This window comes from Pseudomonas sp. P20 (assembly GCF_016463925.1).
GTDB lineage: Bacteria > Pseudomonadota > Gammaproteobacteria > Pseudomonadales > Pseudomonadaceae > Pseudomonas > Pseudomonas aeruginosa.
Window position 1 is genome coordinate 167,079 of the sequence record NZ_JAEMVM010000007.1, and the last position, 50,534, is coordinate 217,612.

The 50,534-nt window shown below is 67.2% G+C and carries 41 protein-coding genes and 2 pseudogenes (1 of these 43 only partly in view); 34 read left to right on the top strand and 9 right to left on the bottom strand.

What is annotated here, in order from left to right; genetic code table 11:
* The 3 genes in view from JHD77_RS08260 to secB are tightly spaced (at most 36 nt apart) and all read left to right on the top strand, a layout consistent with a single transcriptional unit that may run on beyond the window.
* Positions 1-233, top strand: the 3' portion of a protein-coding gene (locus JHD77_RS08260) for a rhodanese-like domain-containing protein (protein WP_003096058.1). 187 nt of this gene lie to the left of the window's left edge; the window shows 233 of its 420 coding nt (coding positions 188-420); its start codon lies off the left edge, out of view; the stop codon is at positions 231-233.
* A gap of 1 nt (position 234) precedes the next feature.
* Entirely contained in the window at positions 235-489 is a 255-nt protein-coding gene (gene grxC / locus JHD77_RS08265; RefSeq protein ID WP_003096057.1) for a glutaredoxin 3, read from the top strand.
* A 36-nt stretch (positions 490-525) separates the two neighbouring features.
* Positions 526-1,017 carry a protein-export chaperone SecB gene (secB, locus tag JHD77_RS08270; protein ID WP_003096050.1) on the top strand — a complete coding sequence of 164 codons (492 nt, stop codon included), beginning with the start codon at positions 526-528 and terminating at the stop codon, positions 1,015-1,017.
* A 58-nt stretch (positions 1,018-1,075) separates the two neighbouring features.
* On the opposite strand, the gene trmL is transcribed toward secB, so the two are convergent.
* Positions 1,076-1,537 carry a tRNA (uridine(34)/cytosine(34)/5-carboxymethylaminomethyluridine(34)-2'-O)-methyltransferase TrmL gene (gene trmL / locus JHD77_RS08275; RefSeq protein ID WP_003104666.1) on the bottom strand — a complete coding sequence of 154 codons (462 nt, stop codon included), beginning with the start codon at positions 1,535-1,537 and terminating at the stop codon, positions 1,076-1,078.
* Here trmL and JHD77_RS08280 point away from each other — a divergent pair.
* Complete coding sequence (locus tag JHD77_RS08280; RefSeq protein ID WP_003096038.1) at positions 1,536-2,003, top strand: hypothetical protein; 468 nt, start codon at positions 1,536-1,538, stop codon at positions 2,001-2,003. The two genes, trmL and JHD77_RS08280, sit on opposite strands and share 2 nt — an antisense overlap.
* Before the next feature lie 811 nt (positions 2,004-2,814).
* On the opposite strand, the gene ntrC is transcribed toward JHD77_RS08280, so the two are convergent.
* The 4 genes from ntrC to JHD77_RS08300 form a co-directional block, all read right to left on the bottom strand.
* Positions 2,815-4,245: a two-component system response regulator NtrC gene (gene ntrC / locus JHD77_RS08285; RefSeq protein WP_003104661.1), complete on the bottom strand. Its 1,431-nt coding sequence runs from the start codon at positions 4,243-4,245 to the stop codon at positions 2,815-2,817.
* A gap of 2 nt (positions 4,246-4,247) precedes the next feature.
* Positions 4,248-5,324 (bottom strand): two-component system sensor histidine kinase NtrB, encoded by a 1,077-nt coding sequence (ntrB, locus tag JHD77_RS08290; RefSeq protein WP_003096033.1) that lies wholly within the window; start codon positions 5,322-5,324, stop codon positions 4,248-4,250.
* A gap of 270 nt (positions 5,325-5,594) precedes the next feature.
* A complete protein-coding gene (locus JHD77_RS08295; RefSeq protein WP_003114474.1) occupies positions 5,595-6,167 on the bottom strand; it encodes a DUF4124 domain-containing protein in 573 nt (190 codons plus the stop codon).
* Positions 6,164-6,685, bottom strand: a complete 522-nt coding sequence (locus JHD77_RS08300) for a DUF4124 domain-containing protein (protein ID WP_003111155.1) — start codon at positions 6,683-6,685, stop codon at positions 6,164-6,166. Before JHD77_RS08300 ends, JHD77_RS08295 begins: the two co-directional genes overlap by 4 nt.
* A gap of 287 nt (positions 6,686-6,972) precedes the next feature.
* Here JHD77_RS08300 and JHD77_RS08305 point away from each other — a divergent pair, with 287 nt between their 5' ends.
* On the top strand, positions 6,973-9,180 hold the full coding sequence (locus JHD77_RS08305) for a mechanosensitive ion channel family protein (RefSeq protein WP_003111156.1): 2,208 nt from the start codon (positions 6,973-6,975) through the stop codon (positions 9,178-9,180).
* Here the strand turns inward: JHD77_RS08305 and JHD77_RS08310 are convergent.
* Together JHD77_RS08310 and glnA are read right to left on the bottom strand one after the other, a co-directional pair.
* Positions 9,177-9,581 carry a hypothetical protein gene (locus JHD77_RS08310; RefSeq protein WP_003114473.1) on the bottom strand — a complete coding sequence of 135 codons (405 nt, stop codon included), beginning with the start codon at positions 9,579-9,581 and terminating at the stop codon, positions 9,177-9,179. The two genes, JHD77_RS08305 and JHD77_RS08310, sit on opposite strands and share 4 nt — an antisense overlap.
* Before the next feature lie 147 nt (positions 9,582-9,728).
* A complete protein-coding gene (gene glnA, locus JHD77_RS08315) occupies positions 9,729-11,138 on the bottom strand; it encodes a glutamate--ammonia ligase (protein WP_003096016.1) in 1,410 nt (469 codons plus the stop codon).
* Between the two features lie 336 nt (positions 11,139-11,474).
* On the opposite strand from glnA, the gene thiI reads away from it, so the two are divergent.
* Complete coding sequence (gene thiI, locus JHD77_RS08320) at positions 11,475-12,929, top strand: tRNA uracil 4-sulfurtransferase ThiI (protein WP_003096011.1); 1,455 nt, start codon at positions 11,475-11,477, stop codon at positions 12,927-12,929.
* A gap of 216 nt (positions 12,930-13,145) precedes the next feature.
* Complete coding sequence (gene typA / locus JHD77_RS08325) at positions 13,146-14,963, top strand: translational GTPase TypA (protein WP_003096009.1); 1,818 nt, start codon at positions 13,146-13,148, stop codon at positions 14,961-14,963.
* Positions 14,964-15,046: 83 nt separating this feature from the next.
* Here typA and JHD77_RS08330 read toward each other — a convergent pair.
* Positions 15,047-15,471, bottom strand: a pseudogene (locus JHD77_RS08330) (helix-turn-helix domain-containing protein).
* Positions 15,472-15,554: 83 nt separating this feature from the next.
* Here JHD77_RS08330 and JHD77_RS08335 point away from each other — a divergent pair.
* The 9 genes from JHD77_RS08335 to JHD77_RS08375 all read left to right on the top strand — a co-directional run bounded on the left by JHD77_RS08335 (position 15,555) and on the right by JHD77_RS08375 (position 26,663).
* Positions 15,555-16,139, top strand: coding sequence for an SAM-dependent methyltransferase (locus JHD77_RS08335; protein WP_003110179.1), 585 nt, complete (start codon positions 15,555-15,557; stop codon positions 16,137-16,139).
* A 138-nt stretch (positions 16,140-16,277) separates the two neighbouring features.
* Entirely contained in the window at positions 16,278-19,883 is a 3,606-nt protein-coding gene (locus JHD77_RS08340; RefSeq protein ID WP_003114470.1) for a DUF2339 domain-containing protein, read from the top strand.
* The gene (locus tag JHD77_RS08345) at positions 19,880-21,274 is read left to right on the top strand and encodes a DUF3999 domain-containing protein (protein ID WP_023092714.1); all 1,395 of its coding nucleotides are present in this window, start codon (positions 19,880-19,882) and stop codon (positions 21,272-21,274) included. Before JHD77_RS08340 ends, JHD77_RS08345 begins: the two co-directional genes overlap by 4 nt.
* Before the next feature lie 108 nt (positions 21,275-21,382).
* A complete protein-coding gene (estA, locus tag JHD77_RS08350; RefSeq protein ID WP_031755403.1) occupies positions 21,383-23,323 on the top strand; it encodes an esterase EstA in 1,941 nt (646 codons plus the stop codon).
* A gap of 156 nt (positions 23,324-23,479) precedes the next feature.
* Positions 23,480-24,010, top strand: a complete 531-nt coding sequence (gene gloA / locus JHD77_RS08355; protein WP_003101793.1) for a lactoylglutathione lyase — start codon at positions 23,480-23,482, stop codon at positions 24,008-24,010.
* Positions 24,011-24,149: 139 nt separating this feature from the next.
* Entirely contained in the window at positions 24,150-25,160 is a 1,011-nt protein-coding gene (locus JHD77_RS08360; RefSeq protein WP_003095990.1) for a class 1 fructose-bisphosphatase, read from the top strand.
* A 4-nt stretch (positions 25,161-25,164) separates the two neighbouring features.
* On the top strand, positions 25,165-25,767 hold the full coding sequence (locus tag JHD77_RS08365) for a DUF924 family protein (RefSeq protein ID WP_003101790.1): 603 nt from the start codon (positions 25,165-25,167) through the stop codon (positions 25,765-25,767).
* A 72-nt stretch (positions 25,768-25,839) separates the two neighbouring features.
* Positions 25,840-26,097 (top strand): outer membrane protein assembly factor BamE domain-containing protein, encoded by a 258-nt coding sequence (bamE, locus tag JHD77_RS08370; RefSeq protein WP_003095983.1) that lies wholly within the window; start codon positions 25,840-25,842, stop codon positions 26,095-26,097.
* Positions 26,094-26,663, top strand: coding sequence for a lipocalin family protein (locus JHD77_RS08375; RefSeq protein WP_003095980.1), 570 nt, complete (start codon positions 26,094-26,096; stop codon positions 26,661-26,663). Before bamE ends, JHD77_RS08375 begins: the two co-directional genes overlap by 4 nt.
* 142 nt (positions 26,664-26,805) lie before the next feature.
* Here JHD77_RS08375 and JHD77_RS08380 read toward each other — a convergent pair whose 3' ends face one another.
* The gene (locus JHD77_RS08380) at positions 26,806-28,167 is read right to left on the bottom strand and encodes a formimidoylglutamate deiminase (protein ID WP_014603386.1); all 1,362 of its coding nucleotides are present in this window, start codon (positions 28,165-28,167) and stop codon (positions 26,806-26,808) included.
* Positions 28,168-28,267: 100 nt separating this feature from the next.
* Between JHD77_RS08380 and hutC the strand changes: the two genes are divergently transcribed.
* From hutC to JHD77_RS32320, 18 genes and pseudogenes are all read left to right on the top strand, one after another.
* Positions 28,268-29,020, top strand: a complete 753-nt coding sequence (gene hutC, locus JHD77_RS08385; RefSeq protein ID WP_003095970.1) for a histidine utilization repressor — start codon at positions 28,268-28,270, stop codon at positions 29,018-29,020.
* Entirely contained in the window at positions 29,017-29,607 is a 591-nt protein-coding gene (locus tag JHD77_RS08390; RefSeq protein ID WP_003118004.1) for a HutD/Ves family protein, read from the top strand. The genes hutC and JHD77_RS08390 overlap by 4 nt, the downstream gene beginning before the upstream one ends.
* Positions 29,608-29,748: 141 nt before the next feature.
* Positions 29,749-30,771 (top strand): ABC transporter substrate-binding protein, encoded by a 1,023-nt coding sequence (locus tag JHD77_RS08395; protein WP_074231395.1) that lies wholly within the window; start codon positions 29,749-29,751, stop codon positions 30,769-30,771.
* A gap of 15 nt (positions 30,772-30,786) precedes the next feature.
* Positions 30,787-31,725, top strand: coding sequence for a fatty acid desaturase (locus JHD77_RS08400; RefSeq protein WP_023103579.1), 939 nt, complete (start codon positions 30,787-30,789; stop codon positions 31,723-31,725).
* An 18-nt stretch (positions 31,726-31,743) separates the two neighbouring features.
* A complete protein-coding gene (locus JHD77_RS08405) occupies positions 31,744-32,541 on the top strand; it encodes a phosphate/phosphite/phosphonate ABC transporter substrate-binding protein (protein WP_003114463.1) in 798 nt (265 codons plus the stop codon).
* Positions 32,542-32,866: 325 nt separating this feature from the next.
* The gene (hutU, locus tag JHD77_RS08410) at positions 32,867-34,546 is read left to right on the top strand and encodes a urocanate hydratase (RefSeq protein WP_031755399.1); all 1,680 of its coding nucleotides are present in this window, start codon (positions 32,867-32,869) and stop codon (positions 34,544-34,546) included.
* 107 nt (positions 34,547-34,653) lie between these two features.
* Complete coding sequence (locus JHD77_RS08415; RefSeq protein ID WP_003101761.1) at positions 34,654-36,096, top strand: purine-cytosine permease family protein; 1,443 nt, start codon at positions 34,654-34,656, stop codon at positions 36,094-36,096.
* A 96-nt stretch (positions 36,097-36,192) separates the two neighbouring features.
* Positions 36,193-37,722: a histidine ammonia-lyase gene (gene hutH, locus JHD77_RS08420; RefSeq protein ID WP_003114461.1), complete on the top strand. Its 1,530-nt coding sequence runs from the start codon at positions 36,193-36,195 to the stop codon at positions 37,720-37,722.
* 62 nt (positions 37,723-37,784) lie between these two features.
* A complete protein-coding gene (locus JHD77_RS08425; RefSeq protein WP_015503788.1) occupies positions 37,785-39,188 on the top strand; it encodes an amino acid permease in 1,404 nt (467 codons plus the stop codon).
* A gap of 117 nt (positions 39,189-39,305) precedes the next feature.
* Positions 39,306-40,274: an ABC transporter substrate-binding protein gene (locus tag JHD77_RS08430; RefSeq protein WP_003095948.1), complete on the top strand. Its 969-nt coding sequence runs from the start codon at positions 39,306-39,308 to the stop codon at positions 40,272-40,274.
* 24 nt (positions 40,275-40,298) lie between these two features.
* The gene (locus tag JHD77_RS08435; protein WP_003095946.1) at positions 40,299-41,150 is read left to right on the top strand and encodes an ABC transporter permease; all 852 of its coding nucleotides are present in this window, start codon (positions 40,299-40,301) and stop codon (positions 41,148-41,150) included.
* Positions 41,147-41,977, top strand: coding sequence for a quaternary amine ABC transporter ATP-binding protein (locus JHD77_RS08440; protein ID WP_003101756.1), 831 nt, complete (start codon positions 41,147-41,149; stop codon positions 41,975-41,977). The genes JHD77_RS08435 and JHD77_RS08440 overlap by 4 nt, the downstream gene beginning before the upstream one ends.
* Entirely contained in the window at positions 41,974-43,506 is a 1,533-nt protein-coding gene (locus JHD77_RS08445; protein WP_031755397.1) for an HAL/PAL/TAL family ammonia-lyase, read from the top strand. The genes JHD77_RS08440 and JHD77_RS08445 overlap by 4 nt, the downstream gene beginning before the upstream one ends.
* A complete protein-coding gene (hutI, locus tag JHD77_RS08450) occupies positions 43,503-44,711 on the top strand; it encodes an imidazolonepropionase (protein WP_023876096.1) in 1,209 nt (402 codons plus the stop codon). Before JHD77_RS08445 ends, hutI begins: the two co-directional genes overlap by 4 nt.
* Entirely contained in the window at positions 44,704-45,504 is an 801-nt protein-coding gene (hutG, locus tag JHD77_RS08455; protein WP_003117997.1) for an N-formylglutamate deformylase, read from the top strand. Before hutI ends, hutG begins: the two co-directional genes overlap by 8 nt.
* Before the next feature lie 269 nt (positions 45,505-45,773).
* Positions 45,774-48,146, top strand: a complete 2,373-nt coding sequence (locus tag JHD77_RS08460) for a type VI secretion system Vgr family protein (protein WP_031755395.1) — start codon at positions 45,774-45,776, stop codon at positions 48,144-48,146.
* Complete coding sequence (gene pldB, locus JHD77_RS08465) at positions 48,143-50,380, top strand: type VI secrection system-dependent phospholipase D effector PldB (protein WP_031755393.1); 2,238 nt, start codon at positions 48,143-48,145, stop codon at positions 50,378-50,380. Before JHD77_RS08460 ends, pldB begins: the two co-directional genes overlap by 4 nt.
* A 3-nt stretch (positions 50,381-50,383) precedes the next feature.
* Positions 50,384-50,534 (top strand): annotated as a pseudogene (locus tag JHD77_RS32320) (tetratricopeptide repeat protein); the annotation flags it as partial.

The following is a 50,534-nucleotide window of genomic DNA, read 5'->3' on the forward strand; positions in this document are numbered from 1 at the left end:
AGGAGTTCGCCAGCGGGCACATCGTCGACGCGCTGAACATCCCGGCCGACAAGCTGAACAGCCGCATGACCGAACTGGAAAAGTACAAGGGCAAGACCATCATCCTGGTCGACGCCATGGGCCAGCACTCCGGTACCTGGGGCGGCGTCCTGAAGAAGGCCGGCTTCAACGCCGCCAAGCTGTCCGGCGGGATCGGCAGCTGGCGCGGCGACAACCTGCCGCTGGTGAAGTGACATGCCGCCCGTCGTGATCTACACCACCGCCTGGTGTCCGTACTGCATCCGCGCCAAGCAGTTGCTGCAACGCAAGGGCGTGGACTTCCAGGAGATCGCCTGCGACGGCAAGCCCGAACTGCGCGCCGAGCTGGCACGCAAGGCGGGATCGACCACCGTGCCGCAGATCTGGATCGGCGAGACCCATGTCGGCGGCTGCGACGACCTTCATGCACTGGAGCGCGCCGGCAAGCTGGACGCGCTGCTGTCTGCCTGAAACCATTCATGAATTGACCCAAGGGAAGGCCCGAAAATGACCGAGCAAGCTACCAACGGCGCTGCCGACGAGCAGCAACCCCAGTTCTCCCTGCAGCGCATCTACCTGCGCGACCTGTCGTTCGAGTCGCCGAAGTCCCCGGAAATCTTCCGCCAGGAATGGAACCCGTCCATCAGCCTGGACCTGAACACTCGCCAGAAGCAGCTGGACGGCGACTTCTACGAAGTGGTCCTGACCGTATCGGTGACCGTGAAGAACGGCGAGGACACCACTGCCTTCATCGCCGAAGTGCAGCAGGCCGGCATCTTCCTGATCAAGAACCTCGATCCGTCGAGCATGAGCCATACCCTCGGCGCGTTCTGCCCGAACATCCTCTTCCCGTACGCTCGCGAAGCCCTGGACAACCTGGTGGTACGCGGTTCGTTCCCGGCGCTGATGCTGTCGCCGGTGAACTTCGACGCCCTCTACGCCCAGGAAATCGCCCGCATGCAGGCCTCCGGCGAGATCCCGACGCCGTCGGTCCAGTAAGCCCAGCGCTTGCGAAGAAGCCCGCCTTGCGCGGGCTTTTTCATGCCTGTCGGCCGGCTCAGTCCATGGCGAAGCCGAGCTGGCGCCAGGCTTCGTAGACGGTCACCGCCACCGTGTTGGACAGGTTCAGGCTACGGCAGCCTTCGCGCATCGGCAGGCGCAGGCGCCGATCGGTTGGCAGGGCGTTGCGCACATCCTCCGGCAGTCCGCGGCTTTCCGGGCCGAAGAGGAAGGCATCGTCGCGCTGGTAGGCCACTTCGTGGAAGGCCCGCGACCCCTTGGTGGTGAAGGCGAACAGGCGTGGCTGGCCGAGGGCCTCGAGGCAGCTCTGCAGATCCGGGTAGCGGCGTACGCTGGCGTATTCGTGGTAGTCGAGGCCGGCACGGCGCAAGCGCTTGTCGTCCAGTTCGAAACCGAGCGGCTCGATCAGGTGCAGACTGCATCCGGCGTTGGCGCAGAGCCTGATAATGTTGCCGGTATTCGGAGGTATCTCCGGTTGAAACAGGATGACGTGGAACATGCAGGGCTCCGGAGCAGATAACGGGCGGCATTCTACCTCCGCCATCGACGATCTGCGGCGCCAGCGCTGGAAAGTCTGGGGTGCGCTGGTGCTTGCCGGGTTGTTGTTCGGGCTGATGCTCGGCAGGTTGTTCGGTCCCGCTTCGCTGCCGACGTCTGCGCCGCAACTGCTGGCGGTCGGGGAGAGCGAGCAGGGCCTGGTCCTGCGCTTCGATCGCCAGGCTGCGGTTACGGCGGCACGGGTGGAGGGTGCCCTGACGTTGCGCATCGTCGCCCGGGGCGCGGCGCAGCAGGGAGATGGACGATGGCTGGGCCAACCGTTGCGCTGGCGCGTCCGCGAGGAGGGAAAGGCGCTGCTGTTGAGCCTGGTCTCGACCCGCCCCTTGCAGGGGCGCTGGCAGTGGTCGGAGGACGGCGAGGGCTGGCGCCTGGTCGTCGAACTGCAGGAGCGCGACGGCCGGGAATAAAAGGGGGAATTCTCAGCCTGCCTGTACCGAGGTCCCCAAACGGGAGGGCGGAGGCGCGGATCACTGCGCTACCGCCGGGCATAAAAGAGGGGAGTTCTCAGCCTGCCTGTACCGAGGTCCCCGAAACGGGTGTGGCGGTTGCGCGCGGATGCTGCGTCTGCCGCCGGGTGTAAAAGAGGGGATTCCCCAGCCTGCCTGTACCGAGGCCCCCGAAATCTTCGTTATCTGCTCCAATGCAGGGGCTGTGCCAATTCTCATGAGCGCGCTGGCGGCGCGCTCGCTTTCCTGAAGGATTGTGGATAAGTCTGTGGGCGAGCTGGTGATGAATGCCTCTGGAAGCCCGTGGATCAAGGGCTTGGCGGCATCCCAGGGGTTTGTGGGAAGTCGATTGCGGAAAAATGACGGAGCGGGCTTTTCCGCCAGCGATTGATGCCGATTTGTCGCCTGCTGGTGCACGCTGCCCAAAATCCGGGCAAGGGCCGCTGCCCTGCACAACCGGCGGATAACCGCGATGCGGTTATTCGCCCTACGCCCCGGTTTGATCGACGGTGCCGGGCGGGCGCTCGCCGAGGTTGGGGCTGTGCTGCGGACGGTAGGGCGAATAACGCCATAGGCGTTATCCGCCGCGGCCCTGCACAATCGGCGGATAACCGCGATGCGGTTATTCGCCCTACGCTACGATTTGACCGGTGGTTCCGGGCGGGCGCCCTGCCGAGGCTGGGGCGGCGTCTCGCTTGGCACGGGCGCGCGACGGACCATGAAAAACGGGGCCCGAAGGCCCCGTTGGGTCGCTCATGGGAGCAGTGGCGCTTCAGTCGTCGCCTTCGTCGTCGGCTCCATCGACGTTCATCCCCAGCTCCTTGATCTTGCGGGTCAGGGTATTGCGGCCCCAGCCGAGCAGCACGGCGGCATCGCGGCGGCGGCCGGCGGTGTGCTTGAGGGCGGTTTCTATCATGATCCGTTCGAAGGCCGGCACGGCGCTGTCCAGCAGGTTCGACTGGCCGCGGCCCAGCGCCTGGTCGGCCCACTGGCGCAGGGCCTGTTCCCAGTTCGCCGCCGGCGCGCTGTCCTGCGGCTGGGTCAGCAGCTCCGGCGGCAGGTCGTCGATGTGCACCTCGCGGCCGGAGGCCATCACGGTGATCCAGCGGCAGGTGTTCTCCAGTTGTCGGACGTTGCCCGGCCAGCCGAGGTTCTTCAGGTACTCCTCGGTTTCCGCCTTCAGCAGCTTGGGTTCCACCGCCAGCTCCTGGGCGGCGCGGCTGAGGAAGTGCCGGGCCAGCGCCGGGATGTCCTCGCGGCGGTCGGCCAGCCGCGGGATGTGGATGCGGATCACGTTCAGGCGATGGAACAGGTCCTCGCGGAACTTGCCGTCGCGCACCAGGCTTTCCAGGTTCTGGTGGGTGGCGGCGATGATCCTCACGTCGACCTTCACCGGCGTGTGCCCGCCGACCCGGTAGAACTCGCCGTCGGCCAGGACGCGCAGCAGGCGGGTCTGGGTGTCGGCCGGCATGTCGCCGATCTCGTCGAGGAACAGGGTGCCGCCATCGGCTTGCTCGAAGCGTCCGCGGCGCTGGGCGGCGGCCCCGGTGAAGGCGCCCTTCTCATGGCCGAACAGCTCGGATTCCATCAGGTCCTTGGGGATCGCCGCCATGTTCAGCGCGATGAATGGCGAGGCTGCGCGCGGGCTGTGGCGATGCAGGGCATGGGCGACCAGCTCCTTGCCGGTACCCGATTCGCCGTTGATCAGCACGGTGATGTTGGAATGGCTGAGGCGGCCGATGGCGCGGAATACCTCCTGCATCGCCGGCGCCTCGCCGATGATCTCCGGCGTGCGCGCCTGGTTCGCCGGCAGCTCCAGGCCCTGCTGCTCCTGGGCGTGCTGGTTGGCGCGCTTGACCAGGGAGACCGCCTCGTCGACGTCGAACGGCTTGGGCAGGTATTCGAAGGCGCCGCCCTGGTAGGAGGCCACCGCGCTGTCGAGGTCGGAATGCGCGGTCATGATGATCACCGGCAGGCGCGGATGCAGTTCGCGGATCTGCGCCAGCAGGTCGAGGCCGCTGGCGCCGGGCATGCGGATATCGGAGATGATCACGTCCGGCTGCTGCCGGCCGAGGCGGCCGATCACGCTGTCGGCGCTGTCGAAGCTCACCGTGGTCATGCCTTCCTGTTGCAGGGCCTTTTCCAGTACCCAGCGGATGGAGCGGTCGTCGTCGACGATCCAGACGGTCTCTGATCGGCTCATGGTCAATGCACTCCTTGTTCCAGGGGCAGGAACAGACTGAACACGGTATGGCCGGGGTGGCTCTCGCATTCAATCAGCCCCTGGTGCTGGCTGATGATGTTCTGGGCGATGGCCAGCCCGAGTCCGGTACCGTCCGGACGGCCGCTGACCATGGGGTAGAAGATGGTTTCCTGGAGCTCGGCCGGAATGCCCGGGCCGTTGTCGATGATCTCCACCTTGCACACCAGGCGGTGACGCGTGTGGCCGATGGTGAACTGGCGCAGGGTACGGCTGCGCAGGGTGATGCGACCGAGGCGCAGGTCGTTCTGCCCGGCGATCGCCTGCATGGCGTTGCGTACCATGTTGAGCACGGCCTGGATCATTTGCTCGCGGTCGAGCAGCAGGTCGGGGATGCTCGGGTCGTAGTCGCGGACCAGGGTGATGCTGCCCTGGCTCTCCGCTTCCACCAGGCTGCTGACCCGCTCCAGCACTTCATGGATGTTGGTCGGCGCCAGGTTCGGCAGTTTGTTCGAGCCGAGCATGCGGTCCACCAGGTTCCGCAACCGGTCGGCTTCTTCGATGATGACGTTGGTGTAGTCCTTCAGCGACTCTTCCGGCAACTCGCGAGACAGCAGTTGCGCTGCGCCGCGGATGCCGCCGAGCGGGTTCTTGATCTCGTGGGCGAGCCCGCGCACCAGCAGCTTGGTGGTCTCCTGCTTGGACAACTGCGCTTCTTCGCGGGTGATCCGCATCAGCCGGTCGCGCGGATGGACCTCGAGCAGCAGCAGCGTCTCGTTGCGGTTGAGGATGGGCGTCACCGCATAGTCGACCGTGATGCTGACGCCGGTGATCGAGGTCAGGGTCGCTTCGCGCTTGGTGAACGGATGTGCCTGTTCCACCGCCTGGCGCAGCGAGTTCAAGGCTTCCGGCGATTCGGTGAACAGCTCGCTGATGAATTGCCCGTGGCTGCGCTGGCCGCTCACGGCCAGGAGCATCTCCGCCGCCGGGTTCATGTACTCCAGGCGCAGTTCGCCGTTGAGCAGGATCACCGCGGTGGTCAGGTTGTCGAGCAACAGTCGGTGCAGGGTATCGGTCGGCATGGCGGGCAGCTGTTCCAAGGTTGGGCAGGAAAATGCAAAAAGCAAACCAGGCGCCGAAAAGGCGCGTTTTTTCTGCCGAGGCGCTGGCTAGAGGTGCGCCGGGAAGGTTTTCGGCGACGAGCGGTGACCCGAAATGGGGACAGTATAGAAAGTGGTGCGGGTAATCGCACCAATCTGGTGCGTTGGCGTGGCCGGCGGCGTTTTCGCCAGGAGAGTCGGGAAAAAAACCGGAAAATCCCGCCCACCGTGGAGTGGGCAGGGGAAGTTCGGCTAGCGCTCGCTTGGCTCTATCGCGCTGACCAGCGGCGTATCGACCTCCGGCAGGGGTTGCCCGGCGATGCTCACTCGATGCAGGTGGAAGGGCTGGCTCGGGGTGCTTTCGACGGTCATGCCGTCGCCATCGATGATTTCCACTGCGACCTGGTGGGTGCCGCGATCGAGGTTCTTCAACGGGAACACCGGGCTGCGTCCCGGCACTCCGGCAGGCTTGCCGTCGAGCAGCAGGCGATAGCGATGGCCGGGCAGCAGTGCCGGCTCGCTGGTGACGGTGACGATGACGTCGCCGCTGTTGGCGCGCAGGGTTGCGTCCGGTTCGGGGAAGAGGATGCGCAGTAGCTGGTAGGCCGGCGGCTTCACCTCCAGCGGCGCGGCGGGCGGACGATAGCGTATGCCCGGTGGTGCCACGCTGTTGCCCGGCGCCAGTTCGACGCGTTGGGCCTTGCGCCCGCTGGGCGGCTGGTCGGTGTAGACGCGGTTGCCCTCGGCGTCGATGTAGGTGTAGACCCCCGCTTGCGCGGCGCAGGCCAGGCACAGCAGGAGGGCGCCGAGAATGCGCGGGATCATCGTTTCTTCCCGAGGTGCACGCGCTGCACGGTGAAGGTCACCGGCGGGCTGGATTGCAGCACCCGTTCGCCGTTGAGTACCTGTACCGCGAGGCTGTGGTCGCCGCGGTCGATCTCGTGCAGGGTGAAGCGGGTGCCGCCGCTGGGCGTGCCGTAGGGTTTGCCGTCCAGCACCAGTTGCAACTGGTGGCCGCTGTGCAGGGCCGGGCGGATGCTGACGCTGACGTTGAAGGTGCCGTTGTTGGCGCGCAGCGCCTCTTCCGTGGGGAGGTCGCTGAGGGCAAGGATCTCGTAGGCGGCGGCCTCGCTATCGGCGGTCGGGGAATTGCCCGCGGAGGACTTTTCCGGCGTGTCGATTCCTACGGTATTGGTCGGCTGCAGTTCGACGGTCTGCGCCTGCACCCCGTCTGGCGGCTGGTTGGTGAATACCTTGTTGCCGTTGGCGTCGGTGTATTGGTAGATCTGCGCCATGGCCGGCAGGGCGGCGGCCAGGAGCAGGCAGCTGGTGATCAGGCGCATGGACGGTCTCCGGGTGAACCTGCCAAGCGTTGCACCGCATCGGCGCGCTGGCAAGCCGTGCATTGTGCGGCATGCGGGTATTCGAAGGTGTGCGCTGGGGCACGTTGGCGGTCGCTGTGCCCCGCCGCGCGGCTGCGTTCGTCTCAGCCGGCACTGGCGGGGCGAACCCTCGTTGCGCCAGAGTGTCTGTGCTTGCGCCGCCGGCCGGCGGCCCCGTTCGAAACGGCGGGTGTCCGGCTTGTATGATGCGGCTGTTTCGGTTTCTCACCTTGGGGACTGCCTTTCTCGTGCCGATCATCGCCCGCTTCACCCTTCGCTCCCGCGTCCTGGCGGCCCTGCTGCTGTGCCTCTGCGCCGCCCTGTTCTACTCGCCGCCGGGCGCCGCGGCGCTGCCGAACCCGTTGGCGGGGAGTTCCTCCGGTGGCGAGAAGGTCAGCGATGCGCAGTTGGAACAATCGCTGAACCAGGTCATCCAGACCCTGGAGAACGACAGGCAGCGCGCCGACCTGCTGAAAAAGCTGAAACAGCTGCGCGACGTGACCAAGAAAGGCAAGGAAAGCGAGGGTGGGGTGCTGGGGCTGATCGGCGATACCCTGACCAGCCTGGAAAAGCAGTTCCAGGGCGCGAACAGCCCGGTCGCGTTATGGGGCAACCAGTTCCAGCTGGCGCGTGCCGAACTCGAGGAGCGCTTTCCCAGCTGGCGCGACCTGCCGGCGATGGTCTTCGATTTTTCGGTGGTGATCCTCCTCTGGGCCTGCCTGGCCAGCGCGCTGCTCTGGCTCAGCCGGCGCATGCGCGAGCGCTTCGGCCTGTCGGCGGAGTTGCCGCAGCATCCGAAGACCCGCGACCTGCTGCTGTTTTCCCTGCGCAAGCTGGGCCCCTGGCTGGTGGCCTTCCTCATCACCCTGTACCTGTCGGTGGTGCTGCCGGACTCCCTGAGCAAGACCCTGGCGATGGTCATGGCCTATGTGCTGGTCTGCGGCACGCTGTTCTCCGCGCTGTGCGTGATTTCCCTCTCGCTGCTCAGCGGCCCGCACCGCCAGCGCGCCCTGGATATCCTGCGGCGCCAGGCGTTCCGCCCGTTGTGGCTGATCGGCAGCCTCGCCGCGCTGGGCGAGGTCGCCCACGATCCGCGGCTGATCGCCGGCCTCGGCGAGCACACCTCGATCTGCCTGAGTACCCTGGCCAACGCTAGCGCCGCGCTGTTCACCGCGCTGTTCGTGATGCGTTTCCGCCGGCCGATCGCCCACCTGATCCGCAACCAGCCGCTGGAGCGCCGCCTCAAGCGCCGTAGCCTGCACGACCTGGTGCAACTGGTCGGCTCGCTGTGGTTCGTACCGGTGCTGGTGTTGGTGGGGATTTCCCTGTTCGCCACCTTCGTTTCCGCCGGCGACAGCAGTTCGGCGTTGCGCCGGGCGTTGGTCTGCGCGGTGCTGGCGGTGGTGGCGATGACCGTGATCGGGCTGATCCGCCGCCGTTCCAGTCGGGTCGGCGCCGGCCCGCGCCGCAGCGCGCCGTACATCGAGCAGTTGCAGAGCTTCGGCTACACCCTGCTGCACATCTTCGTGGTGCTGTTCTTCATCGAGGTCGCCTTGCGCGTCTGGGGCATGTCGCTGATTCGCTATGCGGAAGGCGAGGGCGAGCAGATCAGCATGAAGGTAGTCAGCTTCGGCACCACCCTGCTGGTCGCCTGGCTGATCTGGATCCTCACCGATACCGCGATCCAGCACAGCCTCGGCCTGGGCGGCAAGAGCCGGCCGAACACCCGCGCGCTGACCATGCTGCCGCTGATCCGCAACGTGCTGTTCGCCACCATCGCGGTGATCGCCCTGATCGTCGCCCTGGCCAACATGGGCATGAACGTCACCCCGCTGCTGGCCGGTGCCGGCGTGATCGGCCTGGCCATCGGCTTCGGTGCGCAGTCGCTGGTGGCGGACCTGATCACCGGCCTGTTCATCATCATCGAGGACTCGCTGTCGATCGACGACTACGTCGACGTCGGCGGCCACCTTGGCACGGTCGAGGGCCTGACTATCCGTACCGTGCGCCTGCGCGACCTGGACGGCGTGGTGCATACCATCCCGTTCAGCGAGATCAAGAGCATCAAGAACTACTCGCGCCAGTTCGGCTACGCGATGTTCCGCTGGCCGGTGCCGGCGAGCATGCCGATCGACGACGCGGTGGCGCTGGTGCGCGAGGTCGCGATGGAGCTGCGCAGCGACCCGGCGGTCTACCGCAACCTGTGGTCGCCGATGGAATTGCAGGGCGTGGAGAGTTTCGACAACGGCCAGGCGATCCTGCGCTTCCGCTTCAAGACCGCGCCGATCAAGCAGTGGGAGGTCCAGCGGGCGTTCAACCTGCGCCTGCGTCGGCGCCTCGACCAGGCCGGCCTCGAACTGTCCATGCCGCGTCTCAACGTACAGTTGAGCCGGGCGCCCAAGGCGAAATCCGCGGAACCGGACGAGCAGGGCACGCCGGCGGACGGCGGCATCTAGCGCGACAGGATGACCCGGCAGATGCGGCGCATGTCGCGGTCGTCGATGCCGTCGCACTGCCACGGCGCACGCGATACCACGGCCCGGCACTGGCGGCGCATGTCGCGGCTGTCGATGTCGTCGCAGCGCTTGCGGTCGCCGCGGACGATGGCGCGGCACTGGCGGCGCGTGTCGCCGTCGCGGATGTCGTCGCAGTCGTAGCGCTGTCCCGGCGCCAGCAGCGCGCCGCAGTAACGCCGCATGTCGCGGCTGTCGATGTCGCCGCAATCCCCGCTGTCGCCGCGTTCCAGTGCGTTGCACATGCGCCGCAGGTCGCGGTCGTGGATATCGCGGCATTCGGTGCCGGCCTGGGCGGGCAGGCTGAGGATGGCGGCAAGCAGGAGCCAGAGAGAGTGACGCATGGACGGTCCTTATCCTTGGGGCGGGGAGCGCGGCAAGTCTAACCGAACGGCGCGGCGAACTTTGCGTTTCTCCATGGGCCGGCCCATAAAAAAGGCCTCCCGAAGGAGGCCTCAAGAGGGTGACTCGTTGTTATAGGAAAGGGTGGATCAGACGCTGTAGTACAGGTCGTATTCCAGCGGGTGCACGAAGGTGCGCACCTTGATCTCTTCTTCGCTCTTCAGCTCGATGTAGGCATCGATGAACTCGTCGGTGAACACGCCGCCCTTGGTCAGGAACGCGCGGCCCTTGTCGAGTTCTTCCAGCGCCTCTTTCAGGCTGCCGCAAACCTGCGGGATTTCCTTCGCCTCTTCCGGCGGCAGGTCGTACAGGTTCTTGTCGGCGGCATCGCCGGGGTGGATCTTGTTCTGGATGCCGTCCAGGCCGGCCATCAGCAGCGCGGCGAAGGCCAGGTAGGGGTTGGCTGCCGGGTCCGGGAAGCGCGCTTCGATACGGCGGGCCTTCGGGCTGGATACGTAGGGGATACGGATCGAGGCGGAACGGTTGCGCGCCGAGTAGGCCAGCATCACCGGAGCTTCGAAGCCCGGGACCAGGCGCTTGTAGGAGTTGGTCGAGGGGTTGGTGAAGCCGTTCAGGGCCTTGCCGTGCTTGATGATGCCGCCGATGAAGTACAGGGCGGTCTCGGACAGGCCGGCATAGCCTTCGCCGGCGAAGGTGTTCTTGCCGTCCTTGGAGATCGACATGTGCACGTGCATGCCCGAACCGTTGTCGCCGTACAGCGGCTTCGGCATGAAGGTCACGGTCTTGCCGTAGGCGTCGGCGACGTTGTGCACGCAGTACTTCAGGGTCTGCACTTCGTCGGCCTTGGCGACCAGGGTGTTGAACTTCACGCCGATCTCGTTCTGGCCGGCGGTTGCCACTTCGTGGTGGTGGACTTCGACCACCAGGCCCATTTCTTCCAGGGCGTTGCACATGGCGGTGCGGATTTCATGGTCGTGGTCGACCGGCGGTACCGGGAAGTAGCCGCCCTTCACGCCCGGGCGATGGCCCTTGTTGCCGGACTCGATGTCGGCGTCGGTGTTCCAGGAAGCCTGCTCGGAGAAGATCTTGAACATCGAGCCGGAGATGTCGGACTTGAACTTCACTTCGTCGAAGATGAAGAACTCCGGCTCCGGGCCGACGAACACGGTGTCGCCGATGCCGGTGGACTTCAGGTACTCCTCGGCGCGCTTGGCGATGTTGCGCGGGTCGCGCTCGTAGCCTTGCATGGTGCTCGGCTCGATGATGTCGCAGACCAGGATCAGGGTCGGCTCTTCGGTGAACGGATCGAGGACGGCGGTGCTGTCGTCCGGCATCAGGATCATGTCGGAGGCTTCGATGCCTTTCCAGCCGGCGATGGAGGAGCCGTCGAACATCTTGCCGGCTTCGAAGAACTCATCGTCCAGCGCGTCGCGAGCCGGCATGGTGACGTGTTGCTGCTTGCCCTTGGTATCGGTGAAGCGCAGGTCTACCCACTTCACGTCATGGTCTTTGATCAGTTGGTGCGACTTGTACGACATGCTGTCCTCCAGGAGGGATTAGAGCTGGGAGCTTTTTCTGTGCCCCAGTATCGGGTGATGCCGGCCGGAATACTCCGCCAGGGCAACCTGCCTCACAAGTGAGCAAGTTGCGTGCCAGTGCCCGGAATCGGGCAGGGCCCCATGTTTGGCGGGGCCAGGTCTTCTTCAGGGTAGCTGGGCGGCCTTCGGGTGCACCGTTATGGTGCTCCATGTTGGTGCATCATTCCATTTTGGTGCAGCAAAAATAACTGTGCATATTTCTGCTCAATACGTGAGCAATTTCAGATATAATTCCGCCCCTTTTTTTCCGTCGCCCCGCGCGTTCGCGTCCCTCGCATGAAACTCATCGTCAAGACCTTCCAGGAAATCACCATCAAGAGCCGGCCGGTGCGCAAGCGCTTCATCCGGCAGTTGGCGAAGAACATCCGCGCGGTGCTGCGCGACCTGGACCCGGAGCTGAAGGTCGAGGGCGAGTGGGACAACCTGGAGGTAGAGACCGCCGTGGTCGACGCCAAGGCCAGGCGCGAGATGATCGAGCGCCTGACCTGCACCCCGGGCATCGGTCATTTCCTCGAGGTCCACGAGTATCCGCTGGGCGATTTCGACGACATCCTCGCCAAGTGCAAGGCGCATTTCGGCGACCAGTTGGCCGGCAAGACCTTCGCCGTGCGCTGCAAGCGCGCCGGCAAGCACGCGTTCACCTCGATGGAGGTGGAACGTTACGTCGGCAGCGGCCTGCGCCGCGAATGCGGGGCTGCCGGGATCGACCTGAAGCAGCCGGAAGTCGAGGTGCGGATGGAAATCCGCCTCGACCGCCTGTTCGTCATCCATCGCCAGCATCCGGGCCTGGGCGGCTATCCGCTGGGCGCGCTGGAACAGGTGCTGGTGCTGATGTCCGGCGGCTTCGACTCGACCGTGGCGGCCTACCAGATGATGCGCCGCGGGATGATCAGCCACTTCGTGTTCTTCAACCTCGGCGGGCGCGCCCACGAACTGGGGGTGATGGAAGTCGCCCACTACCTGTGGGAGAAGTACGGCCGCTCGCAGCGCGTGCTGTTCGTCAGCGTGCCGTTCGAGGAAGTGGTCGGCGAGATCCTCACCAAGGTCGACGACAGCTATATGGGCGTGACCCTCAAGCGCATGATGCTGCGCGCCGCCAGCCGCGTGGCCGAGCGCCTGGAGCTGGACGCGCTGGTGACCGGCGAGGCGATCTCCCAGGTGTCCAGCCAGACCCTGCCGAACCTCTCGGTGATCGACCGGGTTACCGACACCCTGGTGCTGCGCCCGCTGATCGTCAGCCACAAGCAGGACATCATCGACACCGCCCGGCAGATCGGCACCGCCGAGTTCGCCCGGCACATGCCGGAATACTGCGGGGTGATCTCGGTGAACCCGACCACCCAGGCCAAGCCCTACCGCGTCGAGCACGAAGAGTCGAAATTCGACATGGCGGTGCTCGAGCGCGCCCTGGAGCGAGCCACCCAGCGCACCGTCGACCGGGTGATCGACGAACTCGGCCAGGACCTGCAGGTGGAAGAGGTCGGCGAGGTGCTGCCCGGTCAGATTGTCATCGATATCCGCCATCCTGATGCCCAGGAAGACGAACCCCTGGCCCTGGAAGGCGTCGAAGTCCAGGCGCTGCCGTTCTACGCGATCAACAGCCGCTTCAAGGAACTGGACGCCAACCGCCAGTACCTCCTGTATTGCGACAAAGGGGTGATGAGCCGCCTGCATGCCCATCACCTGCTCAACGAGGGGCACACCAATGTGCGTGTTTATCGTCCGGCTTAAGCAGCCGGGCTTGTTCGGCGGCAGCATCCGCCACCGTCCTCCCGACACGTCCGCCGCCTAGGCCGATGCCCGCCCTTCGGCGTGCCGGCCGGACCGGGGCAGCGTCCTCCTGCTGCCCGCCCCTTAATTGAAGAAGCCTGTCGTGTCGGGCGCCGCCCTGTCCGACCCCACCACCGCCGCGAAGCCGCGCTTCGGGCGTTAAACGAGACAAGACTTGTGATCGAAAATCTGCGCAACATCGCCATCATCGCCCACGTCGACCATGGCAAGACCACCCTGGTGGACAAGCTGCTGAAGCTGTCCGGCACCCTCGACCGCAAAGAAGCGGAAAGCGAGCGGGTGATGGACTCCAACGACCAGGAAAAAGAGCGTGGCATCACCATCCTGGCGAAGAACACCGCGATCAAGTGGAACGGCTACAACATCAACATCGTCGACACCCCCGGTCACGCCGACTTCGGCGGCGAGGTGGAGCGCGTGATGTCGATGGTCGACTCCGTGCTGCTGGTGGTCGACGCCCAGGACGGCCCCATGCCGCAGACCCGCTTCGTGACCCAGAAGGCCTTCAAGGCCGGCCTGCGTCCGATCGTGGTGGTGAACAAGATCGACCGCCCGGGCGCGCGTCCGGACTGGGTCATCGACCAGATCTTCGACCTGTTCGACAACCTCGGCGCCACCGACGAGCAACTCGACTTCCCGATCGTCTACGCCAGCGCCCTGAACGGCATCGCCGGTCTCGACCACGAGAAGATGGACGACAACATGGACGCGCTGTTCCAGGCGATCATCGACCACGTCCCGGCTCCGGTGGTGGACACCGAGGGTCCGTTCCAGATGCAGATCTCGCAGCTGGACTACAACAGCTTCCTCGGCGTGATCGGTATCGGCCGCATCACCCGCGGCAAGGTCAAGTCCAACACCCCGGTGGTGGCCATCAGCGACGACGGCAGCAAGCGCAACGGCCGCATCCTGAAGATCATGGGCCACCACGGCCTACAGCGCGTCGAGGTGGCCGAGGCGGAAGCCGGCGACATCGTCTGCGTCAGCGGCATGGAGGAGCTGTTCATCTCCGATACCCTGTGCGACCCGCAGAACGTCGAGGCGCTGCCGCCGCTGACCGTCGACCAGCCGACCGTGAGCATGACCTTCCAGGTCAACGATTCGCCGTTCGCCGGCCGCGAAGGCAAGTTCGTCACCAGCCGCAACATCAAGGAGCGCCTGGAGAAGGAACTGCTGCATAACGTGGCGCTGCGCGTCGAGCCGGGCGACAGCCCGGAGAAGTTCAAGGTTTCCGGCCGTGGCGAACTGCACCTGTCGGTACTGATCGAGACCATGCGCCGCGAAGGCTTCGAGCTGGCCGTGGGCCGCCCGGAAGTGGTGATCATCGAGAAGGACGGCGAGAAGCAGGAGCCCTACGAGAACGTCACCATCGACATCGAGGAGCAGCACCAGGGCTCGGTGATGGAGCAGATGGGCCTGCGCAAGGGCGACCTGAGCAACATGATTCCCGACGGCAAGGGCCGCGTGCGCCTGGAGTACACCATTCCGGCGCGCGGCCTGATCGGCTTCCGCAACAACTTCCTGACCCTGACCTCGGGCACCGGCATCCTGACCTCGACCTTCAGCCACTACGGTCCGATCAAGGCCGGCGAAGTCAGCAACCGCCAGAACGGCGTACTGGTCTCCATGGCCACCGGCACCGCCCTGACCTACTCGCTGGAGACCCTGCAGAGCCGCGGCAAGCTGTTCCTCGGCCCGGGCGACGAAATCTACGAAGGCCAGTTGGCCGGCATCAACAGCCGTGACAACGACCTGGTGATCAACCCGACCAAGGGCAAGAAGCTCGACAACATGCGCGCTTCCGGCAAGGACGAAGTCATCGCCCTGGTTCCGCCGATCCGCTTCACCCTCGAGCAGGCGCTGGAGTTCATCGCCGACGACGAGCTGGTGGAAGTGACGCCGAAGTCGATCCGCCTGCGCAAGAAGATGCTCAACGAGAACGACCGCAAGCGCTACGAGCGCAGCAAGGTCTAAACCGTTGCCGTACCGGCGCGCCGCAACGGCGTGCCTCGCGGCCGGCAGGCAGGGCAGGGGTGCCCGGCCTGCCGGCCGTTTTGCTATGCGCCGGGCGCTTTCCGGCGTGGCTTGATGGCCCCCGCGGCAGCGGCCCGCAGCAAGCGGCGGAACGTCGGGCAGTCCATGTGCTCGCGCGCCGGACAGGCCGCGGCATGCCGCAGGCCGTCGCGCATGGCGGCGAGGCGGCGGATCGTCCGGTCCAGTTCGTCGGCCTTGGCCGCCAGCGCCGCGCGGTCGATCCGCAGCGCGCCGTCGGCTGCGCCCATGCCGGCAATCTCGTCCAGCGACAACCCGGCGGCGCGGCCCAGCCCGATCAGCGCCAGCCGCTCCAGCACGCCTGCATCGAACAGCCGGCGCAGGCCGTGCCGGCCGCTGGAGGCGATCAGTCCCTTTTCCTCGTAGTAGCGCAGGGTCGAGGCCGGTACCCGGATCGTCGCGCGACCTCGCCTATGTCCAGTTGCCGCATGCCCTTGACCTCAAGTCGACTTGAAGTGGAAGACTAGCGTTTCGGCACCTGGGCCGTGACGAAATACAGACGAGGTGAACCTCATGTGGGACGAACGCTATGCCGCCGAAGAGTATGTCTACGGAACCGAACCCAACGCTTTCCTGAAGGAGCATGCGCAGCGGCTGGCCGGGCCGGTGCTGAGCGTCGCCGAGGGCGAGGGGCGCAACGCGGTGTTCCTCGCTTCGCTGGGGCTGGAGGTGCTTGGCGTGGACGGCTCCGCCGTCGGCCTGGCCAAGGCGCGCCGGCTGGCCGAGGCGAAAGGCGTGTCGATCGACACCCTGGTGGTCGACCTGGCGGACTACGAACCGCCGGCAGCGGCGTTCGGCGCGGTGGTGTCGATCTTCGCGCACCTGCCCAGTCGCGTGCGCGGCAGACTCAACCGCCTGCTGGAGCGTTCGCTGCGACCGGGCGGTCTCTTCCTGCTGGAGGCCTATCGGCCGGAACAACTCGGCCGCGGCACCGGCGGCCCGGCGGACGTCGACATGCTGGTGAGCCGTGCGGCGCTGGAGGCTGAGCTGCCGGAGTGCGAAGTGCTGCTGGCGCGGGAAATCGAGCGCGAGGTGGTCGAGGGCCGTTTCCACACCGGCGCGGCCTGCGTGGTCCAGTTCATCGCCAGGAAGAGGTAGCTCGCCACGGGGCGGGCGTCGGAATGCGTCGAATCTCTGGAATGCGGGCTGTATACTCCCGGCGCGGGTTCCGCTCTGGCAGGATGGCCAGGGCAGGTATCAGTGGATCGTGGTACCTCTTGATCAAGGATTCGACGCATGCAATGGATTTTCATGCTGGTGGGCCTGATCCTCGGCGGCTTCGCCGGGGAATCGCTGGTCGGCGCCCTCCTCGGCGGCCTTTCCGGCCTGGCCCTGGGACAGGCCGTCTCGCTGCAGAACCTGGCGCAACAGAACGAGCGCCTGCGCAAGCAGATGAGCGAATTCGCCGAACGCTTCGAGCGCGGCACCGAGGTCATCCACCAGCGCTTGCTGCGCGTGGAGCGCCAGGCGCAGGACCTTCCCGAAAGCGTTCCCGAGCCGGCCGCCGGCATCGACCAGCCGCTCGCAGACACGCCTCCCGCTCCTCCCGCCGAGGTTGCCCCGCCGCTGGACTGGGACATCGAGCTACCGGCCGTCGAGGCTGCGCCGCCTCCGCCTCGTCCCCCCGAACCCGTCCAGCCCATCGAGCGTCAGCCGGCGTTCCAGCCTGACGCCCAGCCAGCGCCGCGCCGTGCCGCCCCTCCAGCGCCTCCACGCGAACCCTCGCTGGTCGAGCGTGGCTTCGCCGCGGCCAAGGGCTGGCTGTTCGGCGGCAACACGGTATTGCGCATCGGCGTGGTGCTGCTGTTCATCGGCCTGGCCTTCCTCCTGCGCTATGCCTCGGAACGGGTGGCGGTGCCGGTGGAGTACCGCTACGCCGGGGTGGCGCTGGCAGCGATGGCGCTGCTCGGCGTCGGCTGGTGGTTGCGCGAGCGGCGCGCCGCCTATGGCCTGATCCTGCAAGGCACCGGTATCGCGGTGCTGTACCTGACCATCTTCGCCGCCATGCGCCTGCATCCGCTGATCTCTCCCGGCGCGGCGCTGGCCCTGCTGGTGGTGGTGACGATCTGCTCGGCGATCCTCGCCGTGCTGCAGAACGCCATGGGCCTGGCGGTGGTGGCGGCGCTCGGCGGCTTCGCCGCGCCGATCCTGACCTCCACCGGCAGCGGCAACCATGTAGCGCTGTTCAGCTACTTCGCCCTGCTCAACGCCGGCATCTTCGCCATCGCCTGGTTCCGCGCCTGGCGGCCGCTCAACCTGGTCGGCTTCGTCGGCACCTTCGGCATCGGCTTCGCCTGGGGACTGCGCTCCTATACACCGGAGCTGTTCGCCAGCACCGAGCCGTTCCTGGCCCTGTTCTTCCTGATGTACGTCGGGATCGGCCTGCTCTTCGCCCGCCGCAAGCTGCTGGAGGCCGCGCAGGCGCCTGCCGAGCGCGGCGAACTGCTGCGCTGGTCGGCGCGACAGGCCGACTACATCGACGCCACCGTGCTGTTCGGCCCGCCACTGGTGGGGTTCGGCCTGCAATGCGCGGTGATCGGCCACATCGACTTCGGCATGGCCTTCAGCGCCCTGGCCCTGGGCCTCTTCTACATGGTCCTGGCGCGGGTGCTGCGCGGCCATGCTTCGGCCGGACGCACCAGCCTGCTGGTGGAAATCTGCCTGGCGCTGGGGGTGGTCTTCGGCACCCTGGCCATTCCGCTCGGCCTGGACGCGCGCTGGACCTCGGCCGCCTGGGCCGTCGAGGGCGCCGGCATCTACTGGCTCGGCCTGCACCAGCAACGCCGCCTGGCGCGGCTCTTCGCCCTGCTGTTGCAGGGCGGTGCGGCGTTGGCCTACCTGAATGGCGTGCGCCCGGGTGAGACGACGTTGCTGGAGGGTTCGCCACTGGGCGCGCTGATGCTCGGTGCAGCGGCGCTGTTCAGCTTCTGGCAGCTGCGTCGCGCGCCGGCGAAAGCGCTGGCCGACTGGGAGCCCGCCTGCCGGCCGTTGCTGGCGGCCGCCGGCCTGGCCTTCCTCTACCTGGTCGCACCGCTCTGCCTGGCCGTCGACGGCACCGCCATCGCCTGGGCCGTGGCCGGCCTGGCGAGCTTGTTCGCCGGCTTGCGCCTGGGCTCGCGTACCTTCCTGTTCTGCGCCTTCGCCGTGCAACTGCTGGGCGGTGCGCTGTTCCTCCTGCATTTGCAGGGCGGCGATGGCCAGGGTGGGGTATTCGACTCGGGCTGGCGTGGCTTGATGACCGCCTCGCTGATTGGCCTGGCGCTGATCGGCGGCATGCTGCTGGCGGCGCGCGACCCGCTGGTGAAGGACGACAGTCGGCTGCTCATGGGCTTGAGCCTGGTGCTGCTGGCCGGTCTGGCGTTCGTCAACCTGGCAGTGCTGTTCGTCCTGCCTTGGCGCAGCGCCAGCGCGGTATGGGCCGGTAGCGGGCTGCTGATCATCTGGCTGAGCCTGGTGCTGCGCCAGCGCCTGAGCTTCTACTTCGGCCTCGCCTTGCAGGTAGTGGGCGGCCTGGCGTTCCTCCTCGCCGGGCCGTCGCTGTTCGGCTCGCTGAGCGGCGAAGGCCTGCGGCCCCTGGCCCATTCCGGGTTCTGGACGCCGGCAGTGCTGGCCCTGGCGGCGCTGGTCGGCGCCTGGCGGCTGCGCCGCGCCGGCGAGCGCGAGCGGGCGCTGGGTATCGGTACCCTCGGCCTGGCCGAGCTGTCGCACTTGCTGCTGCTCTGGGGAGCCGGCTGGTGGGCGCTGACCGCGCTGTGCGAAACCGTCCGCTTCGTGCCTTATGGCCTGCGCGAGCATGCGTTGCTGCTGGTGGCCGCGGCGACAGTGGCGTCGTGGATGCTGCTGGCGCTGCGCGAGCGCTGGCGCGAACTGGCCCTGCTGTGCCTGGCGCTGGTCCCGGTGGCGCTGTTGGCCCTGGCCAGTGCCTGGCGTTTCGATTACCAGCCGTTCGGCGAATTCGGCTGGCTGGCCTGGCCGCTGCTGTTCGCCACGCACCTGCTGTCGCTGCGACGCCTTGCCCCGTTGCTGCCGGCGAAGGCCCTGAGCGTTGCCCATGTGCTCGGTTGCTGGCTGTTGCTAGGGGTGCTGGCGCTGGAGCTGCGCTACCTGTTCGCCCTGCTCGCCGAACAGTACAACGCCTGGCGTTGGCTGGGCTGGGCGTTGGTCCCGAGCGCCTACCTGCTGCTGGTGGCTGGCGGGCGGAGCCTGCCCTGGCCGCTGCGCGACTTCCCGCGGGAGTATCGGCTGCTCGCCGCTGCGCCGGTGGCGCTGTTGCTGCTCGGCTGGTTCTGGAGCGCCAACCTGCTCAGCGACGGCGCTGCCGAGCCGCTGCCTTACCTGCCGCTGGCCAACCCGCTGGAACTGGGGCTGCTGATCGTGCTGTTCGCCCTCTACCGCTGGAGCGACGCCAGCCTGGCCTCGCTCGTCGATGGCAATGCCAGCGCGCGCCTGGGGCGCCAGGCGTTGGCCGGCGCCTCGCTGTTCGCCCTGCTGACCCTGGCGGTGTGCCGCGCCGCGCACCACCTGGCCGGCGTACCGTTCCAGGCCGAGGCGCTGACCGCGTCGATGCTGGTGCAGGCGGGGCTGTCGCTGGTCTGGACGCTCTGTGCGCTGGGCCTGACCATCGCCGGTACCCGTCTCGGCCGGCGCGACCTGTGGATGGTCGGCGCGGCGCTGGTCGGCGTCGTGGTGGTCAAGCTGTTCTTCGTCGAGCTGGGCAACAGTGGCAGCCTGGAGCGAATCATCTCCTTCATCGGGGTCGGCGTCCTGTTGCTGGTCGTCGGCTACTTCTCACCCTTGCCTCCGCGTCGCGCCGAGGTCGCATCGGAGGCCGAGCAGCCATGACGCGCTCCTTTTCGTTCAGAACCGCCGGCCTGCTCCTGCTGGGCGCCTGCCTGTCCCTGCCGCTGTCGGCGAAGGAGTCTGCCGAAGGTTTCAGCCGCCAGGTGGCGCTGTCGCTGCAGGGCGAAGGTCCCTGGTATCGCCTGAGCATCCCGATGAGCGTGCAGTTGTCGGCTGCCCATGCCGACCTGCGCGACCTGCGGGTCTTCGATGCCGAAGGCGAGGCCTTGCCCTACGCCCTGGTGGCCGGCAGCGAGCGCCAGGCCAGCACGCCGCATGAGGCCGAGGTGCGGCTGTTCCCGTTGCGAGGCACGTCCGCCGCCGACGCGACGCAACCGAACCTGCGGGTGCAGCGCAACACCAGCGGCACCATAGTCGAGGTGCTGACGGAAAACGCCGGGCCGGCTGCCGAGACTTTGCGCGGCTGGCTGATCGACGCGAGCGCGGTGACGTTTCCCCTGGAGCGCCTGCGGCTGGACTGGAGCAGCCCGGAGGAGGGCTTCCAGCGCTTCTCCGTGGAAGCCAGCGACGACCTCGAGCATTGGCAGGCCTGGGGTGACGGACAGATCGCCCGCTTGACCTTCAACGGCGAACGCATCGACGTCAGCGAGGTCAAGCTTCCCGGCCGCCAGGCCCGCTACCTGCGTCTGGCCTGGCCGGCCGGGGCAACCGCGGCAGACCTCCATGGCGCCCGCCTGCAAGGCAGCACGCGGAGCACCGAGCCGGCGCCGATGATCTGGTCCGAGCCGCTGGCCGGGCGCCAGGCGGGGGACGGCGAGTACCGCTGGCAGTTGCCGCTGGCGTTGCCGTTGCAGCGGGTGCGGGTGTCCCTGGAGCAGGCGCTGACCCACACCATCGTCCCGGTGGAACTGTCCGGCCGTGATCGTACGGAGAACGCTTCGCCGCGCCGGGAGGCCGCCTGGAGCAGCCTGGCACGCGGGGTCCTCTACCGGCTGCCGATCGACGGCCGCAACGTACAGCAGAACGAGCTGGAACTGCCGGGCTGGGCGGTGCGCGAGCTGCGTCTGCAGGTGGACCAACGAGGTACCGGCCTGGGCCCGGAGGTCCCGTCCCTGAGTGTCGGCCTGCCGGCCAGCGAACTGGTGTTCCTGGTGCGCGGCAGCCCGCCGTACCGGCTGGCGTTCGGCAAGCCCGGCGCGCAGTCGGCGGCGCTGCCGCTCGGCGTACTGATTCCCGGCTATACCGAGAGCAAGCGCGCCACCCTGGGTAGCGCCAGCCTGGGCGAACCGCTGGAGGTGGCCATGGCGGCCGCGGCGCCGGCACCGGGTAGCGACTGGAAGAAGATCGGCCTGTGGGCGGTACTTCTGCTGGGGGTCGCTCTGCTGGTAATAATGGCAATGAGCCTGCTGCGTTCCTCGCCGAACAAGCCATGAGCCGGTTCCGCGCTATGCTGTTCGGCTGAGGAGGCTTTACGACGGGCCCCGGGGCGCATGCCGACGACGCGGCGGCCCGACAATAAAAACAAATCACGGAGTAAGAGAATGATCAGAATGGCGCTCAAGCCACTGGTAGCGGCCTGCCTGCTGGCTTCGCTGTCCACCGCCCCGCAGGCTGCTCCTTCGCCCTATTCGACGCTGGTGGTGTTCGGCGACAGCCTCAGCGATGCCGGGCAGTTCCCCGATCCTGCCGGCCCCGCCGGAAGCACCTCGCGTTTCACCAACCGGGTCGGCCCGACCTACCAGAACGGCAGCGGCGAGATCTTCGGACCGACCGCGCCCATGCTGCTCGGCAATCAGCTCGGCATCGCCCCGGGCGACCTGGCTGCCTCGACCTCGCCGGTCAACGCCCAGCAGGGCATCGCCGACGGCAACAACTGGGCGGTGGGCGGCTACCGGACCGACCAGATCTACGACTCGATCACCGCGGCCAACGGCTCGCTGATCGAGCGCGACAATACCCTCCTGCGCAGCCGCGATGGCTACCTGGTGGACCGTGCCCGCCAGGGCCTGGGTGCCGATCCGAACGCGTTGTACTACATCACCGGCGGCGGCAACGACTTCCTCCAGGGGCGCATCCTCAACGACGTCCAGGCACAACAGGCCGCCGGTCGCCTGGTGGATAGCGTGCAGGCCCTGCAGCAGGCCGGCGCGCGCTACATCGTGGTCTGGCTGTTGCCCGACCTGGGCCTGACCCCGGCTACCTTCGGTGGTCCCTTGCAGCCTTTCGCCAGCCAACTCAGCGGCACGTTCAACGCCGAGCTGACCGCCCAGTTGAGCCAGGCCGGCGCCAACGTCATTCCGTTGAACATCCCGCTGCTGCTCAAGGAAGGCATGGCCAACCCGGCTTCCTTCGGCCTGGCCGCCGACCAGAACCTGATCGGCACCTGTTTCAGCGGCAACGGCTGTACCATGAACCCGACCTACGGGATCAACGGCAGCACGCCCGACCCGAGCAAACTGCTGTTCAACGACAGCGTGCACCCGACCATCACCGGCCAGCGCCTGATCGCCGACTACACCTATTCGCTGCTGTCGGCGCCCTGGGAGTTGACCCTGCTGCCGGAAATGGCCCACGGCACCCTGCGTGCCTACCAGGACGAACTGCGCAGCCAGTGGCAGGCGGACTGGGAGAACTGGCAGAACGTCGGCCAGTGGCGCGGCTTCGTCGGCGGCGGCGGCCAGCGCCTGGACTTCGACTCCCAGGACAGCGCCGCCAGCGGCGACGGCAATGGCTACAACCTGACCCTTGGCGGCAGCTACCGCATCGACGAGGCCTGGCGCGCCGGGGTCGCCGCCGGTTTCTACCGGCAGAAGCTGGAAGCCGGCGCCAAGGATTCCGACTACCGAATGAACAGCTACATGGCCAGCGCCTTCGTGCAGTACCAGGAAACCCGCTGGTGGGCCGACGCGGCGTTGACCGGCGGCTACCTCGACTACGACGACCTGAAGCGCAAGTTCGCCCTGGGCGGCGGCGAGCGCAGCGAGAAAGGCGACACCAACGGCCACCTGTGGGCGTTCAGCGCGCGCCTGGGCTACGACATCGCCCAGCAGGCCGACAGTCCCTGGCACCTGTCGCCGTTCGTCAGCGCCGACTATGCACGGGTCGAGGTCGACGGCTATTCCGAGAAGGGCGCCAGCGCCACCGCGCTCGACTACGACGACCAGAAGCGCAGCTCGAAGCGCCTGGGCGCCGGCCTGCAAGGCAAGTACGCGTTCGGCAGCGATACCCAGCTGTTCGCCGAGTACGCCCACGAACGCGAGTACGAGGACGACACCCAGGACCTCACCATGTCCCTCAACAGCCTGCCGGGCAATCGCTTTACCCTCGAAGGCTACACCCCGCAGGACCACCTCAACCGCGTCTCCCTCGGCTTCAGCCAGAAGCTGGCACCGGAGCTGTCGCTGCGCGGCGGCTACAACTGGCGCAAGGGCGAGGACGATACCCAGCAGAGCGTCAGCCTGGCGCTGAGCCTGGACTTCTGAGGTAGCGGCGACCGGCGCCCGGGCGGCGCCGGTCGCGTTTCTCGCCGACGGAACGAACGGCGCGCGCCGGCATCAAGAGAGTAGTACCCCGCTGTTACTCGCCGCCCGGTCGACCGCCATACACTGCCGATCCGTTTCGTTCGAGGGAATCGCCCGATGAGTTTCAACACCGAAGTACAGCCCGGCATCTGCATGGAGCCGGACGCCATCACCCAGGAATACGTGTTCAACCACACCATGTTGCGGGTCAAGGATCCGAAGCGCTCGCTCGACTTCTACTCGCGGGTGCTCGGCATGCGCCTGCTGCGTCGCCTGGATTTCGAGGAAGGCCGCTTCTCCCTGTATTTCCTCGCCATGACCCGTGGCGAAGAAGTGCCTGATGCGGTCGACGAGCGCCAGCGATATACCTTCGGGCGCCAGTCGGTCCTCGAGCTGACCCACAACTGGGGCAGCGAGAGCGACGACAGCCAGTACCACAACGGCAACCAGGACCCGCGCGGGTTCGGCCATATCTGTTTCTCGGTGCCCGACCTGGTGGCGGCTTGCGAGCGTTTCGAAACGCTCGGGGTGAACTTCGTCAAGCCGCTGGACCGAGGCATGAAGAACGTGGCCTTCATCAGCGATCCCGACGGCTACTGGGTGGAAATCGTCCAGGCCAGCCTGAACGGCGAGATGGGGCGCGGCTGACGACCGTCGATCGGTTGCGCGCCGCGGAAATGAACCGCGCCGCCGCCGCCGATCTCCAACCGGCGGTTGCGCGGAGTCAAGCGTGACCGCCAATTCCGCGTTAAACTGCGCGGGTTTTTTCCTCTCTCCGGAGCCATCCATGTCCCGCGTTACCCTGAGCCGCTATCTGATCGAGCAGACCCGCAGCCACAACACCCCGGCCGACCTGCGCTTCCTCATCGAGGTCGTGGCGCGTGCCTGCAAGGAAATCAGCCATGCGGTGTCCAAGGGCGCGCTGGGCGGCGTGCTCGGCAGCATGGGCACCGAGAACGTGCAGGGCGAGGTGCAGAAGAAGCTGGACGTGATGTCCAACGAGATCCTGCTGGAAGCCAACGAATGGGCCGGCAACCTGGCCGGCATGGCCTCCGAGGAGATGGACCACCCCTACCAGATTCCGGGGCGCTATCCGAAAGGCGCCTACCTGTTGGTCTTCGACCCGCTGGACGGCTCCAGCAACATCGACGTCAACGTCTCGGTCGGCACCATCTTCTCGGTGCTGCGCTGCCCCAACGAGTACCTGAACCAGAACGATACCCTGCGCGAGGAAGCCTTCCTCCAGCCGGGCACCACCCAGGTCGCCGCCGGCTACGCCATCTACGGCCCGCAGACCATGCTGATGCTGACCCTCGGCAATGGCGTCAAGGGCTTCACCCTGGATCGCGAGCTGGGCAGCTTCGTCCTCACCCACGACAACATCAGCGTGCCGGAAAGCACCGCCGAGTTCGCCATCAACATGTCCAACCAGCGCCACTGGGAAGCGCCGGTGAAACGCTACGTGGAAGAACTGCTGGCCGGCAAGGAAGGCCCGCTGGGCAAGAACTACAACATGCGCTGGATCGCCTCGATGGTCGCCGACGTCCACCGCATCCTGACCCGTGGCGGCGTCTTCATGTACCCGCGCGACGCCCGCGAGCCGGAGAAGCCCGGCAAGCTGCGCCTGATGTACGAAGCCAACCCGATGTCGTTCATCATCGAGCAGGCCGGCGGCGCCGCCACCAACGGCACCCAGCGCATCCTCGACATCAAGCCGGAGAACCTGCACCAGCGTGTCGCGGTGTTCCTCGGCTCGAAGCAGGAAGTCGAGCGCATCACCGGCTACCACGCGGAGTAGGCCGATGAGCGCGCCCTGGGAGACCTTGCTCGACTGGTGGTTCGGCACCTCCAGCGACGCCGCCGAGGTGGTTGCCCAGCGCAACGGCCTGTGGTTCGGCAAGAACGTCTGCCAGGACGCCGATGCCGGCGGCCGTTTCGGCGACCTGGTGAACCAGGCGCTGGACGGCGGCTTGCAGGAGTGGACGGCCGAGGCCGATGGCTGGCTGGCGCTGATCCTGTTGCTCGACCAGTTGCCGCGGATGATCTACCGCGACACGCCGCGCGCCTACGCCGGCGACGCCCGGGCGCAACGGGTGGTGCGCGAGGGCCTGGAAAAAGGCTTCGACCGCCAGTTGCCGCCGGTGCGCCGGGTGTTCGCCTACCTGGTCCTGGAGCACGCCGAGGACCTGCCCAGCCAGGAGCGGGCGGTAGCCTGCTTCCGCGACCTGCGCGATCAGGTCGGTGGCAGCGTGCGCAAGCCCTTCGACGATTTCTACGACTATGCCGAGCGGCATCATGCGGTAGTCGCCCGCTTCGGTCGCTTTCCCCATCGCAACGCCATTCTCGGCCGCCCCTCCAGCGAGGAGGAGACGGCGTTCCTCAGGGAACCCGGTTCGCGTTTCTGACTCCAAGGCTCCGGATTTCCCCCGCGTGTGCCAAGCTGTAGGGCAGCGCTTCCCCCGAACAAGGAGTTCCTCATGGCGTCGTTCCGTACCCTGGCCGTGGTCGCTTTCTGCGTCGTCCTGGCCGCCTGCAGCAAGATCAACCAGGAAAACTATTCCAAGCTCAAGGCCGGCATGAGCAAGGCCGAGGTCGAGGCGATCCTCGGCAAGCCCACCGAGTGCTCCGGCGCGCTGGGCATGTCCAGTTGCACCTGGGGCGACGAGAAGGCTTTCATCAGCGTGCAGTACGCGGCCGACAAGGCGCTGCTCTTCTCCGGCCAGGGGCTCAAGTGATCGGTCTGCCGATCCGGGTGCTCTGCACCCTGTGGCTGGGCTTGCTGCTGGTCGGTTGCGCGGGCTCGCCGAAGAATCCGCCGGCCACCGAGCAGGTCGACCTCCAGCGCTACCAGGGCACCTGGTACGAACTGGCGCGCTTGCCGATGTTCTTCCAGCGCAACTGCGCGCAATCGGAGGCGCATTACCGCTTGCAGGAAGACCAGAGCATCCAGGTGATCAATCGCTGCCTGACCCTGGATGGCGACTGGGAGCAGGTGGAGGGGCGGGCAGTCGCCCAGCAACCGGGTCGCACCGACAAGTTGTGGGTGCGCTTCGACAACTGGTTCGCCAATCTCTTCCCCAACGTGGCGCGCGGCGACTATTGGGTGCTGGCGGTGGACGACGACTACCGTACCGCGCTGGTGGGCAATCCGAACCGTGAATACCTGTGGCTGCTGTCGCGTACCCCGCAGGTTTCGCAGCAGACCCGCGAACGTCTGCTGGAAGAAGCGCGCAGCCGCGGTTACGCGGTGGACGAGCTGATCTGGCGGGTACCCGACGGCCAGTTGAAGCGGAGCCAGTGAAGGAACGCCCCGCCGGGGCGTTTTTTCTTTCCAGCGCCGTTCACGCCTGGCGGCTGGCGTGGGAAGTATCGGCGTTTAGCGCCCGACGGCTCGAACGAGTGGGGCGGATAAGCGCAACGCGGTTGTCCGCCGCTGTGCAGGGTCAGTCGAGCAGTTCCCCCAGCACCTGGACGAATGCCCGTGCGCTGCGCTCTTCCCCTGCATGCCGGCCGTCGCGCACCACCCATCTGCCGGCCACCATCACGTCGCGCACCTGGCGGTCGCCGCCGGCGAACAGCCAGCGGTTGAGCAGGGCGTCGCCCTCGGCGCTGGCCAGGTAGGGGTCGTTGCCGTCGAGCACCAGCAGGTCGGCGCGACGGCCCACGGCGAGACTACCGATCGGCTGCCCAAGGGCCTGGGCGCCGCCAGCCAGAGCAGCGTCGTAGAGCGTGCGGCCGATCATCGGCTGGTCGTCGCGGTACAGCCGGTTGCGTTTCCGGTCACGCAGGCGCTGGCCGTATTCCAGCCAGCGGAGTTCCTCGACCACGCTGAGCGAGACGTGGCTGTCCGAGCCGATGCCCAGGCGCCCGCCCTGGGCGAGGAAGTCCGTCGCCGGGAAGATGCCGTCGCCGAGGTTGGCCTCGGTGCTCAGGCACAGGCCGGCCACCGCGCCGCTACGCGCCATCGCCGCCACCTCGGCGGGGTCGGCGTGGGTCGCATGGACCAGGCACCAGCGCTGGTCGACCGCGACGTTCTCGTACAGCCATTGCAACGGCCGGCGTCCGCTCCAGGCCTGGCAGTCGTCGACTTCCTTCTGCTGTTCGGCGATATGGATGTGGACCGGCAGGTCGTCGTGGCCGGCGGCGAGGACCGTGGCGATCTGCTGCGGAGTCACCGCGCGCAGGGAGTGGAAGCACAGGCCCAGGGAGTGGCCTGCCGCCTCCAGCGGCGCGCGCAGGCGCTGGAGCAGTTCCAGGTAGGCCTCGCTGCCATTGATGAAGCGCCGCTGGCCCTCGCTGGCCGGCTGGCCGCCGAAGCCTGCGTGACTGTAAAGCACGGGCAGCAGGGTCAGGCCGATACCTGCGGCGCTGGCGGCGCGGGAGATGCGCAGGGAAAGTTCGGCGGGGTCGGCGTAGGAGCGGCCGTCGAGGTCGTGATGGACGTAGTGGAATTCCGCCACCGCGGTGTAGCCGGCCTTGAGCATCTCGATGTAGAGCTGGCAGGCGATGACCTCGATCTGTTCCGGCGACAGTCGAGCGACCATCCGGTACATCAGCTCGCGCCAGGTCCAGAAACTGTCGTTGGGATTGCCGGCGACTTCGGCGAGCCCGGCCATGGCGCGCTGGAACGCGTGCGAATGGAGGTTGGGCATCCCCGGCAGCACGGCGCCGCCGAGGCGTTCGGCGCCGTCGGCGTTGGCGTCGGGACGAATCCCGGCGAGGACTCCGTCCGCGGAAATCTCGAAACGGACATTTCGCGCCCAGCCTTCCGGCAGCAACGCACGTTCAGCGAAAATTGCGGACATAATCAGCTCACACGCAGTCTGTTTTATTTGTATATACATATACAGACGATTAAGTGGTGCGTAAACTCACTTCATCGACGCCTCGACAAGGAGTCTCTCCGTGACGTCCTCTTCCTCCGATCGTTCCCCGCTGGCCTCGCAACTCGGCGAGGTACCGGCGCCGCTCTACGCGCGGGTCAAGCAGATGATCGTCAGCCAGATCCAGTCGGGCGCCTGGCCGCCGCACCACCGGGTGCCGTCCGAGAGCGAACTGGTCAGCCAGCTCGGCTTCAGTCGCATGACCATCAATCGCGCCCTGCGCGAACTGACCAGCGACGGCCTGCTGGTGCGCATGCAGGGGGTAGGAACCTTCGTCGCCGAGCCCAAGGGCCAGTCGGCGCTGTTCGAGGTGCACAACATCGCCGACGAGATCGCGGCCCGCGGGCATCGCCATCGTTGCCAGGTGATCACCCTCGGCGAGGAGGTCGCCGGCCCCGAGCGCGCCCTGGCACTGGACGTGCGCGAAGGCCAGCGGGTGTTCCACTCGCTGATCGTGCACTACGAGAACGATATCCCGGTGCAGATCGAGGACCGCTACGTGAACGCCGCGGTGGCGCCGGACTACCTCAAGCAGGATTTCACCCGGCAAACGCCCTATGCCTACCTGACCCAGGTGGCGCCGCTCACCGAGGGCGAGCATGTGGTCGAGGCGATCCTCGCCGAGCCGGCCGAGTGCAAGCTGTTGCAGATCGAACGCGGCGAGCCGTGCCTGCTGATCCGCCGCCGCACCTGGTCCGGGCGTGTCGCGGTGACCGCCGCGCGGCTGCTGCACCCGGGTTCCCGCCACCGTCTGGAAGGACGTTTCAGCTCATGAGCGAACTCCGCATCCTGCGCGCCGTCGACTACCCGAGAATGCCGTGGAAGAACGGCGCCGGCTCCACCGAGGAGATCGCCCGCGACGGCGGCGACGGCCTGGACGGCTTCGGCTGGCGCCTGTCGATCGCCGATGTCGGCGAGTCCGGCGGCTTCTCCCGCTTCGCCGGTTACCAGCGGATCATCAGCGTGCTGGAGGGCGGCGGCATGCGCCTGCGGGTGGATGGCGCGGAATCCGCGCCGCTACGCGCCCGGCAGGCCTTCGCTTTTTCCGGCGACAGCGAGGTGCACTGCACCCTGCTCGATGGAGCTATCCGCGACTTCAACCTGATCTATGCGCCCCGGCGCCATCGCGCGCGCCTGCAATGGCTGCGGGTCGAGGGCGAGCTGGACTGGCACGGCACGGCGAGCACGCTGCTGCTGTTCGCCCAGCAGGACGGGGTAGCGATTTCCTTGCAAGGGCAACCTCGCGGGCAACTGGCTGCCCACGACTGCCTGTGCGCCGAGGGGCTGCAGGGCTTGCAGCATTGGCGCCTGACGGCCCACGAGCCGGCGTGGGTCTGTGCGGTGGAACTCGATTCGCTGTGATTCGCCGGCGCCGCCAGGAAAAAGCGTCTACACCGAAAGGGTAGGCGCTTTTGTCTATCCAAAGAATCAAACGTTATTAATCCAATATTTTTAATGCCTATATAGTTCCGCATGCCGTCCGACTCCAACCGGGAGACCCGCATGCCCCCGCTTCGCCAGATCCTCGCCGTCCTCGCCCTGGGCGCCAGCCTCGCCAGCCAGACCGCCGTCGCGGCGGAATGCCCGTACCCGGGCAAAGTGGTGTTCGCCGGGCTGAACTGGGAAAGCGGCATGTTCACCACCGACCTGTTGCGCTACGTACTGGAAAAAGGCTACGGCTGCGAGACCGACGCGCTGCCGGGCAATACCGTGACCATGGAAAACGCCCTGCGCCAGAACGATATCCAGGTCACCGGGGAGCAATGGGCCGGGCGTAGCCCGGTGTGGCGCGCGGCGGAGGAGGCGGGCGAGGTGTTCTCCGTCGGCGAGACGGTGAAGGGCGCCACCGAGGGCTGGTGGGTGCCGGAGTACCTGGTCAAGGGCGACCCGCAACGAGGCATCGAGGCGAAGGCGCCGGAGTTGAGGTCGGTCGCCGACCTGCCGCGCTACAAGGCGCTGTTCCGCGATCCCGAGGAGCCCGCCAAGGGGCGTTTCTACAACTGCCCGACCGGCTGGACCTGCGAGATCGTCAACAGCCAGAAGCTCAAGGCCTACAGGTTGCAGGACAGCTACACGAACTTCCGCACCGGCACCGGCCCGGCGCTGGATGCGGCGATCAGTGCGGCCTTCCGGCGCGGCGAGCCGGTGCTTTTCTACTATTGGTCGCCGACTCCGTTGATGGGCCGTTTCAAGCTGATGCAACTGGAAGAGCCGCCGTTCAGCGAGAAGGCCTGGGCCACCCTGTCCGATCCGAAGAACCCCGACCCCATCGGTTCCCGCTCGTTGCCGGCGAAGATCACCATTGGCGTTTCCCGCGATTTCCATGACAAGGCGCCGGCGTTGGTCGAGCTGTTCCGCAAGGTCGAGATCCCCTTGCCGCTGTTCAACGAGCTGCTCGCCGACATGGCGCAGAATCATCGCGAGGTCGGCGAGGTGCGTGCGCAGTTTCTTCGCCAGCATCGCGAAATCTGGAGCCACTGGGTGCCGGCCGAAGTCGCCGCGCGCCTCGATACCTCCCTGAAGTAAGCCTCGCCAGCCTTCATGGCGCACTACCTGAGCGGGCGTCAGCGCACCCTGGTGCGGCGGCTCCAGGATACCTTCCAGGCGCGCAGCGAATGGCCGACCTGGCTGCTGGTCGCCTGCCTGTACGGCGGTTGGGCACTGCTCGTGAGCCAGTATGAGCGCTGGGGTTGGCCGGTACTGGCGGGACTGGTGCCGTTCGCCTCCCTCTACATGTCGTTGCAGCATGAGCTGATCCATGGCCACCCGACCCGCTGGCCGAGGTTCAACGCCATGCTCGGCTACCTGCCACTGGCCGTCTGGTATCCCTATCCGCTGTACCGTGACAGCCACTTGCGGCACCACCTCGACGAGCAACTGACCTACCCGGGGCTGGACCCCGAGAGTCGCTACGTCAGTCTGTCCGAGTGGCCGCGCCTGGGCTCCTGGCGGCGGCGCTGGCTCTGCCTGGACAAGACCCTGCTCGGTCGCGCCACCCTCGGCCCGCTGCTGGCCCTGGCGGCGATGGCGCGCCTGGAAGGTTCGCGGTTGCGCCGGGGAGAGGGTGCCGCCTGGCGCCTGTGGGGCCTGCATGCCGTGCTGCTGGGCGGGTTGCTGGCCGGGCTTTGGCGCTGGGCGGGCATCCCGCCCTGGCTGTACCTGCCGGCGGTGGCCTATCCGGCCCTCGGCCTGAGCATGCTGCGCTCTTTCTACGAGCACCGTCCGGCCCGCGAGCCGGCGCAGCGCAGCGTGCTGGTCGAGGCGGGGTGGCCGTGGCGGCTGCTGTTCCTCAACAACAACCTGCATCTGGTCCACCACGATCTGCCGGGCCTGCCCTGGTACCTGCTGCCGCGCGTGTATAGCGCAAGCCGCCGTGCCTACCGGCGACGCAGTGGCGATTTCCACCTGCCCGGCTATGGTCGTCTATGGCGGCGCCACGGTTGGCGGCCAGTGGATGCGCCGGTGCATCCCGAGCATTGAAGGCAGGCGGACGAGAGCATGATCGATACCCCGGTGGTGGCGGCGCTGGACATGTATGTCGAGCCGGACTGCGTCAGGCAGGCCGGCGCAACCTTCATCGGCGAGGTCTGCCGGCGCCTGGGCGTGCGCCGTTACGCGTCGGCCGCCACCGATCTGGCGGTGCAGTGGCGACAGCCTAACCTGTTGTTCGCGCAGACCTGCGGCTATCCGCTGATGACCCAGTTGCGCGGCCAGGTGGCGGTGCTCGCGGTGCCCAGCTACGACTTGCCCGATTGTGCTCCCGGCGAGCATTGCAGCCTGTTCGTCGCCGCCGAAGGACAGGCGCGCCAGCGCCTCGGCGACTTCCGCAATACCCGCCTGGCGCTCAACGACCACGACTCCAACAGCGGCATGAACCTGCTGCGCCATGCGCTGGCGCCGCTGGGGCGAGACTCGGCGTTCTTCGCCGAGGTGCACATCAGCGGCGGCCACCTGCGCAGCCTGGCGATGGTGGCCGCGGGTGAGGTCGAGCTGACCTCGGTGGATGCAGTGACCTTCGGCTACCTGCAACGCCACGCACCGGAGCGCCTGGACGGCCTGCGCGTGCTCGGGCGCAGCGCGCCGAGCCCGGCCTTGCCGCTGATCACCTCGCTGCACTGGAGTGCGGCGCAACGCCGCGAGCTGTTCGAAGCGCTGAACCTGACGCTGATCGAGTGCCCGCACCTGGCCGCGACACTGGCGCTGAAAAGCTTCCTCCCGGCCGGCGAGGAGCATTACCGGATTCTCCTCGACTACGAGCGTCAGGCGCAGGGCTGGGGTTACCCGCAATTGCGCTGAACGGTGTTACCGAAGGCCCCAAACCGGTGCGCGCACGCTTCGATCACGTGCACCCAGGGCCGTTCCGGCAGGCTCCTTCTCCCGGGGGAGAGGCTACCTTCGCTAATTCTTAACTACAGAAAAATCAACGGGTTGAATGAAATTCACGGGAATGTGGAGATATCGCCGGAGGGCGTGGCGGCAGAATTGGCCCTTCCTTTGCTTATACTTGTATGTACAAGCATAGATGTGTTCGGTAGACCCAGCCCGACCTCTGCTTCGTCCCCGAATTCAGGCGCACCCTCGCCGGTCGCCGCCCGTTGAACGCCACGCCCAGGAGCCTGCCGTGACCACCCCGAGCAAATTCCGCGATATTGAAATCCGCGCCCCGCGCGGCACTACGCTGACCGCCAAGAGCTGGCTGACCGAAGCGCCGCTGCGCATGCTGATGAACAACCTCGACCCGGAGGTCGCGGAGAACCCCAGGGAACTGGTGGTTTACGGCGGCATCGGCCGTGCCGCGCGCAACTGGGAGTGCTACGACAGGATCGTCGAGACCCTCAAGCAACTGAACGACGACGAGACCCTGCTGGTACAGTCCGGCAAGCCGGTCGGCGTGTTCAAGACCCACGCCAACGCGCCGCGGGTGCTGATCGCCAACTCCAACCTGGTGCCGCACTGGGCGACCTGGGAACACTTCAACGAACTGGACGCCAAGGGCCTGGCGATGTACGGCCAGATGACCGCCGGTTCGTGGATCTACATCGGCAGCCAGGGCATCGTCCAGGGCACCTACGAAACCTTCGTCGAGGCTGGCCGCCAGCATTACGACGGCAATCTCAAGGGCCGCTGGGTGCTTACCGCCGGCCTTGGCGGCATGGGCGGCGCCCAGCCGCTGGCGGCGACCCTGGCCGGCGCCTGTTCGCTGAACATCGAGTGCCAGCAGAGCCGCATCGACTTCCGCCTGCGCAGTCGCTACGTCGACGAGCAGGCCAAGGACCTGGACGACGCCCTGGCGCGGATCCAGCGCTACACCGCCGAAGGCAAGGCCATCTCCATCGCCCTGCTGGGCAATGCCGCCGAGATCCTTCCGGAACTGGTTCGCCGCGGCGTACGCCCGGACATGGTCACCGACCAGACCAGCGCCCACGATCCACTCAACGGCTACCTGCCGGCCGGCTGGAGCTGGGAAGAGTACCGCGACCGCGCGCAGACCGACCCGGCCGCCGTGGTCAAGGCCGCCAAGCAGTCCATGGCGGTACACGTGCGGGCCATGCTGGTGTTCCAGCAGCAGGGCGTGCCGACCTTCGACTATGGCAACAACATCCGCCAGATGGCCAAGGAAGAGGGGGTGGCCAATGCCTTCGATTTCCCCGGCTTCGTCCCGGCCTACATCCGCCCGCTGTTCTGTCGCGGCATCGGTCCGTTCCGCTGGGCCGCGCTGTCGGGCGACCCGCAGGACATCTACAAGACCGACGCCAAGGTCAAGCAACTGATCCCCGACGATGCCCACCTGCACCGTTGGCTGGACATGGCCCGCGAGCGCATCAGCTTCCAGGGCCTGCCGGCGCGCATCTGCTGGGTTGGCCTGGGGCTGCGCGCCAAGCTCGGCCTGGCCTTCAACGAGATGGTGCGCAGCGGCGAGCTGTCCGCGCCGATCGTCATCGGCCGCGACCACCTCGACTCCGGCTCGGTGGCCAGCCCCAACCGCGAGACCGAGGCCATGCAGGACGGCTCCGACGCGGTGTCCGACTGGCCGCTGCTGAATGCCCTGCTGAATACCGCCAGCGGCGCCACCTGGGTCTCGCTGCACCACGGCGGCGGCGTAGGCATGGGCTTCTCCCAGCACTCCGGGATGGTGATCGTCTGCGACGGTAGCGACGAGGCCGCCGAACGCATCGCCCGCGTGCTGACCAACGACCCGGGTACCGGGGTGATGCGGCACGCCGACGCCGGCTACCAGGTCGCCATCGATTGCGCGAAGGAGCAGGGCCTGAACCTGCCGATGATCACCGCCCAGCGCTGACCTCGAAAACCGCCTCCACGCCGGCGGGGCGTGGGGGCGGCCGCCCACTGTCCCGACCAGGCCACAACAAGAATGGCGGCGCGCGAGCCGCAGCGGAGTACAGCAGCATGACCCAGGGCAGCGACAGCAAGCCACTGATCGAACGGCGCTCTATCGACTACATCCCGGCGAACGAGCGCCACGGCCGCCTCTACAGCCAGTTCACCCTCTGGCTGGGGGCCAACCTGCAGATCACCGCCATCGTCACCGGCGCCCTCGCCGTGGTCCTCGGCGGCGACGTGTTCTGGTCGCTGGTCGGCCTGCTCATCGGCCAGCTCCTCGGCGGCGCGGTGATGGCCCTGCACGCCGCGCAGGGGCCGCGCCTGGGGCTGCCGCAGATGATTTCCAGCCGGGTGCAGTTCGGCGTCTACGGCGCCTGCATCCCGATCGCCCTGGTGTGCCTGATGTACCTGGGCTTCACCGCCACCGGCACGGTGCTTTCCGGCCAGGCCATCGGCCAGCTCACCGGGCTCAGCGACAGCGCCGGGATCTTCATCTTCGCCGCCTTCATCGTCCTGGTGACGGTGCTCGGCTATCGCGTCATCCACATCATCGGGCGGATCGCCAGCGTCCTCGGCATCATCGCCTTCGCCTACCTGTTCAGCCGCCTGATGCTGCTCAGCGACATCGGCGACCTGCTCGCCATCCGCCATTTCAGCTGGGCCTCGTTCCTCCTCGCGGTGTCGCTGGCGGCGTCCTGGCAGATCGCCTTCGGCCCCTACGTGGCCGACTATTCACGCTACCTGCCGGCGTCCACCTCGTCGTGGAAGACCTTCCTCGCCGTCGGCCTCGGCTCGGTGCTCGGCGCCCAGGCCTCGATGGTCCTCGGGGTGTTCTCCGCAGCCCTGGCCAACGGCCAGTTCGCCGGCCGCGAGGTGGCCTACATCGTCGGCCTGGGCAGCAGCGGGACCGTCGCCGCGCTGCTCTACTTCAGCATCGCCTTCGGCAAGGTGACCATTTCCACGCTGAACTCCTACGGCAGCTTCATGTGCATCGCGACCATCATCAGCAGCGTACGCGGCCAACTGGAGATCACCCGCGTGCAACGCCTGTTCTTCGTCCTCGCGATCGTCGGCGCCTCGACGCTCATCGCGCTGCTCGGCCAGCACTCGTTCCTCGCTGCGTTCAAGTCCTTCATCCTGTTCCTGCTGACCTTCTTCACCCCGTGGAGCGCGGTGAACCTGGTCGACTACTACTTCATCACCCGCGAGCGCTATGACGTGCCCGCGCTGGCCGACCCCGACGGCCGCTACGGTCGCTGGAACCTGCCGGGAATCGCCGTCTATACCCTCGGCGTGCTGGTGCAGATGCCGTTCCTGGCGACCACGCTGTACACCGGACCGATGGTCGAGCACCTCGGCGGCGTGGATATCTCCTGGATCATCGGCTTGCTGGTGCCGGCGGTCCTCTACTACCTGGTGGCGCGGCGCAAGGCCACGCGCCAGGCCCCGGCGCGAATGATCCTGCCGGCCGATCCCGGCGCCTTCGAACATCCCGCGCACGGGGCCTGAGACGAATTTCCAGGGCGGCGCGGCCGCCTTCAATCCCATGAAACGCCGCCGGCGGACGGCGCTGCCGAGCCTGCCGAACCGAACAAGGAGCCTTCGATGAGCCTGCATCTGAAACCCGGCCAGTTGACCCTGGCCGACCTGCGCCAAGCCTACCTGGCCCCCGTGCGCCTGAGCCTGGATCCCAGCGCCGACGCGCCGATCGCCGCCAGCGTCGCCTGTGTCGAGAACATCATCGCCGAGGGCCGCACCGCCTACGGCATCAACACCGGCTTCGGCCTGCTGGCCTCGACGCGGATTTCCCCGGCCGACCTGGAGAAGCTCCAGCGTTCCATCGTCCTGTCCCATGCCGCCGGCGTCGGCGAGGCGCTGGACGACGCCATGGTGCGGCTGGTCATGCTGCTCAAGGTGAACAGCCTGGCGCGCGGGTTCTCCGGCATCCGCCGCAAGGTGATCGACGCGCTGATCGCGCTGATCAACGCCGAGGTCTATCCGCACATCCCGCTGAAAGGCTCGGTGGGTGCGTCCGGCGACCTGGCGCCGCTGGCGCACATGTCGCTGGTGCTGATCGGCGAAAGCCGGGCGCGCCATCGCGGTGAGTGGCTGCCGGCCGCCGAAGCGCTGGCGGTGGCCGGGCTGGAGCCGCTGACCCTGGCGGCGAAGGAAGGCCTGGCCCTGCTCAATGGCACCCAGGTGTCCACCGCCTACGCGCTGCGCGGGTTGTTCGAGGCCGAGGACCTGTTCGCCGCCGCCACCGTCTGCGGCGGGCTCAGCGTCGAGGCCATGCTCGGTTCGCGGGCGCCGTTCGATGCGCGCATCCATGCCGCGCGCGGCCAGCGTGGGCAGATCGACGTGGCCGCGGCCTATCGCGACCTGCTCACCGCCAGCAGCGAGGTGGCGCGCTCCCATGAGAAGTGCGACAAGGTCCAGGACCCCTATTCGCTGCGTTGCCAGCCGCAGGTGATGGGCGCCTGCCTGACCCAGATGCGCCAGGCCGCCGAGGTGCTGGAGATCGAAGCCAACGCGGTGTCCGACAACCCGCTGGTATTCGCCGCCGAGGGCGACGTGATCTCCGGCGGCAACTTCCACGCCGAACCGGTGGCGATGGCCGCCGACAACCTGGCCCTGGCGTTGGCCGAGATCGGTTCGCTGTCGGAACGGCGCATCTCGCTGATGATGGACATGCACATGTCGCAGTTGCCGCCGTTCCTGGTGGCCAACGGCGGGGTCAACTCCGGCTTCATGATCGCCCAGGTCACCGCCGCCGCGCTGGCCAGCGACAACAAGGCCCTGGCCCATCCGGCCAGCGTCGACAGCCTGCCGACCTCGGCCAACCAGGAAGACCACGTGTCGATGGCGCCGAACGCCGGCAAACGGCTCTGGGCGATGGCCGAGAACGTCCGCGGGATTCTCGCCGTGGAATGGCTGGGCGCCTGCCAGGGCCTGGACTTCCGCGAGGGCCTGAAGAGTTCGCCGAAGCTGGAGCAGGCTCGCCGCCTGCTGCGCGACAAGGTGCCGTACTACCAGGAGGATCGCTTCTTCGCCCCTGATATCGAGGCCGCCAGCCAGTTGCTCGCCAGCGGTTGCCTGAACGCGCTGCTGCCGGCCCGGCTGTTGCCGAGCCTTTGATACCCGCCCCCGGCCGCTCGGCCGGGGCGCTCCAGCAAGAACAACAACAGGAGAGCCGAGGGATGACGCACGACACGGGGCTTCGGCGCGGGCTGAACGCCCGTCATATTCGTTTCATGGCACTGGGGTCGGCGATCGGCACCGGCCTGTTCTACGGTTCCGCATCGGCCATCCAGATGGCCGGGCCGGCGGTGCTGCTGGCCTACCTGGTCGCCGGCGCGGCGGTGTACATGGTGATGCGCGCGCTCGGCGAGATGGCGGTGCACGAGCCGGTGTCCGGCTCGTTCGGCCATTACGCCAGCAGCTATCTCGGCCCCCTGGCCGGGTTCGTCACCGGCTGGACCTACGCTTTCGAGATGATCATCGTCTGCCTCGCCGATGTCACCGCGTTCGGCATCTACATGGGGTTCTGGTTTCCCGACGTGCCGCGCTGGATCTGGGTACTGTCCATCGTGCTGTTCATCGGCGGGCTGAACCTCTGCCATGTCAAGGTCTTCGGCGAGCTGGAGTTCTGGCTGTCGCTGGTCAAGGTCGGCGCCATCGTCGCGATGATCCTCGCCGGGCTCGGCATCATGTTCTTCGGCTTCAGCCTGGACGGCGCGGCGACGTCCGCCACCGGCGTGCACAACCTGTGGCAGCACGGCGGCTTCCTGCCCAACGGTTGGGCCGGGCTGGTCGCCTCGCTGTCGGTGGTGGTGTTCGCCTTCGGCGGCATCGAGATCATCGGCATCACCGCCGGCGAGGCGCAGGACCCGCAGCGGGTGATCCCGCGGGCGATCAATGCGGTGCCGCTGCGCATCCTGCTGTTCTACGTGCTGACCCTGTTCGTGCTGATGGCGATCTTCCCCTGGCAGCAGATCGGCAGCAACGGCAGTCCCTTCGTGCAGATCTTCGACGGCCTGGGGATCGAGTCGGCCGCGGCGATCCTCAATGTCGTGGTGATCACCGCGGCGATTTCGGCGATCAACAGCGACATCTTCGGCGCCGGTCGCATGCTCTACGGCATGGCCCGCCAGGGCCAGGCGCCGGTCGGCTTCTCGCGGGTGTCGCGGCACGGCGTGCCGTGGATGACCGTGCTGCTGATGGCGGTTGCCCTGCTGCTCGGCGTGGCGCTGAACTACCTGATCCCGCAGAGCGTATTCCTGTTGATCGCGTCCATCGCCACCTTCGCCACCGTGTGGGTCTGGCTGATGATCCTCCTGGCCCAGGTCGGCATGCGCCGGCGCATGGGGCCACGCCAGGTCGCCGCGCTGAAGTTCCCGGTGCCGCTGTGGCCATTCGCGCCGGCGGCGGCGATCGTCTTCATGCTGTTCATCTTCGTGGTGCTCGGCTATTTCCCGGACACCCGCCCGGCCCTGTGGGTCGGGGCTATCTGGATCGCCTTGCTGGTGATCGCCTACCGGCGCTGGGTCAGGCCGAAGGGCGATGCCGCGCATGGCGTGCTTCAGGCCCAGGGAGGGCTGTGACGGAACCGACGGCGGCCTGAGCCGCCGGCCAATAACAATGATCGAGGCCGTTCCCCCGGGCGCGGCCCGCAGGTTTTCCAACTGCCTTTCCCAATCGTGCATCTGGAGCGTCGAACCATGCGATACAAGAAGTCGATGTTGAGTGTTCTCTGTGCCCTCGGCCTGCTCGCCGCCGCGGCGGGCGCCCAGGCGGAAGGTTGGTGCGAGTCCGGCAAGGCGGTGAAATTCGCCGGGCTGAACTGGGAGAGCGGGACGCTGCTCACCGAACTGATGCAGTTCGTCCTGGCCAAGGGCTACGGCTGTACCACCGACAGCCTGCCGGGCAACTCGATCACCATGGAGCAGGCGCTGAGCACCAATGACATCCAGGTCTTCGCCGAGGAGTGGATCGGCCGCAGCGACGCCTGGAACAAGGCTGCCGCGGCCGGCAAGGTGGTCGGCGTCGGCGAACCCATCGTCGGCGCGGTGGAGGGCTGGTACGTGCCGCGCTACGTGATCGAGGGCGACCCGCAGCGCAAGCTCGAGGCGAAGGCGCCGAAGCTGCGCTCTATCGCCGACCTGGCGCAGTACGCCGAGGTCTTCCGCGACCCGGAAGAGCCGGGCAAGGGGCGCTTCTACAATTGCCCGGCCGGCTGGACCTGCGAGCTGGAGAACAGCGAGATGCTGAAAAGCTACGGCCTGGAGGAGACGTTCACCAATTTCCGGCCGGGCACCGGCCCGGCACTGGACGCGGCGGTGCTGTCGAGCTATCGGCGCGGCGAGCCTATCCTGTTCTACTACTGGTCGCCGACGCCGCTGATGGGCCGCGCCGACCTGGTGCGCCTGGAGGAAAGGCCCGGCGTCGACAAGCGCATCAGGATCCAGGTCGGCCTGTCGCGGACCTTCCACGACCAGGCGCCGGAGCTGGTGGCGGTGCTGGAGAAGGTCAACCTGCCGGCGGAGCTGCTGAACAGCGACCTGGCGCGGATGGCCAAGGACCGGATCGATGCGGCGCGCCTGGCGCGCGAGTTCCTCAAGGAGCACCCCGAGGTCTGGCACGCCTGGGTCGACGAGGACGCGGCGAAGAAGATCGAAGCGGCACTCTGAACCCACGACCGACGAGAGCAGACCATGTTTCCCGAACGCCTGACATTTTCCATCGCCGACTGGGTCAACGCTTGGGTCGACGCCCTGGTGACCAACTACGGCGACCTGTTCCGCAAGATATCCGACACCCTGCTGTGGGCCATCGTCAACCTCGAAGGGCTGCTCCGCGCCACGCCCTGGTGGCTGTTGCTGGCGATCGTCGCGGCGATCGCCTGGCACGCCACCCGGCGCCTGCTGCCGACCCTGGTGATCACCGGCCTGCTGTTCCTGGTCGGCGCCGTCGGCCTCTGGGACAAGCTGATGCAGACCCTCGCGCTGATGCTGGTGGCGACCTTCATCTCGGTGCTGATCGGCATCCCCCTGGGCATCCTCGCCGCGCGCAGCAACCGCCTGCGCGCGGTGCTGATGCCGCTGCTGGACATCATGCAGACCATGCCCAGCTTCGTGTACCTGATCCCGGTGCTGATGTTGTTCGGCCTGGGCAAGGTGCCGGCGATCTTCGCCACCGTGATCTATGCCGCGCCGCCGCTGATCCGCCTCACCGACCTGGGCATCCGCCAGGTCGACAGCGAGGTGATGGAGGCGGTCAACGCCTTCGGCGCCAACCGCTGGCAGCAGCTGTTCGGCGTGCAGTTGCCGCTGGCCCTGCCGAGCATCATGGCGGGGATCAACCAGACCACCATGATGGCCCTGTCGATGGTGGTGATCGCTTCGATGATCGGCGCCCGCGGCCTCGGCGAAGACGTACTGGTGGGCATCCAGACGCTGAACGTGGGCAAGGGCCTGGAAGCCGGCCTGGCGATCGTCATCCTCGCGGTGGTGATCGACCGCATCACCCAGGCCTATGGCCGTTCCCGGCACGAGACGAGCAAATGAGCGGTGCGCAGATGAACAAGATCGAAGTGAAGAACGTGTTCAAGATCTTCGGCCCGCGCGCCGATGCCGCGCTGGCCCTTATCCGCCAGGGACGCAGCAAGGGCGAAGTGCTGGCGCAGACCGGCTGCGTGGTCGGCGTCAACGACCTGTCGCTGACCATCGGTGCTGGCGAGATCTTCGTGATCATGGGCCTGTCGGGTTCCGGCAAGTCGACCCTGGTGCGCCATTTCAACCGCCTGATCGACCCCACCAGCGGCGAGATCCTGGTGGATGGCGAGGACATCCTGCGCTACGACATGGAAGCCCTCCGGCAATTCCGCCGGCGCAAGATCAGCATGGTGTTCCAGAGTTTCGGCCTGCTGCCGCACAAGAGCGTGCTCGACAATGTCGCCTACGGCCTGAAGGTTCGCGGCGAAAGCCGGGCGCAGTGCCACGAGCGGGCCCTGCACTGGATCGCCACGGTGGGCCTGAAGGGCTACGAGAAGTCCTATCCGCACCAGCTTTCCGGCGGCATGCGCCAGCGTGTCGGCCTGGCCCGCGCGCTGGCCGCCGACACCGAGATCATTCTCATGGACGAGGCCTTCAGCGCCCTCGACCCGTTGATCCGCGCGGACATGCAGGACCAGTTGCTGGAACTGCAGAAAACCCTGCACAAGACCATCGTCTTCATCACCCACGACCTCGACGAGGCGGTACGCATCGGCAACCGCATCGCGATCCTCAAGGACGGCCAGCTGATCCAGGTCGGCACGCCACGGGAAATCCTCCACCAGCCGGCCGACGACTACGTCGACCGCTTCGTCCAGCGGCGGGTGGCGAACCTATGAGCGACCTACCGAGCGTCGTGTTCGGCGACGGCCCGCTGCGTTGGCAGGAACTGGTCGCGGTGGCCCGGCACGGTGCGCGCCTGGAACTGTCGGCGGCGGCCTGGGCACGGATCGACAACGCCCGCGCCATCGTCTGCCGTATCGTCGCCAACGGCGAGCGTGCCTACGGCATCAGTACCGGCCTCGGCGCGCTGTGCGACGTCCTGCTGGAAGGCGAGCAGCTCGCCGAGCTGTCGCGCAACACCTTGCTCAGCCATGCCTGCGGGGTCGGCGAGCCGCTGCGCGACGAACAGACCCGGGCGATCATCTGTGCCGCCGTCGCCAACTACAGCCGGGGCAAGTCCGGGCTCGACCGTTCGCTGGTGGAAGGACTGCTGGCGCTGCTCAACCACGGCATTACCCCGCAGGTGCCGGCCCAGGGCTCGGTGGGCTACCTGACCCACATGGCGCACGTCGGCATCGCCCTGCTCGGCATCGGCGAGGTCAGCTACCGCGGCAGCGTCGTGCCGGCCGCCGCCGCGTTGGCGGCGGAAGGCCTGGCGACGGTGCGCCTGGGAGCCAAGGACGGGCTTTGCCTGGTCAACGGCACGCCGTGCATGACCGGCCTCGCCTGCCTGGCCCTGGACGACGCGCAGCGCCTGGCGCAGTGGGCCGACGTGATCGGGGCGATGAGCTTCGAGGCCCTGCGCGGCCAACTGGCGGCGTTCGACGCCGAGATCGTTGCGCTCAAGCCGCATCCCGGGATGCAGCGGGTCGCCGCCAATCTGCGGGCCTTGCTGGCTGGCAGCCAGGTGCTGGAGAACGCCCGCGGCATCCGCACCCAGGATGCCCTGAGCATCCGCTCGATACCGCAGATCCATGGCGCCTGCCGTGACCAGTTGGCCCATGCGGCGCGGCAGATAGAGACCGAACTCAACTCGGCCACCGACAACCCGCTGCTGCTGGGTACGCCGGAGGCCTACCGGGTGGTATCCCAGGCCAATCCCCACGGCGAATCGGTGGCGATGGCCGCCGACCTGCTGGCGATCGCCGTGGCCGAGCTGGGCGGGGTCGCCGAGCGGCGCCTGGATCGCCTGGTCAACCCGCTGGTCAGCGGCCTGCCGGCGTTCCTGGTGGGCAAGCCGGGAGTCAACTCGGGGATGATGGTCACCCAGTACGTCGCCGCCTCCCTGGCCGGCGAGAACCGCCAGCTGGCGCAGCCGGCGGTGGTCGACAACTTCGTCACCTCGGCGCTCCAGGAGGACCACCTGAGCCTCGGCACCAGTGCCGCGCTCAAGCTTGGCAGGGCCCTGGAGAACCTCCGGCGGATCCTCGCCATCGAGTACCTGCTGGCCGCCCAGGCCTTCGAATTCCTCGCCCCGCAACGCTTCGGCCAGGGCACCGCGGCGGCCTGGGGCATCCTGCGCGAGCGCGTGCCCGCGTACGACACCGACCGCTGGCTGGCTCCCGACATCGCCAGCGCGGCGGCCATCCTCGGCGAGCGGAAGAGTCTCGCCCGGCTGGCCGCGAGCATAGGAGACCTGCAATGAAACGACTCTGGCAGCATTGCCATGCCGCCACCCTCAAGGGCGGCAAGTACTCGATCGTCGAGGACGCCGCCCTGGTCACCGACGGTCCGCTGATCCACTGGATCGGCCCGCGCGCCGAACTGCCGCCCGACGACTACGCCGAACGCATCGACCTCGATGGCGCCTGGCTGACCCCGGGGTTGATCGACTGCCACACCCACGCGGTGTTCGGCGGCAACCGCAGCGGCGAATTCGAGCAGCGCCTGGAGGGCGTCAGCTACGCCGAGATCGCCGCCGCCGGCGGCGGCATCGCCAGCACCGTACGCGCCACCCGCGAGGCCAGCGAGGAAGAATTGCTGGTCAGTGCGCGCAAGCGCCTGGAGCCCTTGCTGCGCGACGGCGTGACGGCGCTGGAGATCAAGTCCGGCTACGGTCTCGACCTGGCCAGCGAACGCAAGATGCTGCGGGTCATCCGCCGCCTCGGCGAACGCCTGCCGGCGACCGTGCGCAGCACCTGCCTGGCTGCCCATGCGCTACCGCCGGAATACGCCGGGCGCGCCGACGACTACATCGAGCATATCTGCTCGACGATGCTCCCCGCGCTGGCCGGAGAGGGACTGGTGGACGCGGTGGACGCCTTCTGCGAGCACCTGGCGTTTTCCCCGGCGCAGGTCGAGCGGGTATTCATCGCCGCCCGCGAGCTGGGCCTGCCGGTGAAGCTGCACGCCGAGCAGCTATCCTCGCTGCACGGTTCCAGCCTGGCGGCGCGCTACCGGGCTTTGTCGGCCGACCACCTGGAGTACATGACCGAGGACGACGCCCGCGCCATGGGCGAGGCGGGCACCGTCGCGGTGCTGCTGCCGGGCGCCTTCTACCTGCTGCGCGAGACCCAGCTGCCGCCGATCGATGCCCTGCGCCGGCACGGCGTGGCCATGGCCATTGCCAGCGATCTCAATCCCGGCACCTCGCCGGCGCTGTCGTTGCGCCTGATGCTGAACATGGCCTGTACCCTGTTCCGCCTGACCCCGGAGGAGGCGCTGGCCGGTGTCACCCTGCACGCCGCCCGGGCGCTGGGGCTGGAAGCCAGCCACGGCAGCCTGGAGGTTGGCAAGCTGGCCGACTTCGTCGCCTGGGACATCGAGCGTCCGGCGGAGCTGGCCTACTGGCTGGGCGGCGATCTGCCGAAACGCGTCATTCGCCACGCCGAGGAGGTATACCGTGGATGAAGTCCTGAGTTTCAAGCGCGGCCGCGTGCCGCTACTGATCAGCATGCCGCACCCCGGCACGCGCCTGACCCCGGCGGTGGACGCCGGCCTGGTGGAGGAGGCGCGGGCGCTGACCGATACCGACTGGCACATTCCCCGGCTCTACGATTTCGCCGAGGAACTGGGCGCCAGCACCCTGGCTGCCCACTATTCGCGCTATGTGGTCGATCTCAACCGCCCTTCCGACGACAAGCCGCTGTACAGCACCGCCACTACCGGCCTGTATCCGGACACCCTGTTCGACGGCCGGCCGCTCTACCGCGAAGGCATGGCGCCGTCCGCCGAGGAACGCATGCGCTACCTGGCCGAAGTGTGGACGCCCTACCACCGGACCATCGCCGAGGAACTGGCGCGGCTGAAGGCCGAGTTCGGCTACGCGCTGCTCTGGGACGCCCACTCGATCCGTTCCCACGTGCCGCACCTGTTCGACGGCCGACTGCCCGACTTCAATCTCGGCACCAACGCCGGCGCCAGTTGCGATCCAGCGCTGGCGGCCCGCCTGGAGGCGGTCTGCGCTGCCGCCGAAGGCTACAGCCATGTGCTCAACGGGCGCTTCAAGGGCGGCCACATCACCCGCCACTACGGCCAGCCGGAGCAGCACGTCCATGCCGTCCAGCTGGAGCTGGCGCAGTGCACCTACATGGACGAGCAGGCCCCGTTCGCTTACCGCGCGGACCTCGCCGAAGCGACCCGCGCGGTCATCCGCGAACTGCTGGAAAGCCTCCTCGCCTGGGGGCACGAGCGCTACGCCTGAGGCGCTCGAGGCGGCGGACGCCTGGCCCGTCCTGGCGGACGTGAATGCCGCGGATGGGGTGGGGCGTCCGTGTCGGTATTCTGGAAATTTTCTGTTACAAATTTATTGAGGTCAGCGTTGATGCGGCCGGGAGGCCGAGTGCGCAAAGAGTTGCACAACTGTTCTCCTCTATCCTCTCGGCCAGCATTTCCATCGCGCGGGCGCAGGCGCGTCGCGCCCGGAACCGAATACGCCAGGAACGCACGGCTGCGTTTCCAAGAGGACAGTGAATGTTCGCCCCCGCCAACCAGACGCACTTCAGCCTTCGCATCGAAAACCTCCGGCACGACTTCCAGGTACTCGCCTTCCGCGGTCGCGAAGCCATCAGCCAGCCCTTTCGCTTCGACCTGGAGCTGGTCAGCGAGCGATCCGATCTGGACCTCGACGCGCTGCTGCACCAGCCGGCCTTCCTGATCCTCTCGCCGAGCGGGCAAGGGGTCCACGGACAGCTCACCAGCATCGCCCAGGGGGACTCCGGCAAGCGCCTGACCGGCTATCGCGCGACCCTGGAGCCGCGCCTGGCCTACCTGGGGCTGTGCAGCGACCAACGCATCTTCCAGCGCCTCAGCGTGCCGGAAATCATCGGTCGGGTGCTGGAGGGCCACGGCATTCTCGCCGACGCCTACCGCTTCCAGCTGGGCCCGACGCCGTACCCGGCCCGCGAATACTGCACGCAGTACGACGAAACCGACCTGGCGTTCCTCAGCAGGCTCTGCGAGGAGGAAGGCATCCATTACCACCATGAGTTTTCTGCCCAGGGCCATGTGCTGGTCTTCGGCGACGACCAGACCTCCTTTCCGCGGCTGCAACGCCCCGTCGCCTACGTGCAGGACGCCGGGCTGGTCGCCGACCAGCCGGTGGTCAAGCGCTTCGGCGTGCGCTTCGACACCCGTGCCAGCCGGGTTACCCGGCGCGACTACGACTTCGAGCAACCCGCGTTGCAGATGCAGGCCGCCCATGGCCCGCAGCCCGGGGCGCAGCAACCGGACCTGGAGGACTACGACTATCCCGGCCGCTTCACCCACCGCGAGCGCGGCAAGCACCTGAGCCGGCGCGCGCTGGAACGGCATCGCGCCGACTACCTACAGGCTAGGGGCGAAAGCGACGAACCGGCGCTGCTCAGCGGACACTTCCTGACGCTGTCCGCGCATCCCCGCGGCGAATGGAACGATCTCTGGCTGCTTACTGAGGTTCTCCACGAAGGGCGGCAGCCGCAGGTACTGGAAGAGTCGATCGACAGCGACGTCGCGCAGGGCCGGGGCGATTTCCGCCAGGGCTATCGCAACCGTTTCGTCGCCACTCCCTGGAGCGCGCATTTCCGCCCCCCGCTGGAGCATCCCAGGCCACGCCTGCTGGGCTGTCAGACAGCGGTCGTGACCGGCCCCGCCGGCGAGACCATCCACTGCGACCAATACGGCCGGGTCAAGGTGCAGTTCTTCTGGGATCGCCTCGGCCAGGCCGACGACAACACCAGTTGCTGGTTGCGCGTCGCCTCCAACTGGGCGGGCAAACGCTATGGCGGCGTAGCCATCCCGCGGGTGGGCATGGAAGTCCTGGTGGGTTTCCTGGAGGGCGATCCGGATCAGCCGCTGGTCACCGGTTGCCTCTACCACAGCGAAAACCGGGTGCCCTACGAGCTGCCGCAGAACAAGACCCGCAGCGTTTTCAAGACCGACAGCTACCCCGGCGGCGGCGGTTTCAACGAACTGCGCATCGAGGACCGCAAGGGCCAGGAACAGATCTTCGTCCACGCCCAGCGCGACTGGGACGAGAACATCGAGCACGACCAGAAGATCCGCGTCGGCCATGAGCGCCACGACACGGTCGAGGGCGATAGCTACAGCGAGTTCAGGGCCGAGGAACAGCGCACGGTCCACGCCGACCGCAAGGTCGAACTGAAGGCGGCCGACCACCTCAGCGTCGCCGACGCGTTGCACCTGAGGATCGGCACCGGCCAGTTCGTCGAGGCGGGCGACGAGATCCATTTCAAGGCCGGCGACAAGGTAGTGATCGAGGCAGGCATGGAGCTGACCCTAAAGGGCGGTGGCAGCTTCGCCAGGCTCGACCCGGGCGGTGTCACCCTCGACGGCGCCCAGGTGATGATCAACAGCGGCGGCAGCCCCGGCATCGGTAGCGGCGTTCGCGCGCTGTCGCCGCTGCAACCGCTCGCGGCCGACGCCGCGGCGGCGGGAGGCGCCTTGTTGGGAGCCATCGCCCAGAAGATCGGCGAAGCGCCGCAGAAACTCCTACGTTTCGAACTCAGTCCGTTGCCCGGCGTGGCATCGGCGGCCAGGCAACCGTATCGGCTCTACGCCAACGGTGCCCTCAAGGAGGAGGGCATCGCCGACGAAGGCGGCGCAATCAGCTTCGAACCGCTGCCGGGCGAACGCACCTATCGTATCGAGACGGCCAATGGTCACGCCTACGAAGTGGAGATGGTCGACCGGCCGGACGCACTGCAGGCCGACGATCGGCTCGCCCAGCAGGGGTTCCGCGACTACCGGCCAGAAATGCCCCAGCACAAGCCGCGTTCCGCCCCGGACGCCTACCGGCGCGACGCCTCGCGGCCCGGCGCCGCCGACAAGGATGAGCCCACGCCATGAGCGACCTGTACAAACCGCAGACCCTCAAGCTGTACGCGCAACAGGCCGGCAGCGTCCGGCTGACCCTCGACTGGTTCGCCAACAAGGCCTTCTACCCACCGCGCGCGGGTGTGCACATCAAGCCGCTGATCAATGGCCAGGCGGCCTTCGACGCGGTGCATGCGGCGATGGAAGCGGCCCGGCAGAGCATCGACATCATCACCTGGGGCTTCGACCCGGCCATGCGCTTCAAGCGCCCCGACGGACCGCGAATCGGCGAATTGCTGCAGACGAAGGGCCGCGAAGGAGTGCAGGCGCGGGTGCTGGTCTGGAGCAACCAGCTCGCCAGGCTCAAGGAAAACACCATCCCCGGGGCCGGCGTCGGCGGTTCCGGCGGCACCTGGGTGGGCTCGGGCGTCGCCAGCGGCAGTGCGGTGGACAACGAGGTGCTGCGGCTGGAGCAGCGGCGCCAGCATAACCTCAACCTCATCGCGCGGCAGCAGGAAGCCCTGGAACGCTCGGAACGGCTGCACCGCGAAGGCAGGCTGCCGAGCTTCGACCCGCGGGGCGCCGCCCACGCGCGGGCGCGCATCGCCGAGCTGGAGGCGGAGAACGCCGAGATCCAGCGCACTCTCGACAGCAGCGAGGCCCAGGGCTACGGCGGCAAGCGCGGTTCCGGCGGCACCCGCCAGGATCCCTGGGGGCAGATATTCACCCGCGACTGGTTCAAGGCGGTACGCGGCGGTGGGTTGCAGAACGTCGAGTTCCGTACCCGCGACTTCGAGCAGACGGCCAGGCCGGTGATGAACGGCGAGCAGGTACGCCTCGTCAACGGGCGGCTGCAAAGCCTGATCCACCTGTTGCGCGCCGATGGCATCGACGACCTGGGCATCGGCCAGTTGCTGGTACTCACCCAGTTCGCCAGCCATCACCAGAAGATGGTCCTGGTCGACTATGGTAGCCCGCAGGCCATCGGCTTCGTCATGGGTCACAACATGCACCGCAACTACTGGGACACCAGTGCCCACCTGTTCGACGACCGCGCCGCCGGTCGCGATCCCGGGTTCGGGCCCTGGCAGGATATCTCCATGCAGGTCCAGGGACCGGTGCTGGCCGACCTCAGCCGCAACTTCAGCGAGGCCTGGGACCTCGAGACGCCGTGGTACAAGCGCTGGTTCTCGACGCCATCGCTGACCGCCGAGCGCGACGCCTTGCCGCTGCCGAAGATCGCCACGCCCGCCAGCAACAGCGTTGCGCAGATTTGCCGGACCCAGCCACAGGACGGCGAGCGCTCGATCCTGGAGCACTATCTCAAGGCCCTGGGCAATGCCACCGACTACGTCTACATGGAAAACCAGTACTTCCGTTATGCCGGCTTCGCCGAGCGCCTGCGGAAGACCGCGCAGGCCCGCAAGGCCCGGGGCGTGCCCGGCGACCTGTACCTGTTCGTCGTGACCAACACCCCCGACTCCAGCGACGCCTCGAAGACCACCTACGACATGATGAAAGGCGTGGGCCAGGAGCAGCTGATGCCGCAAGTGCAGCGCGACCTGGCGCATGACCTGCGGGAAAAGCGCGAGCAGTTGAAGCAGCTCAGGGAAAACCCGCACCCCGATCCCTATGTCCGGCGCGGCCAGGAAAACAACATCGAACGGCTGCAACGCAAGATCGAGGCGCTCGAAGAGAAAGGCGTGACGCCGGAAGTCGAGCAACGCCTCGGCGGTCTCGGCGCGCAGGACATTCCCGAACTGGCGAAGAACACCGGCGAGGACGACAAGCCCTACCAGCTCGCCGACGTGCCCGGCCTCAAGGTGGTCATCGCCACCCTGGCCACCAGCGACCCCGCCCCCGGCAGCCCGCCGCCAGTACGCATGTCCGCCGAAGCCGAGGCCGCCCTCGGGGCGCCGCCGCTGAAGGCGCGCTACAAGCACATCTACGTGCACTCCAAGCTGCTGCTGGTGGACGACCTCTATACCCTGCTCAGCTCGGCCAATATCAATGTCCGCAGCATGCATAGCGACAGCGAATTGGGGGTTGCCCAACCCAATCCGGATTTGGCGAGGGCGATGCGGGAGGAGTTGTGGGGGGCACATGCTTATAAGTTGGCCGAAACGACCGAAGAAAACTTCAAGCTGTGGAATCAGAAGATGGATAAGAACTGGAAGCAGCAGCGAAATGGTGAATCTCTAACGACCCATTTATTGCGGTTCTGGGATGTCACCACACCCTATAGTCCCAATTTTACGGTGGACTGAGCGATGCGTATCTCTATTTATCTGTTCACTTTCCTGCTGAGTTTCGGAGTTTCCGTTATGGCCGACAGCAAATCATTCGTCTGCGTTAATGAAAAAGACCATCTTCCTCCGTTGGATTCGCAAGCCGATGCTTGGTACCGCGAAGCAGCCGCCT

Excerpts from the sequence above, each read along its gene's own strand:
- grxC (WP_003096057.1), top strand. The coding sequence starts at position 235 with ATGCCGCCCGTCGTGATCTACACCACCGCCTGGTGTCCGTACTGCATC.
- secB (WP_003096050.1), top strand. The coding sequence starts at position 526 with ATGACCGAGCAAGCTACCAACGGCGCTGCCGACGAGCAGCAACCCCAG.
- JHD77_RS08280 (WP_003096038.1), top strand. The coding sequence starts at position 1,536 with ATGCAGGGCTCCGGAGCAGATAACGGGCGGCATTCTACCTCCGCCATC.
- trmL (WP_003104666.1), bottom strand. The coding sequence starts at position 1,537 with ATGTTCCACGTCATCCTGTTTCAACCGGAGATACCTCCGAATACCGGC.
- ntrC (WP_003104661.1), bottom strand. The coding sequence starts at position 4,245 with ATGAGCCGATCAGAGACCGTCTGGATCGTCGACGACGACCGCTCCATC.
- ntrB (WP_003096033.1), bottom strand. The coding sequence starts at position 5,324 with ATGCCGACCGATACCCTGCACCGACTGTTGCTCGACAACCTGACCACC.
- JHD77_RS08295 (WP_003114474.1), bottom strand. The coding sequence starts at position 6,167 with ATGATCCCGCGCATTCTCGGCGCCCTCCTGCTGTGCCTGGCCTGCGCC.
- JHD77_RS08300 (WP_003111155.1), bottom strand. The coding sequence starts at position 6,685 with ATGCGCCTGATCACCAGCTGCCTGCTCCTGGCCGCCGCCCTGCCGGCC.
- JHD77_RS08310 (WP_003114473.1), bottom strand. The coding sequence starts at position 9,581 with ATGCGTCACTCTCTCTGGCTCCTGCTTGCCGCCATCCTCAGCCTGCCC.
- glnA (WP_003096016.1), bottom strand. The coding sequence starts at position 11,138 with ATGTCGTACAAGTCGCACCAACTGATCAAAGACCATGACGTGAAGTGG.
- thiI (WP_003096011.1), top strand. The coding sequence starts at position 11,475 with ATGAAACTCATCGTCAAGACCTTCCAGGAAATCACCATCAAGAGCCGG.
- JHD77_RS08335 (WP_003110179.1), top strand. The coding sequence starts at position 15,555 with ATGTGGGACGAACGCTATGCCGCCGAAGAGTATGTCTACGGAACCGAA.
- JHD77_RS08340 (WP_003114470.1), top strand. The coding sequence starts at position 16,278 with ATGCAATGGATTTTCATGCTGGTGGGCCTGATCCTCGGCGGCTTCGCC.
- JHD77_RS08345 (WP_023092714.1), top strand. The coding sequence starts at position 19,880 with ATGACGCGCTCCTTTTCGTTCAGAACCGCCGGCCTGCTCCTGCTGGGC.
- estA (WP_031755403.1), top strand. The coding sequence starts at position 21,383 with ATGATCAGAATGGCGCTCAAGCCACTGGTAGCGGCCTGCCTGCTGGCT.
- gloA (WP_003101793.1), top strand. The coding sequence starts at position 23,480 with ATGAGTTTCAACACCGAAGTACAGCCCGGCATCTGCATGGAGCCGGAC.
- JHD77_RS08360 (WP_003095990.1), top strand. The coding sequence starts at position 24,150 with ATGTCCCGCGTTACCCTGAGCCGCTATCTGATCGAGCAGACCCGCAGC.
- JHD77_RS08365 (WP_003101790.1), top strand. The coding sequence starts at position 25,165 with ATGAGCGCGCCCTGGGAGACCTTGCTCGACTGGTGGTTCGGCACCTCC.
- bamE (WP_003095983.1), top strand. The coding sequence starts at position 25,840 with ATGGCGTCGTTCCGTACCCTGGCCGTGGTCGCTTTCTGCGTCGTCCTG.
- JHD77_RS08380 (WP_014603386.1), bottom strand. The coding sequence starts at position 28,167 with ATGTCCGCAATTTTCGCTGAACGTGCGTTGCTGCCGGAAGGCTGGGCG.
- JHD77_RS08390 (WP_003118004.1), top strand. The coding sequence starts at position 29,017 with ATGAGCGAACTCCGCATCCTGCGCGCCGTCGACTACCCGAGAATGCCG.
- JHD77_RS08395 (WP_074231395.1), top strand. The coding sequence starts at position 29,749 with ATGCCCCCGCTTCGCCAGATCCTCGCCGTCCTCGCCCTGGGCGCCAGC.
- JHD77_RS08400 (WP_023103579.1), top strand. The coding sequence starts at position 30,787 with ATGGCGCACTACCTGAGCGGGCGTCAGCGCACCCTGGTGCGGCGGCTC.
- JHD77_RS08405 (WP_003114463.1), top strand. The coding sequence starts at position 31,744 with ATGATCGATACCCCGGTGGTGGCGGCGCTGGACATGTATGTCGAGCCG.
- JHD77_RS08415 (WP_003101761.1), top strand. The coding sequence starts at position 34,654 with ATGACCCAGGGCAGCGACAGCAAGCCACTGATCGAACGGCGCTCTATC.
- hutH (WP_003114461.1), top strand. The coding sequence starts at position 36,193 with ATGAGCCTGCATCTGAAACCCGGCCAGTTGACCCTGGCCGACCTGCGC.
- JHD77_RS08425 (WP_015503788.1), top strand. The coding sequence starts at position 37,785 with ATGACGCACGACACGGGGCTTCGGCGCGGGCTGAACGCCCGTCATATT.
- JHD77_RS08430 (WP_003095948.1), top strand. The coding sequence starts at position 39,306 with ATGCGATACAAGAAGTCGATGTTGAGTGTTCTCTGTGCCCTCGGCCTG.
- JHD77_RS08435 (WP_003095946.1), top strand. The coding sequence starts at position 40,299 with ATGTTTCCCGAACGCCTGACATTTTCCATCGCCGACTGGGTCAACGCT.
- JHD77_RS08440 (WP_003101756.1), top strand. The coding sequence starts at position 41,147 with ATGAGCGGTGCGCAGATGAACAAGATCGAAGTGAAGAACGTGTTCAAG.
- JHD77_RS08445 (WP_031755397.1), top strand. The coding sequence starts at position 41,974 with ATGAGCGACCTACCGAGCGTCGTGTTCGGCGACGGCCCGCTGCGTTGG.
- hutI (WP_023876096.1), top strand. The coding sequence starts at position 43,503 with ATGAAACGACTCTGGCAGCATTGCCATGCCGCCACCCTCAAGGGCGGC.
- JHD77_RS08460 (WP_031755395.1), top strand. The coding sequence starts at position 45,774 with ATGTTCGCCCCCGCCAACCAGACGCACTTCAGCCTTCGCATCGAAAAC.
- pldB (WP_031755393.1), top strand. The coding sequence starts at position 48,143 with ATGAGCGACCTGTACAAACCGCAGACCCTCAAGCTGTACGCGCAACAG.